Source organism: Bombilactobacillus sp. ESL1097 (assembly GCF_058107205.1).
In genome coordinates, this window is sequence record NZ_JBYLUB010000003.1 from 1 (window position 1) to 56,761 (window position 56,761).

The 56,761-nt window shown below is 35.1% G+C and carries 61 protein-coding genes, 4 pseudogenes and 1 riboswitch; of the genes and pseudogenes, 25 read left to right on the plus strand and 40 right to left on the minus strand.

Annotation, left to right across the window (positions count from 1 at the left end):
• Nucleotides 1–899: 899 nt before the first annotated feature.
• A riboswitch (TPP riboswitch) is annotated at nt 900–1,000 on the plus strand.
• A gap of 87 nt (nt 1,001–1,087) precedes the next feature.
• Complete coding sequence (gene cytX, locus AC3B6D_RS07650; RefSeq protein WP_489758050.1) at nt 1,088–2,269, plus strand: putative hydroxymethylpyrimidine transporter CytX; 1,182 nt, start codon at nt 1,088–1,090, stop codon at nt 2,267–2,269.
• Nucleotides 2,270–2,560: 291 nt separating this feature from the next.
• Nucleotides 2,561–3,289: a hypothetical protein gene (locus tag AC3B6D_RS07655; RefSeq protein WP_489758049.1), complete on the plus strand. Its 729-nt coding sequence runs from the start codon at nt 2,561–2,563 to the stop codon at nt 3,287–3,289.
• Between the two features lie 253 nt (nt 3,290–3,542).
• On the opposite strand, the gene AC3B6D_RS07660 is transcribed toward AC3B6D_RS07655, so the two are convergent.
• Nucleotides 3,543–3,674: a hypothetical protein gene (locus tag AC3B6D_RS07660; RefSeq protein WP_489775317.1), complete on the minus strand. Its 132-nt coding sequence runs from the start codon at nt 3,672–3,674 to the stop codon at nt 3,543–3,545.
• Between the two features lie 244 nt (nt 3,675–3,918).
• Between AC3B6D_RS07660 and AC3B6D_RS07665 the strand changes: the two genes are divergently transcribed.
• From AC3B6D_RS07665 to AC3B6D_RS07680, 4 genes are all read left to right on the plus strand, one after another.
• The gene (locus tag AC3B6D_RS07665) at nt 3,919–4,203 is read left to right on the plus strand and encodes an ArsR/SmtB family transcription factor (RefSeq protein WP_489775318.1); all 285 of its coding nucleotides are present in this window, start codon (nt 3,919–3,921) and stop codon (nt 4,201–4,203) included.
• Nucleotides 4,204–4,281: 78 nt separating this feature from the next.
• Nucleotides 4,282–5,430 (plus strand): MFS transporter, encoded by a 1,149-nt coding sequence (locus tag AC3B6D_RS07670; protein WP_489775319.1) that lies wholly within the window; start codon nt 4,282–4,284, stop codon nt 5,428–5,430.
• A 326-nt stretch (nt 5,431–5,756) separates the two neighbouring features.
• The gene (locus tag AC3B6D_RS07675; RefSeq protein WP_489775320.1) at nt 5,757–6,410 is read left to right on the plus strand and encodes a hypothetical protein; all 654 of its coding nucleotides are present in this window, start codon (nt 5,757–5,759) and stop codon (nt 6,408–6,410) included.
• 9 nt (nt 6,411–6,419) lie between these two features.
• Complete coding sequence (locus tag AC3B6D_RS07680; RefSeq protein ID WP_489775321.1) at nt 6,420–6,863, plus strand: hypothetical protein; 444 nt, start codon at nt 6,420–6,422, stop codon at nt 6,861–6,863.
• Nucleotides 6,864–7,092: 229 nt separating this feature from the next.
• Here AC3B6D_RS07680 and AC3B6D_RS07685 read toward each other — a convergent pair whose 3' ends face one another.
• The 3 genes and pseudogenes from AC3B6D_RS07685 to AC3B6D_RS07695 form a co-directional block, all read right to left on the minus strand.
• A complete protein-coding gene (locus tag AC3B6D_RS07685; protein ID WP_489775322.1) occupies nt 7,093–7,347 on the minus strand; it encodes a WYL domain-containing protein in 255 nt (84 codons plus the stop codon).
• 81 nt (nt 7,348–7,428) lie between these two features.
• Nucleotides 7,429–7,593, minus strand: a pseudogene (locus tag AC3B6D_RS07690) (helix-turn-helix transcriptional regulator); the annotation flags it as partial.
• Nucleotides 7,594–7,596: 3 nt separating this feature from the next.
• Nucleotides 7,597–8,004 (minus strand): helix-turn-helix transcriptional regulator, encoded by a 408-nt coding sequence (locus tag AC3B6D_RS07695; RefSeq protein ID WP_489775323.1) that lies wholly within the window; start codon nt 8,002–8,004, stop codon nt 7,597–7,599.
• 87 nt (nt 8,005–8,091) lie between these two features.
• On the opposite strand from AC3B6D_RS07695, the gene AC3B6D_RS07700 reads away from it, so the two are divergent.
• The 4 genes and pseudogenes from AC3B6D_RS07700 to AC3B6D_RS07715 form a co-directional block, all read left to right on the plus strand.
• Nucleotides 8,092–8,544, plus strand: coding sequence for a VOC family protein (locus AC3B6D_RS07700; protein ID WP_489775324.1), 453 nt, complete (start codon nt 8,092–8,094; stop codon nt 8,542–8,544).
• A 103-nt stretch (nt 8,545–8,647) separates the two neighbouring features.
• The gene (locus AC3B6D_RS07705; protein ID WP_489775325.1) at nt 8,648–9,127 is read left to right on the plus strand and encodes a transposase; all 480 of its coding nucleotides are present in this window, start codon (nt 8,648–8,650) and stop codon (nt 9,125–9,127) included.
• Between the two features lie 438 nt (nt 9,128–9,565).
• Nucleotides 9,566–9,709 (plus strand): DDE-type integrase/transposase/recombinase, encoded by a 144-nt coding sequence (locus AC3B6D_RS07710; RefSeq protein ID WP_489775326.1) that lies wholly within the window; start codon nt 9,566–9,568, stop codon nt 9,707–9,709.
• A 63-nt stretch (nt 9,710–9,772) separates the two neighbouring features.
• Nucleotides 9,773–9,817 (plus strand): annotated as a pseudogene (locus AC3B6D_RS07715) (hypothetical protein); the annotation flags it as partial.
• A gap of 67 nt (nt 9,818–9,884) precedes the next feature.
• Here AC3B6D_RS07715 and AC3B6D_RS07720 read toward each other — a convergent pair.
• The 8 genes and pseudogenes from AC3B6D_RS07720 to AC3B6D_RS07755 form a co-directional block, all read right to left on the minus strand.
• Entirely contained in the window at nt 9,885–10,253 is a 369-nt protein-coding gene (locus AC3B6D_RS07720; protein WP_489775327.1) for a hypothetical protein, read from the minus strand.
• 23 nt (nt 10,254–10,276) lie between these two features.
• A pseudogene (locus AC3B6D_RS07725) lies at nt 10,277–10,823 on the minus strand (recombinase family protein).
• Nucleotides 10,824–10,840: 17 nt separating this feature from the next.
• The gene (locus tag AC3B6D_RS07730) at nt 10,841–11,338 is read right to left on the minus strand and encodes a zeta toxin family protein (protein WP_489775328.1); all 498 of its coding nucleotides are present in this window, start codon (nt 11,336–11,338) and stop codon (nt 10,841–10,843) included.
• Between the two features lie 147 nt (nt 11,339–11,485).
• Nucleotides 11,486–11,698: a hypothetical protein gene (locus tag AC3B6D_RS07735; protein WP_489775329.1), complete on the minus strand. Its 213-nt coding sequence runs from the start codon at nt 11,696–11,698 to the stop codon at nt 11,486–11,488.
• A gap of 143 nt (nt 11,699–11,841) precedes the next feature.
• Complete coding sequence (locus AC3B6D_RS07740; protein WP_489775330.1) at nt 11,842–12,456, minus strand: hypothetical protein; 615 nt, start codon at nt 12,454–12,456, stop codon at nt 11,842–11,844.
• Nucleotides 12,457–12,527: 71 nt separating this feature from the next.
• Nucleotides 12,528–12,848, minus strand: coding sequence for a type II toxin-antitoxin system RelE/ParE family toxin (locus tag AC3B6D_RS07745; protein WP_489775331.1), 321 nt, complete (start codon nt 12,846–12,848; stop codon nt 12,528–12,530).
• The gene (locus tag AC3B6D_RS07750; protein WP_489775332.1) at nt 12,848–13,144 is read right to left on the minus strand and encodes a type II toxin-antitoxin system RelB/DinJ family antitoxin; all 297 of its coding nucleotides are present in this window, start codon (nt 13,142–13,144) and stop codon (nt 12,848–12,850) included. The genes AC3B6D_RS07745 and AC3B6D_RS07750 overlap by 1 nt, the downstream gene beginning before the upstream one ends.
• A 270-nt stretch (nt 13,145–13,414) precedes the next feature.
• A complete protein-coding gene (locus tag AC3B6D_RS07755) occupies nt 13,415–14,608 on the minus strand; it encodes an MFS transporter (RefSeq protein ID WP_489775333.1) in 1,194 nt (397 codons plus the stop codon).
• Between the two features lie 569 nt (nt 14,609–15,177).
• Between AC3B6D_RS07755 and AC3B6D_RS07760 the strand changes: the two genes are divergently transcribed.
• The 4 genes from AC3B6D_RS07760 (at nt 15,178) to AC3B6D_RS07775 (ending at nt 17,918) form a co-directional block, all read left to right on the plus strand.
• Nucleotides 15,178–15,924, plus strand: coding sequence for a hypothetical protein (locus tag AC3B6D_RS07760; RefSeq protein WP_489757683.1), 747 nt, complete (start codon nt 15,178–15,180; stop codon nt 15,922–15,924).
• Between the two features lie 53 nt (nt 15,925–15,977).
• A complete protein-coding gene (locus AC3B6D_RS07765; protein ID WP_489775334.1) occupies nt 15,978–16,694 on the plus strand; it encodes a hypothetical protein in 717 nt (238 codons plus the stop codon).
• Nucleotides 16,695–17,347: 653 nt separating this feature from the next.
• Nucleotides 17,348–17,626 carry a RelB gene (locus AC3B6D_RS07770; protein WP_489775335.1) on the plus strand — a complete coding sequence of 93 codons (279 nt, stop codon included), beginning with the start codon at nt 17,348–17,350 and terminating at the stop codon, nt 17,624–17,626.
• Nucleotides 17,616–17,918, plus strand: coding sequence for a type II toxin-antitoxin system YafQ family toxin (locus AC3B6D_RS07775; protein ID WP_489775336.1), 303 nt, complete (start codon nt 17,616–17,618; stop codon nt 17,916–17,918). The genes AC3B6D_RS07770 and AC3B6D_RS07775 overlap by 11 nt, the downstream gene beginning before the upstream one ends.
• A gap of 237 nt (nt 17,919–18,155) precedes the next feature.
• Here the strand turns inward: AC3B6D_RS07775 and AC3B6D_RS07780 are convergent, their stop codons facing one another.
• From AC3B6D_RS07780 to AC3B6D_RS07810, 7 genes are all read right to left on the minus strand, one after another.
• Nucleotides 18,156–18,428, minus strand: a complete 273-nt coding sequence (locus tag AC3B6D_RS07780; protein WP_489775337.1) for a DUF5344 family protein — start codon at nt 18,426–18,428, stop codon at nt 18,156–18,158.
• Entirely contained in the window at nt 18,428–18,763 is a 336-nt protein-coding gene (locus AC3B6D_RS07785) for a hypothetical protein (protein ID WP_489775338.1), read from the minus strand. Before AC3B6D_RS07785 ends, AC3B6D_RS07780 begins: the two co-directional genes overlap by 1 nt.
• Before the next feature lie 48 nt (nt 18,764–18,811).
• Entirely contained in the window at nt 18,812–19,687 is an 876-nt protein-coding gene (locus AC3B6D_RS07790; protein WP_489775339.1) for a hypothetical protein, read from the minus strand.
• A 1-nt stretch (nt 19,688) separates the two neighbouring features.
• The gene (locus tag AC3B6D_RS07795) at nt 19,689–20,468 is read right to left on the minus strand and encodes a DUF3114 domain-containing protein (protein ID WP_489775340.1); all 780 of its coding nucleotides are present in this window, start codon (nt 20,466–20,468) and stop codon (nt 19,689–19,691) included.
• A complete protein-coding gene (locus AC3B6D_RS07800) occupies nt 20,468–21,247 on the minus strand; it encodes a hypothetical protein (RefSeq protein WP_489775341.1) in 780 nt (259 codons plus the stop codon). The genes AC3B6D_RS07795 and AC3B6D_RS07800 overlap by 1 nt, the downstream gene beginning before the upstream one ends.
• Before the next feature lie 100 nt (nt 21,248–21,347).
• A complete protein-coding gene (locus AC3B6D_RS07805; RefSeq protein WP_489775342.1) occupies nt 21,348–22,967 on the minus strand; it encodes a DUF3114 domain-containing protein in 1,620 nt (539 codons plus the stop codon).
• A 239-nt stretch (nt 22,968–23,206) separates the two neighbouring features.
• The gene (locus tag AC3B6D_RS07810; protein ID WP_489775343.1) at nt 23,207–24,037 is read right to left on the minus strand and encodes an Rgg family transcriptional regulator; all 831 of its coding nucleotides are present in this window, start codon (nt 24,035–24,037) and stop codon (nt 23,207–23,209) included.
• A 97-nt stretch (nt 24,038–24,134) separates the two neighbouring features.
• On the opposite strand from AC3B6D_RS07810, the gene AC3B6D_RS07815 reads away from it, so the two are divergent.
• The 3 genes from AC3B6D_RS07815 (at nt 24,135) to AC3B6D_RS07825 (ending at nt 25,916) form a co-directional block, all read left to right on the plus strand.
• Nucleotides 24,135–25,346, plus strand: a complete 1,212-nt coding sequence (locus AC3B6D_RS07815) for an MFS transporter (protein WP_489775344.1) — start codon at nt 24,135–24,137, stop codon at nt 25,344–25,346.
• A gap of 112 nt (nt 25,347–25,458) precedes the next feature.
• The gene (locus AC3B6D_RS07820) at nt 25,459–25,722 is read left to right on the plus strand and encodes an AbrB/MazE/SpoVT family DNA-binding domain-containing protein (protein WP_489775345.1); all 264 of its coding nucleotides are present in this window, start codon (nt 25,459–25,461) and stop codon (nt 25,720–25,722) included.
• Nucleotides 25,716–25,916 carry a type II toxin-antitoxin system PemK/MazF family toxin gene (locus AC3B6D_RS07825; protein WP_489775346.1) on the plus strand — a complete coding sequence of 67 codons (201 nt, stop codon included), beginning with the start codon at nt 25,716–25,718 and terminating at the stop codon, nt 25,914–25,916. Before AC3B6D_RS07820 ends, AC3B6D_RS07825 begins: the two co-directional genes overlap by 7 nt.
• A 193-nt stretch (nt 25,917–26,109) precedes the next feature.
• Here the strand turns inward: AC3B6D_RS07825 and AC3B6D_RS07830 are convergent, their stop codons facing one another.
• The 6 genes and pseudogenes from AC3B6D_RS07830 to lpdD form a co-directional block, all read right to left on the minus strand.
• Complete coding sequence (locus AC3B6D_RS07830) at nt 26,110–26,328, minus strand: hypothetical protein (protein ID WP_489775347.1); 219 nt, start codon at nt 26,326–26,328, stop codon at nt 26,110–26,112.
• 427 nt (nt 26,329–26,755) lie between these two features.
• Nucleotides 26,756–27,091: pseudogene (locus tag AC3B6D_RS07835) on the minus strand (hypothetical protein); the annotation flags it as partial.
• Nucleotides 27,081–27,362: a type II toxin-antitoxin system RelB/DinJ family antitoxin gene (locus tag AC3B6D_RS07840; RefSeq protein ID WP_489769815.1), complete on the minus strand. Its 282-nt coding sequence runs from the start codon at nt 27,360–27,362 to the stop codon at nt 27,081–27,083. The gene AC3B6D_RS07840 and the pseudogene AC3B6D_RS07835, both read right to left, overlap by 11 nt.
• 371 nt (nt 27,363–27,733) lie before the next feature.
• The gene (locus AC3B6D_RS07845; RefSeq protein WP_489775348.1) at nt 27,734–28,585 is read right to left on the minus strand and encodes a Cof-type HAD-IIB family hydrolase; all 852 of its coding nucleotides are present in this window, start codon (nt 28,583–28,585) and stop codon (nt 27,734–27,736) included.
• Between the two features lie 115 nt (nt 28,586–28,700).
• Entirely contained in the window at nt 28,701–29,372 is a 672-nt protein-coding gene (locus AC3B6D_RS07850) for an MBL fold metallo-hydrolase (RefSeq protein ID WP_489775349.1), read from the minus strand.
• 240 nt (nt 29,373–29,612) lie between these two features.
• Nucleotides 29,613–30,032 (minus strand): prenylated flavin chaperone LpdD, encoded by a 420-nt coding sequence (lpdD, locus tag AC3B6D_RS07855; protein ID WP_489775350.1) that lies wholly within the window; start codon nt 30,030–30,032, stop codon nt 29,613–29,615.
• Nucleotides 30,033–30,307: 275 nt separating this feature from the next.
• Between lpdD and AC3B6D_RS07860 the strand changes: the two genes are divergently transcribed.
• From AC3B6D_RS07860 to AC3B6D_RS07875, 4 genes are all read left to right on the plus strand, one after another.
• Nucleotides 30,308–31,780 carry a UbiD family decarboxylase gene (locus tag AC3B6D_RS07860; protein ID WP_489775351.1) on the plus strand — a complete coding sequence of 491 codons (1,473 nt, stop codon included), beginning with the start codon at nt 30,308–30,310 and terminating at the stop codon, nt 31,778–31,780.
• Between the two features lie 7 nt (nt 31,781–31,787).
• The gene (locus AC3B6D_RS07865; protein WP_489758028.1) at nt 31,788–32,351 is read left to right on the plus strand and encodes a UbiX family flavin prenyltransferase; all 564 of its coding nucleotides are present in this window, start codon (nt 31,788–31,790) and stop codon (nt 32,349–32,351) included.
• Nucleotides 32,352–32,526: 175 nt separating this feature from the next.
• Complete coding sequence (locus AC3B6D_RS07870) at nt 32,527–33,351, plus strand: helix-turn-helix domain-containing protein (RefSeq protein WP_489775352.1); 825 nt, start codon at nt 32,527–32,529, stop codon at nt 33,349–33,351.
• 98 nt (nt 33,352–33,449) lie between these two features.
• Complete coding sequence (locus AC3B6D_RS07875; RefSeq protein WP_489775353.1) at nt 33,450–33,875, plus strand: SRPBCC family protein; 426 nt, start codon at nt 33,450–33,452, stop codon at nt 33,873–33,875.
• A 146-nt stretch (nt 33,876–34,021) separates the two neighbouring features.
• Here the strand turns inward: AC3B6D_RS07875 and AC3B6D_RS07880 are convergent, their stop codons facing one another.
• The 6 genes from AC3B6D_RS07880 to AC3B6D_RS07905 form a co-directional block, all read right to left on the minus strand.
• Nucleotides 34,022–34,894, minus strand: a complete 873-nt coding sequence (locus AC3B6D_RS07880) for a GNAT family N-acetyltransferase (RefSeq protein WP_489775354.1) — start codon at nt 34,892–34,894, stop codon at nt 34,022–34,024.
• A gap of 288 nt (nt 34,895–35,182) precedes the next feature.
• Entirely contained in the window at nt 35,183–35,482 is a 300-nt protein-coding gene (locus AC3B6D_RS07885; protein WP_489758023.1) for an MTH1187 family thiamine-binding protein, read from the minus strand.
• 103 nt (nt 35,483–35,585) lie between these two features.
• On the minus strand, nt 35,586–37,517 hold the full coding sequence (locus AC3B6D_RS07890) for an FtsX-like permease family protein (RefSeq protein WP_489775355.1): 1,932 nt from the start codon (nt 37,515–37,517) through the stop codon (nt 35,586–35,588).
• Between the two features lie 2 nt (nt 37,518–37,519).
• Nucleotides 37,520–38,272, minus strand: a complete 753-nt coding sequence (locus AC3B6D_RS07895; RefSeq protein WP_489775356.1) for an ABC transporter ATP-binding protein — start codon at nt 38,270–38,272, stop codon at nt 37,520–37,522.
• 82 nt (nt 38,273–38,354) lie between these two features.
• Nucleotides 38,355–39,356 (minus strand): sensor histidine kinase, encoded by a 1,002-nt coding sequence (locus tag AC3B6D_RS07900; RefSeq protein WP_489775357.1) that lies wholly within the window; start codon nt 39,354–39,356, stop codon nt 38,355–38,357.
• Nucleotides 39,349–40,035: a response regulator transcription factor gene (locus tag AC3B6D_RS07905; protein ID WP_489758013.1), complete on the minus strand. Its 687-nt coding sequence runs from the start codon at nt 40,033–40,035 to the stop codon at nt 39,349–39,351. Before AC3B6D_RS07905 ends, AC3B6D_RS07900 begins: the two co-directional genes overlap by 8 nt.
• Nucleotides 40,036–40,854: 819 nt before the next feature.
• Here AC3B6D_RS07905 and AC3B6D_RS07910 point away from each other — a divergent pair.
• A complete protein-coding gene (locus AC3B6D_RS07910; protein ID WP_489775358.1) occupies nt 40,855–41,739 on the plus strand; it encodes a LysR family transcriptional regulator in 885 nt (294 codons plus the stop codon).
• Nucleotides 41,740–41,758: 19 nt separating this feature from the next.
• Here AC3B6D_RS07910 and AC3B6D_RS07915 read toward each other — a convergent pair whose 3' ends face one another.
• On the minus strand, nt 41,759–42,100 hold the full coding sequence (locus tag AC3B6D_RS07915) for a cyclophilin-like fold protein (protein ID WP_489775359.1): 342 nt from the start codon (nt 42,098–42,100) through the stop codon (nt 41,759–41,761).
• A gap of 140 nt (nt 42,101–42,240) precedes the next feature.
• Entirely contained in the window at nt 42,241–43,422 is a 1,182-nt protein-coding gene (locus AC3B6D_RS07920; RefSeq protein WP_489775360.1) for an MFS transporter, read from the minus strand.
• A 221-nt stretch (nt 43,423–43,643) separates the two neighbouring features.
• On the opposite strand from AC3B6D_RS07920, the gene AC3B6D_RS07925 reads away from it, so the two are divergent.
• From AC3B6D_RS07925 to AC3B6D_RS07935, 3 genes are all read left to right on the plus strand, one after another.
• Complete coding sequence (locus AC3B6D_RS07925) at nt 43,644–44,396, plus strand: SDR family oxidoreductase (RefSeq protein ID WP_489758009.1); 753 nt, start codon at nt 43,644–43,646, stop codon at nt 44,394–44,396.
• Nucleotides 44,397–44,495: 99 nt separating this feature from the next.
• A complete protein-coding gene (locus AC3B6D_RS07930) occupies nt 44,496–45,608 on the plus strand; it encodes an acyltransferase family protein (RefSeq protein ID WP_489775361.1) in 1,113 nt (370 codons plus the stop codon).
• A 488-nt stretch (nt 45,609–46,096) separates the two neighbouring features.
• Nucleotides 46,097–48,715 carry a hypothetical protein gene (locus tag AC3B6D_RS07935; protein ID WP_489775362.1) on the plus strand — a complete coding sequence of 873 codons (2,619 nt, stop codon included), beginning with the start codon at nt 46,097–46,099 and terminating at the stop codon, nt 48,713–48,715.
• A gap of 74 nt (nt 48,716–48,789) precedes the next feature.
• On the opposite strand, the gene AC3B6D_RS07940 is transcribed toward AC3B6D_RS07935, so the two are convergent.
• The 7 genes from AC3B6D_RS07940 to AC3B6D_RS07970 all read right to left on the minus strand — a co-directional run bounded on the left by AC3B6D_RS07940 (nt 48,790) and on the right by AC3B6D_RS07970 (nt 56,534).
• Nucleotides 48,790–48,924 carry a hypothetical protein gene (locus AC3B6D_RS07940; RefSeq protein ID WP_489775363.1) on the minus strand — a complete coding sequence of 45 codons (135 nt, stop codon included), beginning with the start codon at nt 48,922–48,924 and terminating at the stop codon, nt 48,790–48,792.
• 293 nt (nt 48,925–49,217) lie between these two features.
• Complete coding sequence (locus tag AC3B6D_RS07945) at nt 49,218–50,372, minus strand: sialidase family protein (protein WP_489775364.1); 1,155 nt, start codon at nt 50,370–50,372, stop codon at nt 49,218–49,220.
• A gap of 71 nt (nt 50,373–50,443) precedes the next feature.
• Nucleotides 50,444–51,736 carry an oligosaccharide MFS transporter gene (locus AC3B6D_RS07950; protein ID WP_489775365.1) on the minus strand — a complete coding sequence of 431 codons (1,293 nt, stop codon included), beginning with the start codon at nt 51,734–51,736 and terminating at the stop codon, nt 50,444–50,446.
• A 31-nt stretch (nt 51,737–51,767) separates the two neighbouring features.
• Nucleotides 51,768–52,727: a glycoside hydrolase family 43 protein gene (locus tag AC3B6D_RS07955; protein WP_489775366.1), complete on the minus strand. Its 960-nt coding sequence runs from the start codon at nt 52,725–52,727 to the stop codon at nt 51,768–51,770.
• Nucleotides 52,728–52,756: 29 nt separating this feature from the next.
• Complete coding sequence (gene araA / locus AC3B6D_RS07960) at nt 52,757–54,178, minus strand: L-arabinose isomerase (protein WP_489775367.1); 1,422 nt, start codon at nt 54,176–54,178, stop codon at nt 52,757–52,759.
• A gap of 16 nt (nt 54,179–54,194) precedes the next feature.
• Nucleotides 54,195–54,926: an L-ribulose-5-phosphate 4-epimerase gene (locus tag AC3B6D_RS07965; protein ID WP_489758004.1), complete on the minus strand. Its 732-nt coding sequence runs from the start codon at nt 54,924–54,926 to the stop codon at nt 54,195–54,197.
• A 3-nt stretch (nt 54,927–54,929) separates the two neighbouring features.
• On the minus strand, nt 54,930–56,534 hold the full coding sequence (locus AC3B6D_RS07970; protein ID WP_489775368.1) for a xylulokinase: 1,605 nt from the start codon (nt 56,532–56,534) through the stop codon (nt 54,930–54,932).
• Nucleotides 56,535–56,761 lie beyond the last annotated feature (227 nt).

Sequence of the window (56,761 nt, forward strand, 5' to 3'; positions counted from 1 at the left end):
AGCTCATAGGACTTGTACCCTTGGGTATCATTTTGATACCCAAAATACATTTGCCTAATTTTTTATAGAAACTGAACTTTAGTATTTTTCAAATTTATCTAAAGTATTTTTATTGCATTAACATTAAGTGAAAAATACATCCAAATATATAACCGTGTTCAACGTTCAGTAAAAAAACTGATTAAGTGTTTAATAATCTAAATTTCACGTAACATATTTTTAGTTGTTATTTAAATTTTGAAATTGTTTGATACTTATCAAAGTTAAAAAAGGCTCTAAATAAATAATTATTTAGATGCTTATAAGTTTACCTTTTATTTTTAAAGAAAGTATTAAATATGTTAATCATTAAACATCAGTACTATTTATTAATACAAATTATTTTCATTTCAAATTATAATTATTAAAACCAATTAGTTAATCAAATGGATTATTTTATTATAAATCGAAATAATTCTTTAATCATTAAAAATAATAATATATCTTAAATATATAAGGCTTTGATAACAAATTATTTTGTTTAGTTAATTAGTATTTATTACTATAATGTATTTTACTTACTGTAGAAATTAGATTTCAAATATATATAAGCTCTTTTAAACGTAGATCTATATGGTCAAAAAATACTATTATTAAATAATAAGGCATAATAATTTAAAAAATATAGTTTTATCACCATTTAAATATTCAAATAAAGTCAGTGAACCAATTATTAACATTTAAAGTAACGTTCTTTGTTAAAAAATACATAGCAGAAGCTTCTTGCTTAATTTTCACACAGGATAAGCAAGTTGCGGATATCTATTCTTTTTCCAACATTGGTTTCATGCCCAAATACATATCAATTAAATGTTGTACTTTTTATGTAAACGTTATAAACTAGCATCTGTAAACATATAATTATCGCAAAGGGGAGCCTATCTGTGCTGAGAATGATGAAAATCAGACCCTTCGAACCTGTTTTGTTAAGACAAACGTAGGAATTGTGATCAATTGAAAGTATTCTTTTTGCGAAATTGTTGCTGAATCGTAAAAGAATACTTTTTTATTGCCACAACCAAGTATTTATTCGGAAAGTGTGTGCAAAATGCAACAAACAAAGTTGAGTAGTTTATTTTTATTGTGGCTGGGAACAGCAATCTCAATTGCTGAAATTGTTACTGGAACCTTAATGGCTCCCCTAGGATGGGGAAAAGGTATTAGTGCCATTATTATCGGGCACTTGATTGGCTGTTTTTTATTTTTATTACCTGCAGCTTATCTTTCAGCAATTAAACAACAACCAGCTATTGCCGTCACGCAAAGTATCTTTGGTAAGGCTGGAGTTGAAATTTTCTCTGGTTTAAATGCGTTACAGTTACTCGGCTGGACGGCAGTGATGATCGTCAATGCGCAATTGGCTTTAAATAGTCTGGCACAGAAGTTATTTAATTATCATAATACCGTGGTCATGGCAGTAATTGTAGCGGGATTAATTATTATTTGGCTATTATTGAACCATCAATGGCTCTTTCGAATCAATAATTTAGTAGTTATTCTCTTAGCTATCGGGATGCTTTTAGTAGCAGGAATTTTGCTGACACATTCTTTCCCTCATGCACAGCAGCTAAAACTCACTCCGATCAGTTTTGGCAGTGCGGTAGAACTCAACGTGACGATGGTCTTATCTTGGCTACCATTGATTGGTGATTATACCTATCAAGGACAGCAGCCAGTGAAGGAAAGTTTAGTGAGCGTCCTGGGTTACTTTCTCGGTAGTTGTGCCATGTTTGTCCTAGGATTATTAGCCGTTTTAAAATCTGGACAAACTAATTTTAACCAAACCCTAGCACAAACCAATTTGGGCATCATCGCTTTATTAATTATCATCTTCGCGACCGTTACCACAACCTTTATGGATGCTTACTCCGCAGCAACTAGTTTAGATAATATCTGGCATTTAAACCATGTCAATTATTGGGCTGTTGGTATTACGATCTTGGGCTTATTAATTGCACTCAACGTTTCTTTAAAGTACTACCAAAACTTTTTAAACTTTATCGGCGCCATTTTTACGCCATTATTTGCCATTTTATTTGTCAGTGTCTTCTTAATTAAACAAAGGCTCAACTTTTTCTGGAATTTCTGGTGGTGGTTAGTGGGCGTTGTAGCATATTACTTGCTGCAAAAATTAGACTTCATTGGCGGCACTACCTTATTATTACTGGTGATCATCACCAGCGCACTGCTCATCACGGCGACTTTCAGTAAAAAGTATGATTTTAAATAATTAATGCTGTTACATTAATTAGTAGTAGCATTTTTCAAAAGTAAGATTTCTATCAAATTTAATCTCAATTTTTGATTAATTATTGCATTGAACTACCTGTTAAATTTTATTAAAAATTAATTAAATAATAGTCATTATTTGCAATTACTAGTACTGATTTATGCTATATTTAAATTAATCTTTATGAACAAAGCTAAAGGAGTTGATATCATTAAAAGCCAGATCACACACTGAAAGAACCAAGTTAAGATTTCAACATAAAATTTAATTTGACAAGGATGAAAATTAAAAATGAAACTAAAGTTATCCAGTAGCAGCTTCTTACTTGCCCTAATCGGCTGTTTAATGTTAGCTGTACAACCAGTTCAAGCAAAAAACTACGTGACATCAGCTACTAATTTACAAGTTAGTTCCGGCAATACTGCAGTACCCTTATACAGTGATGCTGATTGCACGCAACCAACCGGGGCCACTTTATCAACTAAAATCAACAATTGGCAAGTCTTCGCCATTGGCCAAGCTAGTCCAGCAGCCAATGCTCAGCGCTTATCTTATAAACTAGGGGCCAAGGCCTGGGTCAAAAGTAGCGATGTCTTTTTAGGTGGTGTCGTTAAAAATCAAAAGCCAAATAACTTATTAGAAGCCTATTCTAACTACCAACGGGTGCCAATTTATGATTCGCCACAACTTTGGCACATTACCGGTTATTTGAATTCCAACATTGCTGATTGGAAAATCAGTAAGTATGCTAGTAACAGTGCCACCGGAAATCCCATTACGCGGGTGGACTTAGGAGCTAACCAATGGGTGGATGCCACTAATGACGTAGTGGCCGTGCGTTCGCTATATATTTTTGAAAAGGGGACTCAACTGTTTAACCAGTTTGGAACGCCAACGACTAAAATCCAAGCTGACGACTTTTACAAAGTTTATGGTATTAAAAACATCAACGGACAAAATTATGTCAAATTAGGAACCAACAAACAATGGGCTAACTTAAGTGAAGCTCACACTAACTAATTATGTAAAAAACAGTCTTTATATATCAATATATCTTTATATCTTTGAATTATCAAGTTAGTATATTGATATGTATGTAAGACTGTTTTTTTAGCTTTTAAAACTACTTCATTTTTAATTTGTACGAATTATAACCTTTAATAAACTCCGCAATTTCATCCGCACGATGATCAAAGAGTTTGTTTAAGACATCAACTGCTAATTGAGGATAAACTTTAAAAGATCCATGCTGCTGAAAATCGTTTTGAGCCTGCTACTCGCCCATGGCGAAATCTGTCATTGATGCATTATTCTGGTGGGCTTTTTGTTGCTGCCAAGCCGTATATGCCAATTGCACATCATCATAATTGCCAGCTTTGACATCATCATGAATTTTCTTGAACATTTTTTACTTTCTTTCCGTGAACTACCTCAGCTCTATAGTAACAAATTCTTTGGTGGCAGTTTAATCATGTTTCAAAGCCAATATTAGCACATTTCAACTGAGCAGCGAGGTGATTTTTTCCCAATTCAATTACTCGTTAATCTGTGCCATCAGTTTCAATTTAAAATTTGACATTTCAGCTTGATAATGTTTTAATACAAATCGTTAATTCGATATTTCTAAAAATACAAACAAGGAGTAAAAAATGAATTCTGACGAAAATAGAGTAAAAATTCTCAAAGCTTTAGCCGATGAAGGACGCTTAAAAATTATTCGAATCCTGTTTAACAGTCACCGTGAAATGACCTGTGGTGAAATTGCAGCGCATTTAAACTTAAGTGATTCCACCGTTTCATATCATTTACGAGCTATGCGGGAGGCCGGCTTAACCAAGACCCGTAAAGATGCACAAACACGTTTGATCAGCATCAACGAAGCCACCTTTGCGCAGTACTTGCCCGGATTTTTAACAACTTTGACAGACCACTAAAAAATTTTAGAGCTAATTTCGATATATTTAGAAATAGCGAATTACAACTTGATTAAATGAAACGGAAGTCTTCAATAGATGAAAAAATATGCTAGTTTATTCTTTTTAACAATGTTTTTAATTGGTACGGATACATTTTTAATTTCGCCATTATTACCTACTTTGAGCCACATTTATCATATTCCAACTGCAATTTCCGGTTGGTTAGTGAGTGCCTATGCCATTGGTTATGCAGTCTTTGCTTTAATTTCCGGCCCTATTTCTGACGGCCATGATCGCAAAAAAGTCATGTTATGGGGCTTATTAAGTTTTGCCCTCGCAACTTTACTCTGTGCGTTTGCCAACAGTTTTCCTTTAATGCTAATCTTTCGCTTTTTGGCTGGCGTCAGTGCTTCTTTTGTGACACCACAAGTCTGGGCCTCTATTCCCGTAGTGATTCCGCGAAAACAAGTAGTCAAAGTCATGGGTTACGCCACGGCAGGGATCTCTGTTGCGCAAGTCATTGGGATTCCCATTGGCAGTTATTTAGCCGCTAGTTCTTGGCACACTCCATTCTATGTTATCTCAGGAGCAGCTTTCTTGTTATTACTATTGTTATTTTTCACCTTACCCGAATTAGAAATTAAGTCCCGCCAACATCTCTCCTTTATTCAAATCTATCAACAAATTTTAACTAATCACCAAGCTCTAAGCCAATTAATCGTTTACTTAATTTTCCAAACAGGCGCGTTTACGGTCATGACCTTTGTTTCAACTTGGTTTCAGACTACCTTTCAGCTCTCTTTATCAACAATTGGTACAGCACTCTTGGTCGCTGGCCTGGGTAATTTAATTGGCTCTCTCATCAGCGATAAAATCGTTCAACATTTTGGTCTGAAAAAATCGTTCATGAGTATTGCATTACTTTTAATCATTGTAGATTTACTAACCATTACTGCCGCTAACTTTTGGTTCGCAGAAATTATTTTAATCTTAATTTATTTGTTAAACGGACTAATTTTGCCCTTATTCATGACCATGTTTCAAACTACGGTGCCCAATGCTGGCAGCACTATTTCTTCATTATCCAATTCTGCTATGTATTTAGGCGAAACCTGCGCTGGTATAATCGGGGGCCTCTTATTCAAAGCCTTTAAAAACTATCTCGGCATTGGATTATTTGCCGCCATGATGATCATCATAGCCTTAACTATCCGTTGGATCTTAAACTTAAGAACAGAACGTTGAGTGAAGACCTGAACATCAGCACTATTTATTTTTACTACTCAAGAAGTGCTTATAATTACGCGGTCTTAATTACTATCCGTAACCGGAATGGTAGCAGCACCTCAGCTTATAAATACAAACCGCTGAAAAGTAATGTTCGTATCTATACGAACATTTTCTTTTTACATAAATTTCTTAATTAGTCTTTATATAATCAAAAGACACATTTTAAAGCGTTTGTGCCTTTTGATTACCTTTGATAACGCTTGTAATGGTCATTATAGTATACTATTTGAACTAGCAACCTACAATCCACCAATTAAATCATGTGAAAGGATATAATAACAATGACTCAAGGAAAAACTCCATTACACTTAGCCAAAAGTACTGCAGAATACCGTTTATTAGGACAAGCAAAAAATAAAATTAATCCGTGGGAAGAGCACGTTCATTTCGACGGCTTAAAAGGATCATTTGAATGGTTTTTTACTAAAGTTGATACCACCGAAGCTAGTGTTGTGATTGGCATTACGACGGCCCCCTTTTTTCAAGGTGAGTTAGGTCTGAAACCCACTTTAGATGTGATGATTAATTTTCCTAACGGTAAAAATATTATGAAACACCTTGAATTCGATCCTGCAGACTTTTCCATTTTAAAAAATAACTCTGGGGTGGCCATTGCTCAGAATTACTACCAAAGTACTCAACTGCAACAATTTCATGCACACGCTGAAGTTGATGATCTTGTGATTGACTTAGAGGTTACACCACAAGCACCAGTCTGGCATCCTGAAACAGGACACTTTCTTTTCGGACAAGAACAAGAAAATTATTTTGGCTTTTTTGTAGTACCACCAACTCCCACAGCTCATGTAACCATTCACAGTAAAGAATTAAACCTGGATACTGATGGAACCGGCTACGTCGATCGGGGTTGGATGAATAAGCCCTTGGGGGAAATCTTAAATAACTGGAATTGGTATTACTGGAATTTCAACTAGTACACTGTGATGGCTATTAACATCACTTTTGAAAAAGAATACGGCTATCCTGAATACCCACTTTTTATGGTATATAAAAATGGTGAACTATTAGCTGGCGGGCCAGACACTCAAAATAATGAGCATTTACAATATACTGTTAATCAACAACATTACGATGCAAGTATCCAACGGAACGTGATTGATGCATTCACTTATTCCTATCATGAAGCAAACAAAAACTTTACTTTAAAAGTCCACAATGATCAACAAATCGAAGTACAAAAATGGTTTAATGTCTTACCAGGATCATTGACACAAAAGCAAGCTTCATCAGTTTGTGATGGTGCGGAAGCTCGTTTTACTGGCCGCGCAACTTTTACTTTTGAAAAGGATGGGCAAGTCATTGATCAAATCTCAATTGCTAATGGACCATTTGATGAACTGCAATATATGGGGCATCCTAAAAAATAATCCTCTGACGACCAACATATTTCTCTAAATTATACGGCTTTTTAACTGGAGCTCATCTACGCATTGTTATCTTGTTCTTATGATCCACATTGAACAGGAGACAATGCTTTTTTTATTCAAAGTACTAATCAAATCAAATGAACATCAATAGTTTCGTTTCCAATCGTTGAAACAACAGCATTCCTACTGGCGAGTTAAAGACATTGCCTACCAATTACTTGATAGAACTCTACAATTGATTAGCAAGCGCAAGTACGTATGCCCGAAAATCGGTTTTAAATTGCGACTGATTCAAAATCTGAACTCCCTGTCCCAGACCTAACAAAAACCGGAAACTTTCTTCATTATTCGGCAGACCTATAGTTGCATGAAAGGTCTGCCCATCCGTTTCGTTGATTACCTCCGGACCAAACCGTTCCACAAACACGTCCCGAAAACGTTCCGCAACAGCTAACCAAACTATCGTTTCCCGTTGCGGTTTCATCCCGCTATATAAGACAAGCTTCTCAGCATTAATAGATCGCGGTTCAAATGTTTCTGCTGAGTACTCGATCATGGAGAGTTTTGCAAGAGTAAAAGTTCGAAATGCCTGCCGAGTCATGTCGAAACCTTGAAGATACCAGCGCTGGACTTTGAAAACGATGCGGTATGGTTCCAATGTCCGCTGGCTCATTTGACCACTTCGGTTCGTATAGGTAAACTTCACGATATGATGTTGCCGAATCGCAATTAATCATGCGGTTGCTCGTCTCCGCAGGGCGACCGTTCCTGGCCAACCTTGATATTCAATGACCACTGGCATCAGTCCTTCAGATACAGTAGATAATCCCTTAATCCGATTCAAAGTTTCTCGCAGTTCTGGGGTTGCTAGTAGCGTAGTCGTACCAGATAGCGCAACGAGCAGATTATCAAGATCTGTTTGAGTAAACAACTTTTTGTCCACCTTATAATCTGACATGATGCCAACGCCACCATAACGACCCTGTTTGGTAAAAATCGGAATACCAGCCTCATTTAACGTATCCAAATCTCGATAAATGGTACGAACACTGACTTCAAATAACGTTGCCAACTTGGTTGCTGGGACTATTTCTTGTCGCAGCAGTAGGAAAGCTAGACTAATTAAGCGACTTATTCTCATTCTTTCTCCAATCCTGACATAATTGTGTCATATTTTACTTGCTATACTACGTTTGTTAAATCAATTAAGCAATTGGAGGTTGTAAACATGACAAAAACAGAACTAATTCCTTTTCTATCGTTAAACGGACAAGCAAATAAGGCAATCGCCTTTTACGAAAAAGCACTAGGAGCCGAAGTCGTTTTTAAAAAGACACTGCTTGAGGTCCAACAAATAGGTGCTCCCCTGAAGCTGACGCCTAAAATTGAAAATCAGGTTAGTCACTGCGTATTGGTATTTCCTACCGGTGGCGAATTAATGTTGAATGACACACCTGTTGATAATGCACAATTTGTGATTGGCAATAATCAGAGTATTTGCCTACAATCAACGGACAAAGACCAGATTACGACCCTTTACCAGGGATTAGTGACAAACCAGTACCAGGTTGACATCATCACACCGCTGACCAGTAACGTCTTCAGCCCCGCTTATGGGATCGTGAAGGATCCCTTCAATATTGTCTGGCAACTGACAACTTCAATTCACAATGATTTCTAATTAATCCAACACAATATTATATTTATAAAACTGATAAGACCGTCTCCCTTCGATATGCCACCAAAAATGCCTCCAAAAATCTTAATTTTTGGAGGCATTTTTTATGAGCAGATTATCTAAACAAGACAAAATTGATATTTATAATTTATGGAAAAATTATTCATACGGAATCAAGGAACTATCCGAAAAGTTCTTAATTGATCGATCTACTATTATATATTTGGTGGCTTTACTTGATCGACACGGTATTGAACTACTGGATTGCCCATACATTTCCCATTCTGTAGAATTTAAAGAACAAGCAATCAATCGTGTATTACTGAATTACGAAACCATGTACTCGGTTTCTATTGATTTAGGATTAAAACATCAATCAATCTTACAATCTTGGATACGCAAATACAAAGCAGACGGGTATAATGTGATTAATCACAAGAGAGAAAGAACGACTCAAACTCAACAAATCAAGCTTCTCCAACAAAAAATCCAAGACTTAGAGCAGCAGAACTTGAAAATGCATATCGAGATCGAATTAAGAAAAAAGTTAAATACTCTGATCGACCAGTCCGATCAGAAGAACTAGTTCAAGCAATTATCAAGGTAAGAAAAGAATTCCGCGTCAGCGTTGAGTATGTCCTTAAAATCATCAATGAATCTCCTGATTTACCCAATCCGTCTCGTAGTAACTACTACTATACAAAATCAAAGATAACAAAAACCAAGCTTTAATGATCCATTTATGTTATGAAACTAACTGTCATCACTATGGCTATCGTAGAATTACTTGTGAGTTGAGACGTAAAGGTCATATCAAAGACAATTTAATTCAACGTAATTTTGGTGCAACTAAACCTAATCATAAGTGGTATTGTGTGACATGACTGAGTTCAATCTTCATGGTCAGAAGACATATCTATCGCCCATCATGGATGAGTGTTATTTCCTACACAATTTCTCGTAGTCCCAATCTCCAACAAACAATGACTATGTTGGAAAAGGCAGAGCATAAATATACATCATTATGCACTCTGATCAAGGATGGCAGTATCAACACCAAAGATTTCAATCATGGTTAAAGCAACGTGGAATCAAACAATCCATGTCACGTAAAGGAAATTTGCTCGACGATGGCTTAATGGAGGGGTTCTTTGGTATACTCAAGTGAGAAATGTATTATGGTTTTGAGAAGCAATTTTAAAACTTAGATGACTTAGAGGTAACAACCAAAGAATATATTCATTACTATAATCACCAGCGAATCAAGATCAAATAAAAAAGTGGCTAAATCCTTGATTTACAAGGCTTTAGCCACTTTATTTTGTTGCTTAAAATTGTTTTGATTAGCTATTTTTGACCAAATAGTAATTCATAAAAGCAATTACTATGGTTAAAACTAAAAACACTGCTATTATTACTTGACCGAGAATTTTAAAAATATAGCCGTTGGCTATTAACAGGAACCACGCGCTGGCAGCCATTAATGTTATGCTCAAAGTATTTAAAACGAAACCTAATTTTCTATTAACTTTAATTCTGGCAACAGACAAAACGGTTGCTATGACCAAGCTAGCTGTGCTTAAAATATAAAAAATGGTTGCCGAATTACTTGTCGTTGGATGAAGTAACGATTCTACTAACGAACAAACACTCAAAATTACCATAGCAAGATAAAGTAAGACATCTAAATAATAAGACATTTTCTTAAGCATATGAATTCTCCTTATTCTATTAATTAATTGTTCAACAATTTAAAACGTCGCTGTTGAGTACGTTCACTGATACCTGTTTTACGCTCAATCATTTTATAGGTCATACCCTGCTGGCGTAATTCATAAGCAAAGCGAATTTGTTCGTCAGTGTACGTTTTGGGGCGTCCTTCTCTAAAACCTGGATCATTCTTTTTAGCGTAAGCTTTCCCTTCCTGTGTCCTTGTTACAATCATATCACGTTCGAATTGCGCAAACGCACTAAAAATCGTAAAGATTAATTGTCCTGTTGGTGTATTATCAATCATTCCCATATTAAGAATATGAATCTTAACATTGCGTTGGATCAGATCTTGGATAATCTCCAAAGCCTCTTTCATATTTCTAGTAAACCTATCTAGCTTAGTAACGATCAATGTATCATCTTCTGATAGCAGATCAATCAGCTTTTGAAATTCTGGACGTTGAGTTGTAGTGCCTGTAAATTTTTTCAGAGCCAGCTGTTTTTAACAATTCAATTTGATTTTCCAATTTTTGATCCGTTGTACTAACACGAGCGTAGCCGTATTTCATGTAAAAATCCTTTCATGCTATAAATTATTTTCTGTTATATCATGGATAATTTGCTTAAAAAAAGTTTTTGTGTCGCCATTTGTCAAACGGCGGTCATTATATTCTAGATAATCATTAGCCCGCCACCATTTTTTTAAACTTGCTATTGGAAAGGGAAAATCTTTTGTTTGATTATGCTTAACTGTCAGAGAAAAAGGTACGTCCAAGTAATAGACAAAAGCATTACGACCAAAAAGTTGGATTAAATTTTCTAACATTTCACCATAAACATCTTTGCGTAAAATACCCTCTAAAATAATTACATGATAATGTTTAGACCCGTATTCAACCAATTCTTTTATTAAACTAATTGCTGGTGTACCTGGACGGTCGTTAGCATGTAATATATCACGGCGGATAACATCTTGATGAAGCAAAAAACAATTATCATAACCTAAATATTTTTGTAGATTATCAGCTAAAACTGTTTTGCCACTCCCAGAATTTCCTCGGATTAAAATAAAAATAGTTTCCATACTTTTAACTCCATTCCAAAAATATAGCATGTGTTTATGTCGGTAAGTTATGACGTATTTTAACCAATTTAATTATAAGACAAGTAAAAAAAGCGACACAACCATTAAGTTATGTCGTAAAAGTTTAAAGATACTTCAATGTTATAATTAATTAACAGATATGTTATTCTTATTTATTTTTTCTAAATCTTCATTCTTAATGAGTATTGAATGATATCTTTCTTTAGGAAGTTCTAACTGAATTGCATCTGGAAAATTTGTATCCTCACGACCAAATTCAATGATTAATATTCTATATTCATTCTGCTGAGAATATTTTGGATTTTTAACCGCAAAAGCGTTTAATAAAACTTCTTCCAACTTTTTTTTATCCTTTATTTCATAGAATAATTCTTCGTTATTATCGAAAGACAGAGTTTCATTTTTATATTTAACAAACTTTGTAAAAAAGGTTATATCTATTCCATCATTATCATACCTTCCTAATTCTTTTAGATAATTATTTAAGTGATCTTTTTTTTATGATTTATGTTTTGATCGACAATTTCACATTTTTGGTTATTAAAAGTTTTGACGAAAGATAGCTCTTTATATGCATCTATGCAGTCCTTATTACACATTTCAACCTTCCAATCAAGAAGATTATCTCCCTGAAAAGTTTGTATTCCCGAATTATCTATTTTAGGATTTTTAACAGACTTGTTATTAAATTCAACAGTTTTTATTCGTACCCTGTCTAATTCATGATTAAAATCAGTGAAAAATAATACCGCGTCTTTCCCTTGATTGCTATCACTAAATTTTCTCAATCTATAGACAACATCTTTTTTTATGCTACCATCTTCGTTAAAATCATTATCATAAAGTATAGTAAAACAACTAATATACGATTTAGCATTATTATATAGACCTGATTGATATATTAATTCTGAATAGCTAATTTTTGAACTATCCCTTATTTTAATATAACCCTCCTCATCATCTCCAATAAAAGTATTTTTATCATTTAGAAAGGTTTTTATACTTGGAAAGTATAAAATTCCATTATTTAACTCCTCTGCTTTACAATTAAATTTAATAAATGCTACAGCATCTGTTCTTCTATTAGGAATGTTCATTAAATATCAACCCTTTTCACAAAAACTAAATAACTTTTAATTGCCTCTTAGTGATCGTTTTTTTATTTCCATTATTTTATTTTTCCTTGAAAAAGTTCTTTATGCGTTCCTATTCGAATTAACCTAATTACTGGATTAGTATTATGCGGCAGATAAATGATTACAACGTCTACTTTGCCTTCTGATAAGTGAAAGTCTAAAGTATCATTATATAAACCACACCTATTATCCAGTTTATGTGGACTGTAAGAATCAGGAACACGGCCATGAAGCTGTAACTCACTTAATGCAATCCTAAATTCTGAAATTAATTCTGGATGGTGTTTTTTAAATTTTTGATAATCCTTTTGAAACTGCGGTTCAATCTTAATCTTGTAATTAACGTTATTCATTATTGGCTATCACTATTCAAAAAATCCATAATCTGACTTGTCTCCTCAAATTCAGGAGAGTTATCCGGTATTAAACCCATTTCCTTAGCTTGTGCTTCAATCAAAGCCTTATGAGTTGTATCATTGGGTATTTCGTCAGGAACTATAATTTCAAATGGAATTTTATTTTGAATAACGAACTGTTTAATTGCCATGTTAATGTAACCATTTAATGTTAATCCGGCAATTTCTAGACGCGGTTCTACAGCTTTTTTTAACTGGTCATCTATCCGAATAGTAGTTGGAGTTGTTGTCATTATAAATCCTCCTTTGTATATTTGTATTCATTATAACATACTTAAGAATACAAAAACATAAATAACAATTATAATGAACAGTACAGGCTTCGTTTTTCAATTAGAAACCAAAACGATTTTATTGACGTAAAAATTATTGATTACCATGGGACCGTTTTGTACATAACCTTGAAAAAGTAATTCTTCCTTTTTGGAGTCGAATAACATAAAACATTAAAGAAAGAAGTAATGCTGAGTTATTCTGAATTTTAATAACTACTCCAACAATTGCTAATTATTGTTTGATTTTCGTAAATAAACATATAACAAGCTATAACCTATTCCACAAACTATCGTCAACACTCCGTAAATTAACAGCAACAGTTTAGTGCCTGTTTGTTGAAACAGCAACGTTCCGACTGGTGAACCTAAGGCATCACCTACCAAAAAGCCCGACTGAGCTATGCCTAAATACAGAAAGCTTTCAGTTTGGGGAAACATATCGTATTCCATCAACTCTTTAAAGATAAAAAAGCCGGCGATACCAATTGCCATAATTGTATAAGCAATTAACGAAATATAAATGCCCTTGTCAAATTCTAAAAATGCTACCAACATACTACAACCAACAATGACTTCATTGATAAGAAAGGCCCATCCTGCAGACATCCGCAAATGTCGCCGTTGATAAAAAAGCGATGTTAAAACTGTTAAAATACTAAATATCGTCGTCCAAACAGTTACTGCACTAATTTTTAGACCAGTCTTCCGTAAAATCGCTGGTAAAATAGGATCAATCAAGGCGTTAGTTAACCCCAATAAGAACACCAACAAAAATAATAGTACCCCCGCTAACCGATTCGTTGGTAACGCCACCAACAGACTATGCGGCTTTTTTTGAACTCTACCGTCAGGAATGCTATTAGTCACTGACAGACTGCCCATCAATAAGGCCGCTATAACAATCAAAAACCAGTACATATAATTTGCAGCATGCACTACAGAAATCAACCAGCCAGCAACAATAGTGGCCATCAAAGTAGCAATTTGCATAATTGTATACCGCGACGAAACCAATGCTTCTTTAGCTGCTTCATCTTGGTCTGATTCAAAATAAATCCAAGAGCGAATTACTAGTAACGTAATACTAGCTCCGAGACCGGCAATAATACCCGAAATCAACGCTATAAAAGCGTTATTAGGAATCACTCTCAACAACATGCCCACAGCATAGATTGGCAAAAAAACTTTGACAATCTTTTTTAACCCCCAGTTGGCCAAATTGTTACTGATTAAAAAGGAAAATGATCCCGCCACTGCCATCGCCGAATAAGAGATGGAATAATTCAGCAGACCATGATTTTGTTGAAAGAACAAGATTTGAGCGTATTTGGAGACGCCCATTGCTAAATAGAAAATTAAAATAAAGACAAACATCTTCTGATATTTGTATTCATTATGGAAAAAACGTTGAAATAGTTTCACTGAACAATGACTCCTGAATCTTTAATTAACGGTATTAATGCATAACTTCAAGGCGAACATCAACCAAAAATACTTTTTTAGAAATCAAGACACTTTCTTTTGTCTCAAATCTGCTGACAAAGAATTTATTAATATCATAATCTACAAAATTAATTTTATCTATAAATCACAAAGAAATTCTCAGCAGAGTATTTAAAACAAACATCTTCACTATAGTTTAACAACTTATCGTACGTTACTGTTCAATTATAGAAAATCGGTTAACTAATCATAAATAACTTTTTGTGTTGTGCAAAACTATTATGTTGGATCACTCACGTTAGAATAGTAGTTCAAGATGTTTCTTCATTGGTGTCACCTACTATCTACATATTAATCCAATTTAAAGATAGTCAATATAACTTTAATAGAACCTAATCAACTATTGAATGAAAATGATCCTGGATTAAACTTCATGAACGCAATGTCACTGAGCGCAAACCTAAATTTTAAAATCAATTCCAACTGGTGTTTTCGAAACTTCTGATAACCTTTTCGTGCTACACTTAATATGTCAGAAAGAGGGGTAAATGATGCAAGCAAAATTAACGTTGATTGGCAGTTTAATTATGACCGTATTTGGTTGTTTATTGATAATTAGTCATTCGGTTAATGCCCAAGCCTATGTCACATCAGCCGCAAATTTACAAGTTAGCTCTGGAAAGGAAGCGGTACCAATCTATAGTGATGCTGCCTGTTCCCAACCAACCGGTACAACTTTAGCCACCACCATCAATGATTGGGCAGTCACTGCTGTTAGTCAAAGTAATCGTCCTACAGATGGTACAACGTACATTCCCTTTAATTCCTTTGACCTAGGGTTTAATCAATGGGTTAAAAGTAGTGATGTCTTTTTAGGTGGCGTCGTCAAAAACAAAAAGCCCAATAACTTAATAGAAGCCTATTCTAACTATCAACAAGTTCCCATCTACGACTCGCCACAACTATGGCACATCACTGGTTATTTAAATCCTCAGATTGCTGATTGGAAAGTAAGTCAGTATGCCAGCAATAGTTCAAGTGGCGATCCCATTACGCGGGTTGATTTAGGAGCTCATCAATGGGTGGCTACATCGAGCAACGTCCTTGCCGTGCGTTCGATCTATGCCTTTGAACAAGGAGCCCAATTGTTTAACCAGTTTGGAACGCCAACGACTAAAATCCAAACTGACGACTTTTACAAAGTTTATGGTGTTAAAAACATCAACGGACAAAATTATCTCAAATTAGGTAACAACCAGCAGTGGGCTAATTTAAATGCCGCTCATATCAACTAATTTAATTCAAATTATATATTTGGGAAAATTGCTAACGAAAGGGTGCAATTATTATGAAACCAACTCTAATATCTTTAAGTAGTCAATTATTGGCAACAATAATTACTGTAGCTAGTTTACCAATATTATCGACTCAAGCCGCTGTCGTTCCCAGTCATGATATTTATTATTCACATGGACAGATGAACATGACTTACCAAGATCCACAGTTAAGTCAACCCATTGGTACGAGGCTCGTTCCTCAAATTAGTGCCTGGCAAACTTATGAAAAAGAAGTCGATAATACTGGAAAAACAACGGCTTATGATTTAGGTGGTCATCAATGGGTGAGCGCACAATTTAATGCTGTCAGCCATGAAGTTAAACCCGGATCATACATCTATCAAGAAGCTTTTTCGGCTGGCCAACCTATTCCCGTGTACAAAGATCCCCAACTGACCCAACCCATCGGAAAGTTAAGTAATAAAGTAGCCGATTGGCAAATCAATCGCGTCGACTTTGCCAATCAATCTGAATATGTTTATGCCGTTGATTTAGGCAATAATCAGTGGGCAGCAGCAGACGCTTTATATCTTTTACCCAAAGCCGTGACTGTCCATGCTAACAACACTTTAGTCAACCAAAACGGTCAGCCCACTGGCCAGATCACTAACCTCAACGTGCCCTATGCGACTTATGGCGTTAAATCCATTAACCAACAAACCTATATCCGACTTGGTAGTAATCACCAGTGGTTATTAGCCAGTCAAAGCGATCCCGCACTTAATTAGTATTTCTTATAACTTCTAACTTCAAAGCAAATGACGCTAATAGTAACTATATAAAATAAATTAAGATAGTATTGCCATCTATGTCAAAAGTTTTAAAGCAAGGACAATTAGATAGTCGTACTATTTTTTAACGATAAGAACTTCATAAAAGTTCATGAACGGCAGAGCAATAAAAAGAGCTTTAACAAAAAGATTTTTAACGAGGACCTAACAAAACACACCCACTGCTACTGCTACTGCTCATAATTTTTATGGTTCTTCTTTTTTAAAGAGAGCTTTTTTAAATAGATCAATGTATCCTTTTTTACTAATACTGTCGTTGGTTTTAATCTCACTGGGCTAACATAAAATCCGAGTGTTCCAAAACCACGATGCCATAATTATATCTTAAATTGGCATGTCATTCTTGAATTATCATTGTACTTCTTCTCTTTAACCAGTCCGTTAAATTACAAACACTAATTTAAAATTAACAACACTTGTTTTAGGTGGTATTTTAACCGATATCTAAATGGGATCTGGCATGTCATACGCTTCAATAGCTTCTACTGTTTTCAACCTCTTATTTTTTAGATTAAACTTGTGTTTATTACAAGCTGGATTTATTATTAATGTAATACAATAGTAAACAACAATAAAGGGGGCGTATTTTCTTGAGCAATTCTACTCTTAAAGATAAAACTGTTTCCACTCGTGTTAATAGCACAATTAGTGAACGTGCCAAATCAAATTTAGCCAAACAAGGTTTAACTGTATCAGAATATATTCGACTATCTTTAATAAAGGCAGCTAATAACGAAGTCCGCTTGGTCAGCTTTTTAGATTCCTCAGAAGCTATAGCTGCTAAGCGTGAAGCTGAAAACAACGAAGTAACTGAGATTGGTTCAGTCGCAGATTTCAACGATTGGATTGACAAAATAGATGAAGATTAAGATCACAAAATCCTTCGAACGAGAATTAAAAAGACTAGCTAAAAAACATTTTCCTATTAGGATATTAAAACCATGTCTAAAAGCTATCATCGAACAAGATTCTCATATTCTTCACAAGATTAAGGATCATGCTTTAAAGGGTCAATGGCAAGGATACCGGGAATTTCACCCGTCGAGGTATGGCAATTATGGTAAAACATCTGATAACTGGATCGTTATTTACAAACTAGACCACACACAATTAGTTTTGTTATTAGTAACTACTGGCTCACATCAAATTTTAGACAAGTAATCAAAAGTTACCTTATTTTTATTGCAAACTTGTTGCGCTAATTGCGGTTAAGCCCATTTTACAAGTTGGCTTAATTAAAGCATAAAGCTAGTTTAAAAAATTAAAATCATATAAAAACCACTTAGCACTTATGACTTGAAGTCAAAATACTAAGTGGTTTTATTTTATTGCTATAGCATTCAAAACTTTAATTACGAAAATAAAATATAAAATAATCATTATTGGTTTGTTATTGGTTTACTGAAACGAATTTGCGACCTTGGTATCTGCTGCTTCCAACTCACTGGATACCTGGGAATACTCTACTGTATCGTGTTCCGCAATTGTCCCATAATGTTTAATTACTTGTTCCAATTCCTTTTCTAATTTAATTGCTTGAACAAAAGGTTTTAAATTCGTTCCAGATATATTGGTAGCTGTTAAGGATTGGGCTTGTAATTGTTGAACTGAACTGCTTGCTTGGCTCACATTTTGATTATAGTTAGCTTGAACAATTTTAATAGTAGTCATTATTTTTTCTCCGCACTCTGGGCTAATGCCAATTGGACTTCTAGTTGAGTAATTTCGACTTCTAATTGGCTAATTCTTTGTTGGATGGCACTTAAATTCTCGTCATTTTTACTTGCATTATTTTTTGTAATGGATAAGTTATTCGTCTGTAACTGTTCAAATTTATTCTTTCTCTGACCGTGCCATGGTGCTGCTGTTGCTTGACCTATTTGAATGTCTCTAACGATTTTTTGTAAGTCATCCACCTCCGCCTTAGCTTCTTGTTGTGCCTGGTGCAATTTTCTTAATAAGGCTTGCTTCTGCTTAATTGCTTGTAAAATAGCGGCAACATCCATTTCAAATTATCTCCCATCCAAAAATTATTAGTAACTACCACTTTCTTTTTAATAACTACCGCTGGCTCGAAACTTGTTGATTAAATCTTCTGAAACTGAATCCGGAATTGGATAAACATGATCATACTTGTGAAGGTAGCCATACCGGTCAATCTTTTTAGAAAATATATACTTTCCTTCTTTTTTCGGATCGTCTTGCATATCTACTCCAGGCATTTGTACTTGCCAATAATTATGATATTTAGCGATTTCATAATTACCAGAATTTTTTAAATACCTTACATATTTTTTAGGATAATTCTTCTCCGCAAAACCATATTCTTTATTGTTATCGTAATCGTAATGAACTTTATCAAATGGGATCTTTTGTTGTACGTCTGTTGGTAACTGATTATATAATGCTTGATTTAAACCAATAGATGTTGGTGTTACTGGCCAACTGTTTACTCTTTTTAAAGGGTGAATTTCGTCTTCATTTTCCACTGTTATCCAATAGTCTTGGATAAACAACTTGATCTTCTTCTTACTTATTTTATAATTACCCGCAAATGTTTGAATACTTATTCCATCTGGACTACCTTCTTGATCAGTCCGTACCTTAAAAGCATCGTTATATACTAAAACAAAGGTTTGATCGGATTTTAACTTTAAAAAGTATTCGCCACTACCATTTCTCGGAAAATATTCAAATTCTGATGAATTAAAGGAAAAATATTGTCCTATTAAATCTTTAGCCGCTTTGGCTTTTATTTTGGGTGTTAAAGCTGCTCCCTCATCTTTGCACGCTTGCAATTTTTTAGCACTCATCTTTTGATATTTCGGTGTCATTTCTGATCTACTGGGGGGATTGCTACTTAGTCCCATGGTAAAAATACTTAATCCTGCTATCATAGCCAACAGAAAACTTTTATATATTTTTTTCATCTTATTTACCTTGATTTTTGCGATGATAATCCGAATAGCTATCTATAGGCTGATATTTGTTCTTACCTTCTTTGTCAGGCGTTGTATAAAGAGCGTATTTATTTTGGGAATTATCCGTAGTTAACATATCATTGCGATTAGGCATATCTAAAGTTTTTTCATAACCATAGTCATAATTAAAGTGTGAACTATATATATTCGATAAATTCATATCATTTTGATTGGCATAATTATACGATGGTCCATTCACAAAACCGGCTAAATCATCGGTTTGCCATTCAGCTAAATTTCGCCCACTTTTCCCAATCGTCGTTGCAGGATCGACATGTAATAATTGCCCTGTTTTATTATTAATAATGAACTCCACATGGAAATTAGAAAGCAATTTATAGTTATGTGAAGAGCCAATGCTCGGATAAAAATCCTCAGTTTTCGATTTATTATGCGCTCTTGCACTTTCACTGCCGACTTTAAACTGCCCGGTTTGACTTAAATCATCTAAATATTCACCAGGGGTCACGTGCAACTTCTTAGCTGTTTGTTCGACATATTTAGCGTTGGAGTCCGAAATATAATAGCGCAATTGGTGAATCTCGGTAGCTAACGTACCACTGGCGTTGGCTAAACCACCTTTTGTTCCCTTAGTAAACGGAAAAGCAGTTTGCACAATTTGGAGCAACAACGTTTGTAACAATTCATTGTCAAACGGATTTAAGACCGGAAAACCGTTTGTTAACTTCAAATAACCCTTTTCTACAGTGACACCTACGTTTACCCTCATTAATAACTACCACTTTCCTTAAACTTATTTATTAAGTCTTCTGATACTGAATCCGGAATGGGATAAACATGATCATACTTATGGAGGTAGCCATACCGGTCAATCTTTTTAGAAAATATATACTTTCCTTCTTTTTTCGGATCGTCTTGCATATCTACTCCAGGCATTTGTACTTGCCAATAATTATGATATTTAGCGATTTCATAATTACCAGAATTTTTTAAATACCTTACATATTTTTTAGGATAATTCTTCTCCGCAAAACCATATTCTTTATTGTTATCGTAATCGTAATGAACTTTATCAGATGGAATTTTTCGTTGTAAATCTAACGGTAATTGATTATATAATGCATGATTTAAACCTATCGATGTTGGCGTTATCGGCCAACTATTCACTCTTCTTAAAGGATGAATTTCGCTTGCGTTTTCTATCGTTATCCAATAATCTTGAATAAATAACTTGATCTGCTTTTTAGACATTTTGTAATTACCTGCATAAGTTTCAATACTGATTCCATCTCCTCCCCCCTCTTGCACTGTCTGTACTTTAAAAGCATCGTTATATACTAAGACAAAGGTTTGATTGGGTTTTAACTTTAAAAAGTATTCGCCATCGCCTTCTCTTGGAAAATATTCAAATTCTGACGAGTTAAAGGAAAAAGATTGTCCTATCAAATCTTTAGTCGTTTTAGCTTTAATCTTAGGTGTTAAAACGCCACCCTCATCTTTGCGGGCTTGCAGTTTTTTGTCACTCATTTTTTGATACTTGGGTGTCATTTCTGATCTACTGGGGGGATTACTACTTAGTCCCATAGTAAAAATACTTAATCCTGTTATCATAGCCAACAGAAAATTCTTATAATTTCTTTTCATCGTCTTATTTACCTTGCTTTTGGCGATGATAATCCGAATAGCTATCTACAGGCTGATATTTGTTCTTACCTTCTTTTTGAGGAGTTTTATAAAGAACTTTCTTATCTTTAGTTTTATCTTTTACTAACATATCATTCCGATTAGGCATATCCATATTCCCATAAGAGTAGTCATAATTAAAGTGTGAGCTATTTTCATTGGATAAGTTCATATCATTTTGATTGGCGTAATTATACGATGGTCCATTCACAAAACCGGCTAAATCATCGGTCTGCCATTCAGTTAAATTTCGCCCACTCTTACCAATGGTCGTTGCCGGATCAACATGTAACAATTGCCCCGTTTGATTATTAATAATGAATTCTACATGAAAATTAGAAAGCAATTTATAGTTATGTGAAGAACCAATGCTCGGATAAAAATCCTTAGTTTTCGATTTATTATGAGCTCTCGCACTTTCACTACCGACTTTAAACTGCCCGGTTTGACTCAAATCATCTAAATATTCACCAGGGGTCACGTGCAATTTCTTAGCAACTTGTTCCACATATTTAGCATTGGCATCCGAAATATAATAGCGCAATTGGTGAATCTCGGTAGCTAACGTACCACTCGCTTTGGCTAAGCCACCTTTCGTTCCCTTAGTAAAGGTAAAAGCGGTTTGCACAACTTTAGGCAACAAGGTTTGTAGCAATTCATTGTCAAAGGGATTCAACATTGGAAAACCATGTTTCAATTTCAAATAACCCTTTTCTATGGTCGCACCTAAGTACTTCAGCATAATCGTTAACGCTGAACTAGCCGCTTTTTGACTAACTCCGGTTTGCGCATACGGTCGAAACAATGCATTAAAGGCAGAAGAGCCGACTTGACGAGCCTGCTTAAATAAATGATTTAATTGTTTTGATAATTTATTTCCTTTTAAGTTCTTGATACTATCATTCAAAAAGTTTTCATAACTGGTTAAGGCGGCCTTATTCCAACCATCGCGTCCTAACTCTGTTAAAAAAGCCGCCATCTGAAAGTGATCTTTACCTTGACCTTTAATTCCCGCCGTTACTGTCAAATCGCTTTTAACATGTACCAGATTATGACTTAAATCTTTTAACGCTAATGGCAGGGTACGATTATTGTAATTTAATACTTTCCGTTTCGTTTGTTGTACCAATTGGATCGTTTTGCCCAGTGCTTCGTCGGCTTGATCATCAATTAATTGGCAATCCGCGCCAGCTTCAAGCGCTAATTGGTAGGCTTTGTTCAGTCGGGCAACCGTTCTACTATTTAATTCTTTGGTCTTGATCAGTATTTTTTCCAGATCGTCTAAGTTCTCGGTGTCAATTTTAGCTTGGCTACTACTATCAACATCTGCCTTAAAGTCATTAATTAAGCGTTCCATGCCTTGCGCTAATTGATCTAACTCACTTGTTAATTGTTGCGGTTCACGACCATGCGCTGCTTCGACATACTCAGCCATTTGTTGTTGCGTTTTCCCGCTGAAGCCTTCAGAATTCGGCACAGCTTTCATCTTGACACTGGTATCTTGTAACGCACTTTTTAAAGTTTGAACTTGTTGTTGTAAGTGATAGTTATTTTCTTCTAACTTATTCATGTCAATTTTAACCATTAATTTCTCCATATACTGAATTATTTTGAAATTAATATATTATATTTATATATAATAATTTTTAATTTTAATGGCAATATATTAATTTTATAGTAAAATAACATATCCATCAAACATAGTAAAGCAGTAGTATTATGCTAAGCAAAAAATAGATAACAGAACACGTAATTAATATAAAACCAACAATTGAGTAATGCTTTTAGATATATTTGTACCTAAATTAGCTAATCAGAATAAATTTAATTGGTTTTAATTAATTTATTAATTTCTGCAGCTAAAGATTGATCATTTAAAAATTCTGCAATGGTTTTAATTTGTAATAACTGCTGCTTACCCTGAAGCGGATCTTCTTTCAAGAATAAAATTTTAGCTAACTCATATTTTTGTAACAAATGAAATCCGTTCAGGGTAATACCTACTACTAGCTCTGAACTCAATTGTAAAACTTGCTTAGCTTGATAAAAATCATCCTGTTCAATCATCCGATCGGCACAATTTAATAATAATGTAGCAAAAATTTCATCACCATGTGGATAATGCTGATAACGTTGTTGCACTTTAAGGGCTTCAGTCAATAAATTGATCATCAAACGATACGGCAAAATATAACAATTATTCGCAAAAAATTTCACATCCGCTAAAGTCCAAGTCGCCAAATTAGCAAAATAATTGGTAACTAACTGTAACTCTGCTTGCGGCAAAGGCTGCTTTTGTTGATAGCAATTTAATAAACGATAACTCGCTAATTGAATGCGTTGCATTTTACCGAGATTGTTCTCTAAGCTTTGTATAGTGCGCGCAAAATCTTGGACATCACCATTGTTAAATGCTCGCGTTGCTAGAAACTGATAATAAGCAGCTCTTTGTGGCCGATAACCCTGATCAATCCATTGAAATTCTTCCAAACTAATCATTAAGTTATCTAAAATTTGGTTAAATTTATCCGCAGCTAGCATCCGCAGCCCTTTTTCAAATTGAATTGCGTTCGGCTTGGAACAAATTCCTAAATAAACGCTTTTGAGCGCCAAGTCTTTTGCCAAACGAATTTTTTTTATTGTTGGACCATACATTTCAACACCACCTAGTTAAGAAAAGTTAACTTTTTCAAGTTAAGTCTATTTAAGCATTGAATAATAACTTTATCAAAACTAAAGGATTGGTTGAAACATGCTTAAGTTTATTCGACAAAACATTAACTTTACACAAATTGCGGGCATCAATTTGCTTTCCAAATTAGGAGATCGTTTGTTTTACACGGCGATGCTAACAATTGCCGCAACCCTACCACAAAATCAAATCGCTGTTACTATCGTCTCTGTCAGTGAGACCTTACCAATTGTTTTTAGCTTCTTTTTAGGCAGTTTAGCTGATCAACAGGCCAATAAATTACGTTTACTGAGTCATAGTTCCCTCTTGCGCGCCTTTTTTTATAGCTTAATCGCTATTTTAGTCAGTCGACATGCCACCTTAATGCTATTAATCATGATGGCTAGTTTGAACTTCTGCTCTGATTTATTGGGTAACTACTCAGCTTCATTAGTCATCCCGTTCACGAAAAGTTTAGTGCGTTCACCAGATTTAGAACAGGCTCAAGGACTAGTCAGTTTGACCAACCAATTAGTTAGTGTACTTGCAACACTTTTAGGTTCAGTCTTACTAATTTGGTGGCCTCCTAAGTTAATAGCGCTCTTTAATGCGGGAATCTTTTTAGTAGTTAGTCTAGGTTATCAAATTTTGCAACCAACTTTAAAGGCAACCGAACGCCAAATACCTAAAAATAGACAAACTTCAACTTGGATAACTACTTTGCAAAATTTTAAATTATTAAAGAGCCAACCGCATTTATGGAACACTTTAAGCCAATTAACTTTGCTTAATGGTTTCTTTGGTGGATTAACCCCCATTTTCATCTTATTTCTCAAACACAACCGCAATCTTTTATTGGTACCACGTTCGATCAAAATTGCTTTACTATCCGGACTAACCACTTGCATGATGATTCTAGGTAACAGTCAAAGTAATAAAATACTAACCAACACTGCCATTAAAAAATTAGCCGTCAGCGCCGATTGTTGGCTAAGTTTAACCGCAGTAGGTTTATTGCTGAATAACATCTATCTAATTTTCTGGAGTGTGGCCGGTGTTGCCTTTTTATTGGGCTTAATTTCACCACGTTTTTCTGCCCAAGTAATTCGCGTCTTTCCAGCTGCTCGTTTAGGAGGCATCGTCACAATTGCTAATTCACTTTTAGTTTTAGCCCCACCAATGACGAGTTTACTTTTTCCCACGCTGAGTAACTGGAGCCTAACCTTTAGCTACTTCAACTTTGGAATTTATGGTTTGATCGCTATTATTCTAGGTAGTCGGAAATGTAATTAGAGAGCTAATTGAGTACTACCATTCCTATAATCCATCATTAAGGAAGAATAGTTGAATTTCGTATCTACACAGAATACATTAAACTCGTAATAATAATTCAGGAGGAAAAAATATGGTACTTATTAAAGAAAAAACACGATTAGAAAAGTGGGGGAACTCTCAAGCTATCAGAATTCCTAGCCGAATTATTAAACAATTGAATTTAGATGATAATCAAGACTTGACCATAACAATTGAAAATGGATCCATTGTTTTAACCCCAATAAAAAAGAAGCCAACTAATATTCACGAAATATTCAAGGACTGGCAAGACGACGGAAAGCAGGAGCACGAACTTGATTGGGGAAAGTCAGAGGGCCATGAACTTCAATGGTAAGCCAAAGCGATATATTTTATGTTAACTTTAATCCAAATCGCAGTCATGAACAGATGAATAAACGGCCAGCCATTGCTCTAAGTAATGATCTAGTTTGTCAAACAAGTAATATGACGATTATGGCTCCAATCAGCAGTATCGCACGTACTTTTCCAATGTATCATCGACTAACTGCAAGCAAACAGTATCTGTAAAAGTATTATTAGATCAAACAATAGCCTTAGATTTGCGAGCAAGACACGTCACTGATGAAGCAATTGTTGTTCAGTATTGATAATGAATAAAAAGAGTCATTTATTTTATTTATTATCATATAAGTAAAAAGCAGGTGATATCCTCTAACAAGATTATCACCTGCTTTATTTATTATTGAATACTATAAATGATTTACCAAACATCATTGATACTCGATACCACTCCCATGTCAAAATCTTCAGCGGATAACTTGGTTATCTGCTGAAATCTGTTAACTACAGTCGGTTGTGGTAATTTAGTTCTTAAAAGCAATCTAGATTCAATCTTGATTGGCACCCAATATCCTAAATCATTGAGATCAGGATATTTATTGACATCAATTTGAATATTATTTTTTAGAACAAATAACATAGTGACCTCTTCCAAAGAACTAGACATAGTTTTTAAAAACTTTTTCATAAATATTACACTTTCTTACTCAACTAATAGATTTCAGAAAACAGTAATTTTATTTTAAACACATAAATAATTTACTATATGAAATTCAATTCTTGTTTACCTATTCAAACTTTAGTATCTAGTTTAATCTAAATAAATTGCATTAACTTCGATCTTGAAAGCTAAAGTTTAATTATTTGATTAAGCTTTTACAATTTCTTCAATGACCATTGAAATTAACATTTTTTCTAGAGTTTTTGACTTCTGGTTATACACAATAAGATACAATATTCAAAATTTCTAACTAACCAGAATTATTATTATCACTAATTACAACATAAGACAACTAACCTCTGTAAATACCAATGTCATTTTGCATTATCATGTGAATTCTGTTTTACTTTCTTTTTGATTTAAGGTTAAGAGCAAAAGTAATAATTTTATTTTGATCTAGCTTACTTAAATGACCGATTTCTTTAAATTTTAATCCAACTTTCGGAAAACGATAGAGATGCCCCAGATCAACCCATGAAGGCTTTTTTAATCCAGCAGACTGCCAATCCTTAATTGGATAATATTGTTGCTTGATATAAACCGATTTATTTTGATACTTACTAGTAATTTTAAAAGCTTCAACCGTTCGCATTGATACTCTACGAATTAATACGGGGCGCGACTTGCCACCGTTAGTTTCTACAAAACTAACATATAATGTGATTAAATCATTAGTCCTCATCTGAATCGTTAAGCCAATCGGCCACCTCTTTAGCATCTTTAAATTCCGTAACTGGTGTCTCTTCTGTAGCCTTAAGAAAACGTAAATTGGATTTTTCTTCCGAATTTAAGGCAGGTTTAAAAGGCAAAGCACCATCAGCCACAATTCTCTTATAAAACATATTAATTGCCGTGGTTGGATTTAATCCTAGCTCATCTAAGACTGCTTCAGTATTCTCAGCCAAATCCTTATCAATCTGAACTTGAATCCGTTTCTTTTCTTTAACTACCATGTTTTTCTTGCCTGCCTTTCTTTTTGTACCCAAATAATAATACCTTTTGAGTATAAATTCAATCAATTTACGCTACTAAAGAATACTATTAGCGAATAAAATCCTGACATAAAATAATTGTTTCATGTCATGTATCTAACAAATAAATGTAAAATTGATGACGATTATCCTACCCAATAAAACTAACCAAAAGTTGCCTAAATATTCCTATGATATTACTTCTAATAAAGCTAGAACAAAAATCGTTTAATCTGCACTAGAATATGCACATTATTCTTATTGTCCTAGTTTTTTTATCTTTATGCCAATTAGCTACCTATAAAAGACGATTATCACAATGTATCGTTATAAGCTAACAAGCTATTTTTTAATTATGCATTTAAAATTCGTTCAATGGCCGCCGCTACTCCGTCAGCAACGTTCGTCGTAGTTACAAAATCGGCTTGCTTTTTAATAGCTGCCGCAGCATTGGCCATCGCAATACTTTGACCAGCAACTTGAAACATTGCCAGATCATTTTCACCATCACCAATGGCATAACACTGCGTTAAATCCAATGACAATTCTTGGCTTAATTGTTTCAAAGCTTTTCCTTTACTACAATTTGCTGCCATCAGCTCTACATTCCGTGACGAAGAAGAGACAACACTCAATTCTTGATTCATAGTTCTAATTTTTTGCAACAACGCCGATTGTTCACTAAAAACTTCAAATTTAAGCATCTGCTGCTGTTTTGTTTTCATGATATTCACATTATCAACCGGTTGATTAACCTGATAAAAGGCATGATTATAAAATTGCTGTGCTTGCCGTACCTCAGCCGGATCCAAACTAGCACTACGTGCTTGTGCTATCTTCCATAAACTAGCATTAGTTTCAGGATAACGCCGCGTATAAGCACCTTGAGGATTATAAATTGTATAAATTAATTGCTGCTGTTCACACAAAGCGATGGTTTCCTCTAACGCCGCTGTCATTGGTAATCCATGACTAGCAATGACTTGATCATTTTGGTCAACCACCAGTGCGCCATTCAGTGCGATAATCGGGCCACGCAACTGATACTGACGTAACATTTGTCTGATATTCGTCACAAATCTGCCTGAAGCAATCACTAATAAATTCTGCTCCAACCACTTATGTAAAGCTACAACATTGGGCTGTGAAATTTGCCCCTGCGCATTAAACAACGTCCCGTCTAAATCACTTACCAAAACTTTCACACTGCTCGCCTCTTTGATTAATTTATAAAAAACTAGCTTGCTCTTTTCAAGCATCAGAATCTAAAAATCTATTGCTTAATTATTCCAGGATCCTACTTGCTTTTTAACAAGTATGTTACTTAAATTTTAACAAATGCTTTTGATTAGGACGTTCTCGAAAATTAATAAACTGCGCTAAAGTTTTAAATCGTAAATAAATATTACGTTCCTTAATATACTGTAAACTACAGCCAGGCTGACGCCGATAAGTATGGCCCGGATAAACTAATAAGTCTGGCGCTAAAGCCTTGATGCGCTGCAAGGAAGCAAACATTTCCTGATTAGCTGGATCATAGTCACCACACAAGCCACAGCCTTCCACAAATAACGTATCTCCCGTCAACAAATACTGGTCATTAATCACAAAACAACTGGAACCCACCGTATGCCCCGGAGTTAACAAACACTTAATCTGTACGTCAGCAAACTGATAACTTTGTTCATTCTCAAATGTCGTCACTGCACTTGTTGGCTGTCGTCCTTCTTTAAGCCATTGCTGCCATTCCGGCTTAGCAACATACAAGTGACAGTTAAAATGTTGTTGTAAAAAAGGCAGCCCTTCAACGTGATCGTGATGCCGATGGGTTAAAAAAATGGTCAAAGTTTGACTGGTATTTTGCTGTAAGAGCGGATAACTTTGTTCGATATCAGCCGGTGGATCAATTACCAACAGCTGGTCAGTTTTGGTTTTGATAATAAAATAATTATTTTTACCCCAAGAGGTACTTTTTTGTATTAAAAATTGCATGCTTTGAACCTACAATCAAAAATTTTGTAACAGCTTACTTTTTATATTATATACCCTTAATATACATTACAAATAAACCAATAGTGATAATCCATAAAATTATTAATAATATTTTATTTGTATCATTCATAGAATGACTTTCCTTTCAACAAGATCTATCAGCATCAATAGTTTAAGTATATCATCGATAAATTATTGCCAATCAAAAAATTATTTTTTCAAATGTTGACCACTCCACCATTATTGAGGACGTTCATCTCTTCCGTAATATTGTGGTTCAGTGACGTTCAGATTTGTATTATCCAACCATTTCTTTAACCGTTGTCCTAATTCAACGGTCATGGGGCCAGTAGCTTGTAACTGGGCTTGACTAATGTGATCAACATGCACGCCTGCCGAAACAACGCCAACTCCCGGCAAACTGGACTTAATAATATGAATAATTTGCCGCGCAAGGACCCCATCTTTATGTACTCGTCCATCATGACTAGGAAACGCTTGGTTCGTTATTGTTCCCGTTTGGTCAAACATGGTCAGCGCCCCAATATGTGGATGATCGCCACCAGTTAAATTAACCAAGAGATCCTTACCGACAAATTTTGCTTCAATTTGCAACGAAAAGTCTAACCGTGTAACTACAGAAGTATATTTTTTAATCATTTTCATTCTCCTACCCAAGTCATTGAATTTTATCACTGCGCTCTTTGTCAAAAAATCATAACTGAGCGTCAAGTCAAGTTTAATTATGTTATGCTATTCTAGCACGGTAAAATCACCGAGTTCAAATTGATCTCTACTGACCATAATTATTATAATAACTGTGAAAATCAGGTCATATTTGAAATAATTAAAATTTGACACAAAATCACTACTATGAACTAACAGCAAGTGCAAACTTTATTAATCATAAATTATTCCCTAGGAGTTGATGATAAATGACTAAAGAAAAATGGGATCTACGCAAGGTTCTCTCCGAGATTCAAGACGATCAGCAAAATTATCATGAAACTGATGTTGCGGTTGATCCAAATGCGGAATTAGCCGGTGTTTATTGCTATATTGGTGCCGGCGGTACAGTTGAGCGACCAACGCAAGAAGGACCAGCCATGATGTTTAACAATGTGACCGGTTTTCCTGATACCCGTGTCTTGATTGGTTTGATGGCGAGTCGCAAAAGGGTCGGTAAAATCTTACACCATGACTACAAGACGCTAGGTCAAATGTTCAATGAAGCTGTTTCACAGCCAATTGCCCCTGTAGTCGTAGCTGAAAAAGACGCTCCTGCTCATGAAGTCATCCATCGCGCAACCGACAAAGATTTTGATATTCGCAAATTAGTGGCTGCCCCTACCAATACTCCACAAGATGCTGGCCCATATATTACCGTTGGGGTCGTTTTGGGTTCTAATATGCAAAAAAGTATGTCTGACGTGACCATCCACCGGATGTGTATCGAAGATAAAGATACACTAGGAATTTATATTATGCCTGGTGGTCGCCACATTGGAGCCTTTGCCCAAGAATACGAACAGGCAAATCAGCCCATGCCAGTTACGATTAACATTGGACTTGATCCAGCAGTCACGATTGGTACTACTTTTGAACCACCAACAACCCCCTTAGGCTACAATGAATTAAGTGTAGCCGGTGCCATTCGCCAACAACCAGTCGAATTAGTTAATGGCGTTTCCGTGGATGAAAAGGCCATTGCTAGATCCGAGTATACCCTGGAAGGATATATCATGCCTAATCAACGGATTCAAGAAGATATTAATACCCACACTGGTAAGGCTATGCCTGAATTTCCAGGTTACGACGGCGATGCCAATCCCGCAGTGCAAGTAATTAAAGTAACGGCCGTAACTCATCGTCAAAATCCGATCATGCAAAGTGTCATTGGTCCCAGTGAGGAACATGTTAGCATGGCGGGAATCCCCACCGAAGCTAGCATCTTGCAATTAGTGAATAAAGCCATCCCGGGCAAAGTACTCAATGTTTACAATCCTCCTGCAGGCGGCGGCAAGCTAATGACAATTATGCAAATCCACAAAGATAATGAAGCGGACGAAGGAATACAACGACAAGCAGCTTTATTAGCCTTTTCAGCGTTTAAAGAGTTAAAGACTGTCTTTTTAGTTGATGAAGATGTGGATATTTTTGATATGAACGACGTTGTTTGGACAATTAACACCAGATTTCAAGCTGATAAAGATCTGATGATATTACCAGGAATGCGGAACCATCCATTAGACCCTTCTGAACGGCCAGAATATGATCCCCAGTCGATTCGTTTTCGCGGCATGAGCTCTAAATTGGTCGTTGATGGTACTGTTCCGTTTGATATGAAAAAACAATTTCAAAGAGCACAATTCATGAAAGTTCCTGACTGGAAAAAATATTTGGAGTAAATACCTAATGAAAAGAATCGTTATTGGAGTAACTGGAGCTTCGGGGACAATTTATGCAATCGACCTTTTACAAAAACTCCAGCAAATTACTGACGTTGAAACGCACTTAGTCATGAGTAAATGGGCCAAACAAAACTTAGCCTTAGACACTGATTACCAGCTCAATGATGTCACTTCCTTAGCCGATTATGTCTATGATAATCGCAACCAAGGAGCAAAAATTGCTAGTGGGTCCTTTTTAGTTGATGGTATGGTCATTGTACCGGCTAGCATGAAAACTGTGGCCGGAATTGCACACGGCTTTTCAGACAATTTGATTGGACGCGCCGCCGACGTCATGTTAAAAGAACAACGTAAGTTGATTGTCGTTCCTCGCGAATCGCCGTTAAGTACCATCCACTTAGAAAATTTAACTAAACTATCCCAACTAGGAGTACAGATCATTCCTCCTATCCCCGCATTTTATACACACCCTTCATCAATCCAAGATCTGCTCGACCATCAATCAATGAAAGTTTTAGATGCCTTGGGCATTCCAAACGAATTCTCCCAACGCTGGAATGGCAAATAGTTCTGATAATCATCATCAATCTTATATTTTGACTCTTGAATCTACCAAAGAAGCTGCAATCTTTCAATTAAGATTTTGCTGCTTTTTTTGTGTTTCAAACAAGAAAAGCTTACGTGCAGCCACTATTAACAATAATGTCAAATAACAACTTTACTTTTACGAAAGGCTTTTTACTATGGAAAATTCCTTAGGACCATTAATCAAAGCTGCCCGCCAAACAGCTCACCTCTCACAAAAACAAGCTTGCCTCAATATCTGTAGTCAACCAATGCTCTCAGCCATTGAGCATGATCGTTATACTCCTAACGCCCAATTACTCTTCGCTTTATGTGACCGGCTACAAATCAACCTCCAAGATCTTAGCTTGGCTACTAATTACGGCATTAGTGCCGATCAACGGCTCAATCAAACTTTGGAACAATTATGTAATCAACATAAATATCAAGAATTAGCTAACTTCTTAACCAAGTCCACAACTATTAATCAAGTTGGTACTATCTTACAAGAACAGTCATATTACTATTATCTAGGTGTTGCTCAAGTCAATACCCAACAACTTGACGAAGGCTTACAAAGCTTAAAATTAGCCCTGGCTGAATTGCAGCCTACCCCTAAACCCACCACTTTGACTCGCTTATGTCACATAGCTTTAGCTTATACCTACTCATGCAAATACAACTGGCAGCTAATGAAAAACTATCAAAAATTAGCCTGGCAAAATTTTGGCGCTGCTCCTTATGAAGAGAATTTGAACATTATTGGTTATTTGACGGCTTTAATGACTTATAATCAAGCTGATTACGTCAAAGCTAGTCAGCAATTAACCCAGGCCATTGCCTTTATTACTCAGCACAACTCTCATTATATGTTGCTAAATTGTTATTATTTACTAGCTCAGAGTGCGGAACATTTAGATCAAAAAAATCAAGCGCAAGAAGCTCGTTTCCGCCAAGATATTTTGGCGGAATGGTTCCCTGAAGATTTACACCATGTCAACTAAGGTTCTGAGATAAGAACTAATTAGTTTTTATTAGTATTGTTATTTTTGTCAAAAATTGATTTCTCCTATACTGAAAGCATCACAAGGAGGAAATTATTATGAACCAAGTATTATTTTCAAACATGGCTTTAGCTCAAGCCAACTTAGCAAGTGTGCATCATATTTTGGATCATCCCCAAGAGTTATTACAGTGGGTGCCAGAAATTGATACTGTCCAAATGGGAGAAGCGTCCGATCGCTTTCAAATCAAGCGCGCCGATTACGCTTTAAATGATCAAGAAACCATTCAAGTGATGGTTACTCCAGCACAAGTGAAGTATCTCAGAAGTCAAGGGCGTTTAGCCTATCAATTAGTCTTTAAATTAACAGAACAAAACAAGCAAGTACTGATTCAAGAAGAATTAAGTGTTGACCCTCAAGCAACTAAGCACTTACCCATAAAGTTATTAACGCCCGTTACCAAACATGCTTTTCAAACTAATTTAACCAACTTAGTCCAGGTCATCGAACAACAGCCTGGATAAGTTAAAACCCAAAAAGGAAACCTTCGTTTAATAATGACGAAGCGTTTCCTTTTTAGTTTGGTTTTAAATCATTGAACTCATAACAATTAGTATTCAGCTTTTTACCTTATGATGGGCTGTATCCAAAAATTATATTGCCGATTATTTTAAACAATTAGGTCTGTCAAATATAGTATTTTAGTATCTTGGATAAACCCAGCATTCTTATAGAGCTGCAATGCCGGTAAATTATCCCCCATTACGCCAATAACACACCGTTTATTGCCTAATTGCTTCAGCTTTTGTAAAATCTGAGTAATAAAAATAGTTCCATATCCTTGTTTTTGGTATTGTACAGCTATAAATAAATCAAAAAAATAATATTCAATTTCAAAATTAATAGCACAATACCCAATAATTTGATTATTTTTATGCAAGACGTATTGGACAATATTGGCATCGGAAAAACTATTGCGAATATAATTTTCACTAATCGTTGAATCATTATCAAAAACTATACTTTCCATTTTAGAAACAGTAAGTATCTCCGCATCAGTTAGTTCTGATGTAAAAATATTTTCATCAGACTTTACCGAGTGGAACTCTTTTAAATCCAAACTTAATTGATATTCCGTATTAGAAATAGATAATTGGTTGTGTGTCAAAAATGCCGGATAATTCTTTAAAAAGTTTTGCTCCGAAATATATTCCCATTTAGTGTAATTATAATTATGCAAAATTTTCTTAACATAGGACAATAATTTTGTTGCCACCCCTTGTCTCCGCGCATCAGGTAAAACATTAATATAAAGATCTACTATACCGTTACTTGGTTTTTCATCCGCATAGATCATAACCATACCAACCAATTTTTGCTTTTGATAAGCCAATAAAAAAGTTGGCATGTCCGGAAAAAAATTAAATTGATTACTCAGATAGGGATCACGAAAAGTATGATCATATTGATGAACCTTCTGTAACAATTGCTTTACTGCATTGATTTGCTCAGTGTTTAATTCATTCAAAATCTTAATATCCATATAAACATCCTCTACATTAAATTTTGTAAAATTATCACATTTAACTCATTTTTAATAATAACGGTTATTGTATATTAACTTGCTTCAGAAATAAATTAAGTATGAGATAAAAATTTACTTAAATCTTTTCTCTTTATAGGTAGCTTTAAAATAAGACGGGCTAATACCTCATTCTGGATCTAATATAAAAGGACTGATTAATTAGTATACGAGCTTACCCATATCTAAATTAATCAGTCCTACTTAAAAATCTTTATCTCAGAATCAAACAGACACTTCTGTATTCAATTAACCTTCTAATTTATGATGAATTTTCTGTAGTTTTGTTTCAATTGTATCCGTATGACCTGGTCGAATATCAGCATTTAACGAAACATAAGCCCTAATTCCCTGATCAGTTAAGGTTTGGACTGCCTTTTGCACGGTAGCCATCACTTCGGACCATTCGCCTTCAATCTCGGTACCCATTGCTGTTGTTTTATACGTCAAACCAGAAGCTTCAATTACACCGATAATATCATCAACGTAACCACTTAAATGCTCACCAACACCCAAAGGCGCAATTGCTACTGAAATTAAAGTATTCATTTTAATGTCTTCTTTCTAAGAACTTTCTATATAAGTTATTATAGCATCATTTAGCATGATAATTACTCTGATGCTAATTTAAAGCTTCGGACTTTCAGTACATTTAATTCTTCCTATTAGAACAATTAGCGATCTTAGTATAAACTTTCGCCGTAATTCCATAGATTATTCCGTAATAGGCAGCCACTAATACTATCAGCGTCAATGAAATAATGGCAAGTAATTTAAATCTATAAACAAAGAGCATTACTAAGACGCTTTTTATTGCCGGCAATGCAAAAAGTAAATTAATAATAGCTCCAATCAATGGTAACATAAACAACAATAAAATTTGACTATGAATAGCTTTTTTAGTTTCTAATTTACTCAGTCCTACTTCTTGCATAATCAGAAAACGTTTTTGATCAGCATAACCTTCTGACAATTGTTTATAATAAATCAGTAGGGCCATGAAAATAATCATACTTAAACTAATTAAACCACCAACAAACAAGACGCTGCCTACTAGCGAATTCATATATTGCTCCATTTGTACTTTAGCCGAATATTTATCACTATCCAATTTTAGTAGTGATGGTATTTGGCTTGCAAATTTTAATTTATGCTTTTGTGCCCCTTGAATATTTTGTCCCTGAACATATAACCAAGGTTGAGGATTAATCTGATGTGCTACTTGCTGATTAGCTGTAATAATAAAAATTGGTCGATAAATTGAACGCTGATAACTAAATCCTAACTTAAATTGTGGAATAACTTTAACCTGATAACTTTGCTGATTGAAATTCAAAGAATGCTTTAAAGCTAAATTATCAGCCGAATACACTAAAATTTGGTGCTTTTTTAAACGCAAGGAAGTTTTTTGAATTCTATTATAATCACTAACACTAATTGTACTGACTTGATAAATAATATGCATGCCACCAGTCATTGGACGTAGTTGTCCATCTTTAATCACCGACGGTATTGGAGTAGTCATTTGCATTTGCTCTGATTGTCGTAAATTAATTTGATTTTGCTTAGCTGCCCGGTGCAATATTTGTTGTTGTTGATGCGAAAATGGATGCTGTTGAACCAGCATTAAATCGGCGGGATTATAAGTGTTAACTAACTTTTCTTTACCTAAATATAAGCCCGTGCTTCCCACCAAACTGACTAAGATAGCACTACACAATAAACAGATAGAAGCCAAACTTAACGCGTTTTGTTTCATTCGGTATAATAATCCAGATAAAGCAATAAAATGTGACGGCTGGTAATAAAAATGTGGTCGTTGCTGTAAAAACTTTAATATCCAGACGCTGGAAACTAAAAAGACCAAGTAAGTTCCCAAAACAACAAATACTACTGCCACTAAAAATTGTGAAAGTGAAGCAACTGTAGGTTTGGTTTTAACAGCCAGATAGTAACCTACCGCTAAGAGCAACACACCTAAAGCACCTAACAAGCCATTACTTCTAGGCTTAACTTCGACCTGATTAGTTTGTTGCCATAAAACTACCGGTTGTAATTTACGAATTTGCCAAAAGTCACTGAGTAATAGCCATAAAAATAGCAAACTAAAAATTACAATAACTACTAACAAACCAGTTTGCGAAAATTGTTCAACAATTGCTTTGGTTTGGAGCAGATTACATAAAATCAAGAAAAATAATTTATTAAACACTAAGCCACTAACTAAACCACCTACCAAACTAACAATCAATAAAAATAAGACTTCGATTGTTAGAATTAAATTCAAATCTTTAGTGGCTAAACCTAACATTTTATACAATGCTAACTCATGAACCTGTTGTTTAATCAAAAAACGATTAACATAAATCATTAAAAAAATAGTTAATAAAGTAACAAAAACGGTACCCAAGATCATTAAATAAATGGTTTGTTGACCCAACGCCAACTTGTTCAAACTAGTATTAAAACAGGTATTCCAAAAAATATAATTGACGGCAACCAAAGTAATACTAGCCAAGATAAACGGTCCGTATTGTTCACGGTGGTGCGTTAATGCATGCCCAGCCAATTTAAAGTGAATCATTGCTATTCACCTCCAACCAGTAAGGTGGCACTTGCAGTGATTTGTTGCAAATATTGACTAGCAGTTTGATTACCGCGAAAAAGTTCATGAAAAATCAAACCGTCTTTAATAAATAAAACGCGTTTGGAATGACTGGCAGCCAAAGCACTGTGCGTGACCATTAAAATAGTTTGTCCTTTAGCGTTAACTTGTTCCAATAAATCCAACAATAATTCAGAATTATGTGAATCCAAGGCACCTGTAGGTTCATCAGCTAAAATTAATTGTGGTTGCATGATTAAAGCCCTTGCTGCTGCCACTCTTTGTTGCTGCCCACCAGATATTTCGTAAGGATAACGCTGCAATAAATCAGTAATTTGTAAAGCCTTAGCCAGTGGTTGTAAGCGCTGCTGTAGAATTTTAGGTTCAGTTTTAGCTAGTACCAACGGTAATAAAATATTGTCTTGATTATTAAATGTATTAAGTAGATTAAACTTTTGAAAAACAAAACCTAAATGTTGTCTACGATATAAAGCTGCTTGATTTTCTGTTAGTTGAGCTAAATTTTGCTCATTTAATTGAATTAAACCACTAGTTGGCTTATCTAAAGTAGCAATCAAATTTAAAAGTGTTGATTTGCCAGATCCAGACTCACCCATTATCGCTACATATTCTCCTGATTCAACTGTCAAAGAAATATCTTTCAAAGCTTGTACTTCAACTTGATGAGGTTGTGTAAACTTCTTTTGCACATGCTGTAATTGTAATAAACTCATCGTTTACCCTCCCTAAGTTATTCGATAAGTTTATTTTAAAAGGCTTTCACTTTAACAACAAGTTACAATCTCCGCCGTTAAGTTACAGTTTAGCAACCTCTTTAATTTGCTCTATTGGAAAAATCAGACTAACTACCGTTCCTTGCTGATATTTGGACGCTATCGTTAACTGGTCGTGAAACTTTTGACTAATTTGTTGGGCCAAATATAACCCCATTCCTGTTGCATTAGGATTATTCCGGCCATTAACTCCAGTAAATCCGGCTTCAAATACGCGTGGCAAGTCACTAGCCACAATCCCAATACCCGAATCAATAACCCTTAAGCAATTGTGTTCCCAAACCAATTTAATTTCACTTCGATCGTCCGAATACTTCCAAGCATTAAAAATTACTTGTTCCAATATTACTTGCAGCCATTTAGTATCTGTCAAAACCTGAACCGCTGGAACTTGAATACGTGGAGAAATTTGGCGTTGAATAAACAGCGGCGCAAATTTTTGTAAAACAGTTTCTATAACTTGTGTCAAGGAGACCCAATTAAAACGTAAATCATGTGTTAAATTTAAAAAACGATCATAATCTAACATCGAATCTAATTGCTGCTGAATCAACTTGGTTTGCGTTCGAACCGCGATAGTATTCAGCTGCTCAATACTCTCACTCATTAATAACAGATCCGTAACTGGAACTTTGATTTCATGAGCCCAATGTATTAAATAATCTTGTTGATACTGAGCCCTTTGCTTTTGCACTTTTTGGTCAGACTTTACTTGCTGCTGCAAAGTTTGTAATTTGTGCAATAAAAGATAGTTTTCCCAATCACTAGCCGATAAATCTTGAAACAATGCTGGCTGGGAAAAATCTGTTTGCTGCAACTTTTGCCCCTTACGCCACTGATAATAAGTTTTTAAACCGCAATAGACCCCTACAAATAGTAAACTAAAGCGAATAAAATCACCCAAAATAATTATTGGTAAATGATACAAAACAAATAAAATACTTAGTAAAACTAACAAGCCACAATAGCTCAGTAAGCTTAGCAATGCCGGTTTAATCAAGAGCCACATTTCCTTTTTATTCATAAGCACATAACCGATAGCCACTACCAGGTTCAGTTACAATATATTGTTGCAGGTCAATTGGCTTCAGTTTACGACGCAATCGGCTAAAATTAACTCGCAAAGCTTGCTCATCCAAAAACAGACCTCCCTGCCAAAAAGTCTCCAAAAAGTGTTGCGTAGAAATTACTTGATTAACATTTAAAAATAATAATTGTAAAATATCGCCTTCAGTCGGTGACAAATTAACACGTTGCTGATTAAAAACTACTTCATTTCCTAAAGTGTAAAGAGTATAAGGTCCAAACTGTAATTGACCACTTTGAACTTGTTGATCATAAGTCTGTAATCGCCGTAACATCGCTTGAACTTTAGCAAGTAAAATGCTAATCGTAAAAGGCTTAATAACATAATCATCTCCACCTTCAGCTAATGCTCGCAACATACTGGTTTCTTGATCAATAGCTGACAAAAATAACAATGGTACTGTCGAAATTTGACGTAACTGTTGTGCCCAATAGAAACCATCAAAATATGGCAAATTAATATCCATAATAACCAAATCTGGCTTTAATTGTTTAAATTCTGCGATAATCTTTTGAAAATCTGAAACGCCAACTACTTTCAACGACCACTTAGCGAAGTTTTTTATTACGGTTTGCAATAGAGTATTGTCATCATCGATCATCATAATTGTTTGCATCTGGATTACCTCTCCCCCAAACTTAAGTATTAACGTGATAATTAGCTTTAATTTACCATAAATTGACTAAAATTAACTCTGAATTAACAAATATCTTTCTTAGAAATTTTTCCGAAAATTCATAATGTATTTAAACTGTCATAACAATTTTTAATTTCTAGTCATTTTTCCGTAAGATTTTCTTTAAATTTCACCAAGCTAATGAGATCTTATATGATATAATTTTAATCGGCAACTCGCCCCGTAAGGGGGGGATACCGTGTTTCAGACATTTTTCGTAACTGTTGTTGCACCGATTATTGTTAGAGTAACAACACAAGTGCTTGTTGATTGGTTACACAGCAAGCATAAAAATAGCTGAGTTGCTAAGTAACTACACATAAAAAAGCCATTCCTACTGGAGATAGGAATGGCTTTTGTGTTATACCATGTTAGACACTTTTCGTACTTACAAGGATAGTATATCATAATTGTGTTAATATTCAAATTAACCAAGCTGCCTCTTTATCATAGAAGTATCTTTTATACTATCTACTAAAATTAGTTTTTTCGTTAAAAATTTGTGATAATCTGTTTCTAAACATTAAAAAATTAACTTGAACTTTATTTTTTAAAACTGTAAATTCATCCAGCATAGCCCCCACAATTAAAACCAGCTTCCGAATCAAACTTTAGTTTTTTTCCGTAGTGGATAAATTTACAAAATATCGTCACTAAGTACCGAGTATTACTCACAGTAATAATTTAAAGAAGTCTAATTCATCATAATTGTGCTAGTATTAATTCCAGATTGACAAAATATCATCCTAAGGAGTAATTATGGAAGTTCATAGCCTACGTTATTTCTTGGCAGTTGCTCAAGAACAAAATATTTCTCGAGCGACCAAGTATTTACATATTTCACAGCCTGCTTTATCTCGCCAAATTAGTGAATTGGAAAAAGAATTGGGCGTGCAATTATTTGATCGCAGTTCCCACAACATTAAATTAACTAACGATGGTTACTATCTCAGAGAGCATGCTCAACAAATCATCGCTTTAGTCGATAAAACTACGTCAACTTTGCAAGCTAATCACTTACTCATCAGTGGTGAATTAGACATTGGGTGTGGCGAAAGTTTGGGAATGCGTCAAGTCATGCAAGTGATCGGACAGATTATGGATAAATATCCAGCCGTCAAAATTCACCTCCACAGTGGTGATGCAATGGAAGTAGAAAAACAATTAGCAACCGGTAATCTAGACTTTGGCGTCATTATGGGTGAATATAATTTTCATAATTATCAAACCTTACAACTACCTGAAAAAAATTACTGGGGCATTCTCATGGCCGCTAATTCACCCTTAGCGCAAAAACCATTCGTAACCCCTGCTGATTTAATTTGCCAAAAATTAATCATCTCCGAACAAGTCCAACACAGCTCTCACTTACAAACTTGGTGGCAAAATGTGGCAGAACAAATTCAAATTGTTGGCACTTATAATCTAGCGTATAACGCTGCACTGCTAGCCCATAATCCACATTATTTAGTTTTAGCATTTGAAGATGTAGTCCAAAATTATCATGGTGGTTTAGTTTTTCGGCGACTACAGCCACAACTATCTGAAAACAATACTTTAATTTGGCAAAAGAATCGAATCATGTCGAACATTGCCAAACTATTTTTACAACAATTGCAAGCAAATCTTGCGCATAATAATTAATCAATTATCAGTTTAAAAACTAATTTTTGGTAATCGTCACTGTAAACGCATTTCTCTGATGTTTCCAAGCCGAAATAGCTCGCTGTGAATTTTGAAAATGGCCAAGCACACGAATTCCTTGAAAATACGCAACAGGTCCATAATACAGAACTAAACGTGGTTGCGGCGACCAATAACCTAAATCACCAACTTTAGGATTGGCTCCAACTGGCATTTGTTTAATAGACAATGGTTGTTTCAAGTCGGAAATTTTTTCTGCTTGGTTAAAATCACGAAACCGCAGCTTTAATGGCAGTCGCTTTTGTAAGCTTTTGGCAGCAGCACTCTGATTTAAGTATGCGCGATATTTGTGATGATGCATTTTGATAATTATTTGATTAGTGTTTTGTCACTAGCTTGAATTGATTGTAACGATGCTAAATAGCTCAATAAAATAATGATTAAAAAGCTGATAACTATCATGCCCCAGCCGCTTCTATTTTGTTTCATTAGAAAAACTCCTTACTTATTCATAGTTGAACGTCTATGAATATTAAACTGTTGTAAAACAATAATCAAAATTCCTCCTAATAAAAATAACTCAGTCCCTAACAAGGACCCTGACACTCCTTTAGCCACAATGATCTGACCACAAATAGCTGAACCTAACGTCGTGCCCAGATTAGCGCCTGTAATAAACAAGCCATTGGCCAAATCAGGCGTTTGTTGCAAGGCAGTATTCATAATATACTGATTCAAATTAGCTTCCATTCCTGCCAATGTCCCCAGCAAAATAATCAAAATGATAATGACACTGATATTTTGATGATAAAAATACAGCAACAAATACGGCACTAACATTAATATTGGCAAGCCTACTAACACCTGTCGTGGCTTCACCGCCAATAATTTACCAGCAATTTCATTACCCAAAACATTAGTTAAACCATAGATTAGTAACAATACACTAATTAACCAACTGCTTAAAGAACTAGCTTGACTTAAAAAATCTGATAAATAACTATAAAAACCAAAAACACCACCATTGAGAAAAATGATAATTACTAAACTAACCAAAGTTGGTAATTTAACTAAAGTCAACATTTGTTGTTTAAAATTAAGTTTTTGTGGCATAGCAACTGGCACTAAGTAAAAAGCACTAGCACATAAAATGAGCAAATTAATTAAGCCAAAAGTTAACATCACTAACCGAAACGATCCATAACTCGCTAATAAATTGGCTAGTGGCACACCTAACACCATGCCCGCAGAGACGCCCATGAAAACTTTTGCTACATATTGTGAAGCCTGCTGTTGATCACTGGCAATGACCGTAGCAGTTGACATGGCATATGACACGAATACCGGATGTAAAAAAGCTGGTAAAACGCGGACAATTAATAACCAGGTAAAGTTCGTAATAAATGCTGACGCAAAGCAGCTGATCACAAACAGGCTAATAGCTAATAACATCACTCTTTTTTTATTAAACCGCCCTAGCAGCGCTGGTAAAAACGGCCCACTGAGCGCAATAATTAAAGCAAATAAACTTACTAATTGGCCCGCAGATGCAATGCTCACATGATACTGGTGAGCAATATTGGGTAAAATGCCCATAATCCCCATTTCTGTGTTAGTAATACTAAACGTACCTAATGCTAATACCCAAATTAAAATATTTTTTTGTTTTTGACTAAGTGGCATAGTTTTTCTCCTCAGCGTTTAAAATCACCATCAATTTTAAAATGCTGCTGGTCACCTGTCTAATGCCAATAATGGATAACCAACTATCTAATTGCGTTATAATTGCAAAATTAATATGTATAACTCGAGCTGATACTAAACTATTTAAAATAACTATTGGTTATTTTTGATCGCCGTCGTTACAATTAACTAATACTATTAATTTTTAAAGGAGAGCAGACATGACTGTCAAAGATAAGGTTGTTATTATTCTTGGTGCCTCTTCAGGTATTGGGGCCGCTACCGCTCAACTATTAGCTGCTAGTGGCGCCAAATTAGTCTTAGGGGCCCGGCGTGAACAAAGATTAAAAGAGTTGATTCAGAATTTAGATGCCCCAAGTGAGGCTTATTATCAAGTAACTGATGTCACTCATCAACAACAAGTTCAAGCCACTATTGATTTAACCTTGGAAAAATTTGGTCACATTGATGTTTTATATAATAACGCAGGCATTATGCCCCAAGGTTATCTAGCTGATCAAGAATTTGCTACCTGGCAAAAGATGATCAATACCAATATTATGGGTGTTTTAAACGGAATTGGTAGCGTTTTACCAATTATGAAACAACAACACTCCGGCTTAATAATTAGTACCGATTCTGTGGCTGGACACGTGATTTATCCCGGATCGGCAGTTTACAATAGTACTAAATATGCTGTGCGTGCCATTATGGAAGGCTTACGCCAAGAAGAATACGCTAACGGAATTCGTTCGACGATCATTTCTCCAGGAGCAGTGTCCACAGAATTAATCAATACCGTAGGTAATGAGCAAATCAAAGCTAGTCTAACCCCCACATTTAATTCTGCTGCCAGCGATGGTTTATCCCTAAGTCCCCAAGATATTGCTCAAGCGGTTAAATATGTGATTGACCAACCCGAACACGTTACCATTAATGAAATGCTAATTCGTCCAACTAAGCAAAGTGTTTAATTAAAGACTATTACTTCCTAAAGAAAAAACTCTATAATAATTGTATTATAGGGTTTTTTGTTGTTTTAATTTAACAATTTAAATATAGAAGGAATAATGATGACTCAAACCACTTCCACCGATACTGATATGGGTGACTATCTGAAGACTTTTGCCTGTACAGCAGTCATGTTACAGTCAATTTTGGCACAAGTTTTACAAACTTACTGTACCAAACCGCAACAAGTTGGCATTGGTATCACCTACGATTTAATTAAATTTACTGCTCCAGCATTTATTTTTGGTATTATTTTTTCAACCGTCAAAAATACACCGTCTCAAATTGGGCACCAATATCCGACGTATTTAAAACAACAATGGCGTGCATTATTCATCCCCAGTATTTGTTGGACTATGATTTATCTAGTATTATTTCCCAATGAACAGCAGGTTGAAAAATATCATAATTTCGCAACTTTTTTGTGGCAAATGATCAATGGCAATGCCGCACCGCATTTATGGTACAACACAATGATGCTGCAATTTATCATTTTAATGCCCGTCTTTTGGTGGTTACAAAAATTTACTCAACAAAATAAGCAGCGCTCACTTTGGGTATTGATTATTAGCAGTTTATTGTATGGTGGCTGGCTAGTTTTTTATCAGCTAACTGTTTTTCGTGGCCCACACCAACATGATTGGTACTTATTAGATCGCCTTTGCTTAAGTTTTTTTATCTATGCAGTGTTGGGCGTCTTAACTTGGAATTGGCAAAAACAGCTTGCTAAATTTTTACATAGATCATGGCCCTTATTAGTGCTACTATTTCTTCTCATTTGGAGCTGGACTAATCGAGAATTATTAAGTTATGGCTATCCAATAGTTTTAAACAATGCGCCATATTATAAACTATCAATGACTCTCTATTGTATTGTTATCATCAGCCTCATTGCCACTTTGGCGCTTCATAATCTCCGACACCAAGCCAAAGTTTTACCTGTAATCCACTTTTTAGCACAGTACGCTTACCGCGCTTACCTAGCAAATGTTGTTTGGTTGCAAATTATTTGGCATTTATTTGGTTCGTGGCTACGTTATCACATTAATCTAGCACTAGCCATTATGATTATTTATCTATTAACTTGGTGCTTATCATTCTTGTCAGCAATCCTTTTGCACTTGCTGTGGCACAAAACAAAAACTATTCGCTTTTTCTATAAGATCAAAATTTAATATTATATTGCACTAGTTAGTAAAAATTATTTAATTCAATAAAATCTTCGCACAAATTGCAGAATAAACTTACTTGTAGTACTTGGCGCTGAATATTATTAATTGAGTTTCGAATCGTCATACTACTAGTTGATTGAAATAAATTATGACTTAATTTATGTCCATAATTGTTCCTGTACTAAGTAATTTTCTAAATTGCGTAACTAATCACCATACCATTAGATAATAATTGATTAATATACTTGTTTGATATGACAAAACCAAAAGTCTGACCTCAGCATGGCTCAATTTCTAGATAGTTCATTGAGAAATATATACTACTTTAGTAAGTTGAAAAATCAATAGTTAATGTTTAGCAGTCTTATTTACAAAGTTAAAAATAAGCTTATACTAATAATTGCAGTAATTAAATTATCGAATAATTAGTCCAATTGTGTGTTAGCGTTTTTTCAACTGATAGAATATTAATTAATTTATGAGGTTGTACAATGAGACATCGCCGAAAAAGAGCTTTGAATTTACTTTTGATAATTACTTTATCAGTATTAGGTGTTTTGGGGACAATTAATTCTAGTCAAGCAGATGATAGTATTTCAAGCTTTTTATCTCCAGTAATTCCTACTCCTTCTCAAGAATTTCTAGCCAAGCCAAAAGATTTTTTAAAATTCCGCCCAAAAAAAGCGCTTACTATTTCTAATTGGTCTAATAAATCTGACTTATTACGTGGTGCCAATCCAATTGCTGGTACCGAAGTCGCTAGTGCTAATTCTAACCTTGACTTTACATTAAACACTAGTGGCGGTTTTGACTCAAATAACAATCCATATGTTTCTTTGAATTGGAAAGATATGTCTAATGCAACTAATGGTGGCTATAGTGGTGGTTATCAAGTCACACGAACTACTGATGATCCGAGTAATTCTTTCGTGAATTGGGAGCCAGTTGGTACTAACTATGGTAAAAAAATTAAAATTCTCAATGTCTACCCAACTGATGGTAATCATTTAAAAGATTGGATGAACATTATTCCAAACAGACAAATTGCAACGGTTTCAAATGATCTAATTGCTGTTACACCAGTAGCAGAAACAGATTTTAATGCCAATCCCAATCATTATTTATTTAAAGATGCTAACGATCAATATAACTATGACGGCTTATTCTTTGGTTCAGCGGATGGCGGTAAAAATGTCGATTTAAGTGTCGCTAGTGCTAATGCTACTAATGCTTTTGGAAATACAGGGCGTTCATTGATTTTTGGTCATGATACTTTAACTGGTAACTTATCTCATTATAATAGCTTTGCTGATAAATTAGGACTAAAAATTATGCCAATGAGCTATGATGCAGGAGCGAATGATGACCGCATTGGCTCAAAAACGGTCGAATTAATGTCAGATATGCGAACAGGATCTCTAGCTTCTTATCCTAATAAACTGTTGCAATATAACAGTACTAACAAATTTACAATCCAACCTTCTCATACCGGAGGGCAATTCTATCTTTATAGTGATGGTGCACAAAGATGGATGGATTTTGCAATGGATCCAGGACAAAATTCGTTCCACTTTTTAGGAAGTAATGCCCAGCCTGCTACTTCTGTTCACTATTTAGATAGTAATGGTAACCGCACGTCCAATCCTAACGGTGCTATCGGTGATGATAACTGGTATTTAATTACTAAAAACAATTATGCAATGACCCAAACTGGCCACACAACCGGAGCATGTTCCGTTGAAGAAGCTATGATTCTAGCTAATATGATGTATTATACTAGCACATTAAACACCACCACGCATGGCGAAGATCGAACCGTCAAAGACACTGCCGCTCCAGATGCACCAATAATTGATAATATCGCACCCACAGTTAGCGATAAAGTAACGGCTAACTGCAAAAGTACAGATAATGCTACCAATTACTATTACCGGGTCCAAGCTAAACGTGGTAGTAACAGTACTAATTCACAATGTATCAAACAACCTATTAAAAGTGACATTAAGGGTTATATTTATCAAATTGATAACAATGCTAATACGACTATTAATCCAAATAAGGATACTCAAGGTAATATCGATAGCTCTAATAACACCAATTTCATCGGTGTATCTGATCCAACATCTAAAGCTTCCATTAATAATATTAATCGTTTTTCTCATCAATATTTACACGTGGTTGCGATTGATAACGCTAATAACGTATCCGCAACTAGTTCTAAGAAAATTTCGAGTTTAATTAACAAAAGTAACAGTTATTATATTTATCAGATCTGGGATGATGCTAATCATAACGGCTTAAAGGAAGCTACTGAAAAAATTATTCCACACCAAACGGTTTCATTTTTTTATAGTAAACAAGATGGCACATATGAACCAATTTTAACAAAGATTAATTCTTGCGGAAACGAAAGCTACGGTAGTGGTTGGTTGCAGCTGAACTCTACAGTACAAGCAGGAATTGACATTGATACCGCAGCTTTCAAAGGACTAACGCCCACAGTAACTGGCGGTGACAGTTGTCTTCAAACCAGTCCACCAAAAACCATTAATGGCCAGCGCTATGTTCTTTCTGATCCTCTGAAGATTACCGATACCATTCCTAGAATCGAGATGGGGTTAACCAAACAACTAAAATTTTTAAGTTTAACTAATCTGCCAAAGATGGATTTTGGTGACAATAATAATGTTATTGGATATCAAAATACTAAGACTTTAACTAATAACAATTCTACTGATGTAGATAATGAGTTACAGATTGATGACCAACGAGGCAGTCAACCAATTCTTAATTATTCTGCCATTCCTTATGAAGTTACAGTTAAGTTATCACCATTTAAAAACGGTAACAAAACTGGTTTACAACAAGCCCAATTGTTTTTTCAAGAACGCAACAATCCACAATCGATCACTGTTAATCCAGATAATGCTGAGGTGTCACTTTATAATTCAGGAACTGCCATTTTAAATGGAATTAATACTCGTTACTATAATGATATTAACGGTCATTCACAAATTAAATTGACAGTACCACCTAAGAATCTCAATAACGACATTACCGCTGGTACTTATAGTGCCACATTAACCTATTCTATTAAAAATGCTCCATAAAAAAGTTATTTTAATTGCTCACAAAAAAGCACTGTCAATCGCTGCTGACTGTCATTTTTAATTGCTCTCACTTTTTAAATATGTGCACCAAAAACTACAGTGGTCACAATTATATTGTAATTGACACGCCACTTATGAATTATTATAAGCGCAATTCTTAACCCAATTGTAGGTGGTATTTTTACCAACATATGAATATGATCTAGCATGACATGTACTTCGATAATTTTTATGGTTCGTACATCTTTTTAAAATTCGTTCAATATCTTGCCGTAATTCTTCATAGATTACTTTTCGATGATATTGCTTACAATTCAATCTCGTATGTGCTAAACCATTAGAATCTTATTTCACGATCAGAAAAATTATTTTTAACACCCACAAACAAAGCTAGTGGTATATTTTCACCTTATATAAAAATAACAACTTTCGTCGATAAGTTTTCGTTAACGGCAAAAGTTGTTAAAATGATAATCAATTAAAATTAATAAAGTCTAAAAAGTTAATTTAATGAATATACCAATGATGTCAGTGAATTATCATCTGTTGCTGTTGGAGCCTTTAACGCACCTCCACTCACAATCAAAAGCTGATTATCGCTAATAGGTGTCAAAGATCTAGAATATGCTAAAGGCATATTCAATTTGACAGTTTTCCACTGATCAGCTTGACCATTACTTTTATTAATATATAAGTCTGAGCTACCATCAGTATTGGCTACTATTGTTCCATCAGGCATAGTTGTGACATAAGGCGCACCACCGTAGGCCAAGCGCTGCCCTTCATCACTAGCATTCCAATTTAATCCATCATTAGAAATCTTATAATTAGTTCGCCATTCACCTGAATTAACTACTTCATAAGTCATTATATACTTCCCATTGGACATTTGAGCAACTGTAACCATTCCCGGTCTTGCAGTAGGTGACTTAAAAGCAACATCATCAACTTCATTTTGCCAATGTAAACCATCAACAGAAACCTGATGCGCTAGCTTTTGACTATGAGCAGGTTTATCACGTTCATCAGAATAATAACATACCAATTGATGATTAATTACCTTTAGAAATGGTTCCCAAACTGGTCCGTTACTCGTTGTATTAACGTCAGCAGTACCTCCAGTAGCTACTGTACTTAAATATTTCCAGCTACGTGCATGGTCAGTACTATAATACAAGTCAATCGAAGTTTTACTTAAATCATTAGGGATAGAATTTCCTACACAAAGAATCGCTCCTTTAGGAAGATTTCCTATTTGCTCTGGTAATTCATATAAAAAAGGTTGATAGCGGTTACCCCAAGGCTGACCATTGGTAAAATTATGCTGTTCCTTAACCTCACTAATTTTACTCCAAGTTTGACCCTTGTCTTGACTTTCAAAAATTAAAAAAGAAGGTGTTCCATTTACATAGTGCTCAGAAGTAGCATAAAGTCGACCATTATATTCAGCGTTACTGTATTTAGTAATTAATCCCCGTCCATAAAGAAAGCTAGGACTTTTAGTATCTGGAATTTGTTGTTTATTAGCAATGGTTTTTATAGACGTATTGCTAGAAGCGCGCACCGAAGTTATTGATGATGGGCTTATCCAAATTAAGCCTAAAGTTATAATAGAAAAGACCAATATCCAACTTAAGTTCTTTTTCTTTATACGCATTATTCCTACCTCCATTGATTAACAATTTAAAAACTTTTGATAAAAATAAAACAATCATCTATCACCTCACTTTAATTTTTAGAAGTACTAATATTTACATCTTCTCTTTTATCAACCGCATTTTTATCTACTTCTCCAGCTTGAATAGGATCTTCTTTCTTTAGGCAGAATGCAGCAAATAACGTAATGATAAACACAAAAATTCCCATCATTACATAGGTATGCTGATAACCAATGCTGTCATATAATTTTCCAGCTACTGAAGAAAACACAAATACCGAAATTTGTTTAGCAAAGTTCGAAGCTAAAGCATAAACTGTGGCATAAAGACGAATATCAAAAGCTCCAGCAATATATTTCATAATAGATGTTAATAATAGTGGCATTTCCAAACCGGCGATAAGTCTAAAGAAAACTACCCAACCCCATGAAGGAGCTAAGGCTGATCCTAATATACGAATACATGTCAAAAATCCATAACAAATTAAACCATTACGTGAGCCTATCTTATTAATAATCCAAGGCATTGGAAACATTAAAAAGAATTCAATCAACGTCTGACCAGAAGTCATATAACTGTACACTAAGGTTCCTTGAGAGGCAGTATGGAAAAAGGTTTTAAAAAAGATAATGAATTGCTGATCAAAAACATCAAAAATAGCCGATGCACCCATATAAAATATTGATAAAACCCAAAAATTCATATTTTTAAATACAGAACCAACTGTCTTTAAATCTAAAGAATTAGAAGTATCTCCTGCAGCTGAAGCATTAGCTAAATTAATTCGATCACTAAATAAAAGTAACAACACTAAAATAATAGCTGCTAAAGTACAAATCCAAAAAATTGAATTTGGCTTCCATAAAAACAATCGTCCAGCTATCAAAGAAGCAACAATTCCTGATAAAGAGCCACCCAATCTGGAGTGAGAATACTCAAATCCATTGGCTAAGCTAGCACGTTGAACATATTGTTCAATAACACTAACTCCACCATTTAGAATAAAGCTCAAAAAGGTACCTGTAACAATTGCTACTAAGAATGAATTAATATGCAATAATGGTAAAAATAGCCATTGAAAATAAGGTCCAATAAAAATTGCAACTATCGAAATAGTCAAAATCAAATTCTTTTTAAACAATAGCTTGTCTGAAATAACACCAAAAAATGGTTGAAAAATTAAAGAAATGCCAGCCATCATAGAAAAAACCAAGCCAGATTCTGTACCGTTTAAATGTCCTACTTGTTCCATCCATAAAGTTAAATAACCATTAATGGTGGCCCAAATAAAGAAATAACTAAAATGAGTAAACGGAAAACCCCAAAAATGTTTACTGTTAGAAGAATTATTTTTATTATCCATTTTTAATCTTGCCTTCTATTATTCATATTTTTTAGTAATTGTAAGGAACTGGCTTGCCAAAATTAGGAGTTCCATCGCTGTTCCAATCAAATGCTTGAATTTTGGTATGACGATTGGGATCATATAAAGGATCTCCCTTGATTTCGGTATAATCTCGGCAATGATAAACCAATATATTAGTTTTATTATCCTCAGAAATAGTAAAACTATTATGACCCGGGCCGTACTGATGCTGTCCTAAATCACTTTGAAATACCGGATGATTACTTTTTACCCAATTGTCTGCTACCAGTAGATCTTTTTGATCACTAATGGTTAACATCCCCATACAATAATTCTCATCTGTAGCACTAGCAGAATAAGTTAAAAAGATTTTTCCATCATGCTTTAAAACCGCTGGACCTTCATTGACCCAAAATCCTTTAGTTTCCCAGTCGTATTCAGGAACTGATAAAAGAACGGGGCTAGTTTTTAATGTCCAAGGATTTTCCATTTTTGCAATATACAAATTAGAATTCCCTTTGATTGTTGGATCCTTCTGAGCCCAAACATAGTACAAATCACCATTATGTTCAAAGCAAGTCGCATCTAAAGAAAAGCTATCTATTCCCGTTTCAATTTGACCATGCTCAAACCAATTATTTTCTTGCATAGGATCTTCAGCATCACATTCTATACAAAACATACGGTGCTGAAACATGCCGTTATTATCTAAAGCTTTAGTTTCGGCAGCCGCAAAATAAATAAACCATTTATGATCTATATAATGAATTTCAGGTGCCCAAATTAGCTGACTCATCGGGCCAGAATCATGTTTACGCCAAACAGTTCTTGGTGCAGCGTGGGCTAAACCATTTAAAGTCTTAGATCTTCTAATTTCAATTAGATCATATGACGGTACAGATGCAGTAAAGTAATAATAATTATCTGTGTGTTTATAAATATAAGGATCTGCTCTTTGAATAATTAACGGATTGATATAATTCGACATTTCTATAATCTCCTAATACTTAATAAGTTTTAAATCAAAACTGCCTTAATACCATAAAGGGTAGCCAAATCTTCAACTTGTTGTGCCGTGGCGGAAAAACTAAAGACCGTATGGTGTCCACCACCATTTTGAATCCATTGTGTAGCACCATTCTTTAATCCCGCTTTGGGTGTCCACATTTGCTTAGCAACTGGTAAATGTGGCGTTTCTTTTTCTGGTTTTTGACCAGTAACCGGATAACCAATCAACTTAAAGCCATCGCGAAAATCAGCTAAAGTAATATCAATTGCATCACCCTGTGAACCGGTGAAGACCAAACGAGCAGGATCATCTTTGCCACCAATATCCAATGGATGAACTTCCACCCGCACTTGATCGGAAGCAATTGAAGGATCAACTTCAAGCATATGTGAACCCAGAATTGCTTCGTGACCTGGGCGCAAATCCAAAGTGTAGTCTTCCATAAAAGCCGTCTTTTGGTTATGTGTCATAATCTTAAAGACTCGAAGCAAGGCAGCTGTCTTCCAATCACCTTCACCAGCAAAACCATAACCATCTCGCATTAACAATTGGGCTGATAATCCTGGTAACTCTTCTAATCCCCATAAATCTTCAAAGTTTGAAGTAAAGGCACTGTAACCACCTTGTTCTAAGAACTTCTTTAGAGCCAAATATTGCTTTAATTGATAACGAACAGCATGCTCATAAGTCTTTTGATCATTAGCGCCGACTACTAATTGATAATCCTTTTGCAATTGTTGATATTGTTGTTCAACATCATCATCGCTAACTTCCTTCATCGAAGCTACTAAATCACCAACGCCATAATAATCAACCGTCCAACCTAATTGAATTTGCGCCTGAATTTTATCACCTTCAGTTACCGCAACATTACGCATATTGTCACCAAAACGCGCTACCTTTAAGTTGAAGGATTCATCATATGCTACAGCCACATCTTGCCAATCAGCAATTTCTTGTTGAACTTTCTCATCCGTCCAATGTCCGTAAACAACTTTATTATGCTTTTGTAAACGTGCATTAATATAACCATATTCCCGATCGCCGTGGGCACTTTGATTCAAATTCATATAGTCAAAGTCAATGTCATCATACGGAATATAATTTAAATATTGAGTAGCAAAGTGCAATAGTGGTTTTTGTAATAACTTTGTACCCCGAATCCAATTCTTAGCTGGTGAGAAAGTATGCATCCAAGTAATCACACCAGCAACTCGGTCTTCATAATTAGCTTTTTTCATAAACTGTGTAATTTCATCAGCTGTGGTTAAAACTTCTTTGAAGACAATCGTATAAGGAAGTTTACCGCTTTCATTTAAAGCCTGCACAATTTTTTTAGCATCCACAGCCACACTCTTCAAAGTTTCTTCACCATATAAATGCTGACTGCCGGCTGCAAACCAAAATTCATATTTAGGTAATTCTAACATCTTCATCCACTCCTAATTAATTTTCCCGTACAGCATGATCATGAGAATGTTGACTATTTTGACCATAATAAGCATCTTGACCATGTTTACGATAATAGTGTTTATCTAACAAATACTGTGGCACATGACTGTCATTGCGTGTCAATTGCAATGTGTGATAATCTTCTTCGGCAACCACCTCCAAAACTTTGGCATTATAAACAGCTTGCTTAGCGTCAGCTCCCCAACTAAAAGGACCATGCTGACTGACTAACGCCGCAGGAATTGCTTGATAATCCAGCTTACGCTGTTTAAAGGTTTCAACAATTGCTTTTCCAGTATTACCTTCGTAATCTTCTGTAATTTCTTGTTTAGTCAGGGCTTTAGCTGCAGGTACATCACCATAAAAAGTATCGGCATGCGTGGTATTCAACGCAGGAATATCCATTTTTGCGGCTGCAAATGCCACTGCCCATGGTGAATGTGTATGAACAATGCCACCAATTTTGGGAAAAGCATTATACAAAACTGTATGTGTCGGTGTATCACTAGAAGGATTCATCTTGCCTTCCACTACTTCGCCTTTTAAATTAACAACCACTAAATCCTGCGGTGTTAAATCTTCATAGGCAACACCAGAAGGCTTAATGACAAATAAGCCTTGCTGGCGATCAATTCCTGAAACATTTCCCCAAGTAAAAGTTACTAAATCTAACTTGGGTAATTGCATATTGGCTTCATAAACTTCTTGCTTTAATTGTTCTAACATGTTCTACTCCTTTAAATTTTTGCCTGCTAAGCGTTCGACATCCAAACCGGCTTGATAATTATTTAAAAACTTTTGATAACCTTGAACTCCCAGCGGTTCAGGACTTAGAGTCATACTTTCTGGTTTAGCAAATACTTGTTGATCCAAAAAATCCGCTAGCGTTAATTGCTTGGGATTATCTGCTACATAACTAGCTAAGATTGCCATTCCCCATGGTCCACCAGCTTGTGCCGTTTGCATCGTGGTAATTGGCAGATTTAGAGCATTAGCTAACACTTGCTGAGCAATAATTGGGGTCTTAAACAAACCACCTTGAGCAATCATCATATCTAACGAAATATGTTCTTCTTGTGTTAAAATATCCATTCCTATCTTTAATGGGGCAAAAGCTGCGTATAACTGCGCCAAAATAAAATTAGCCAAGTTCAATTTAGCTGCCGGCGTCCGGACAAATAATGGGCGACCCGCAATGGTTTGTGTAATATTTTCGCCTGAAAGATAACTATAATTGACTAAACCGCCAGCATCAGCTTGCGCATGGGTGGTCATTAATAATAAACGTTCATATAATTGATCATTCGTTAAATTGACGCCTAATTGTTGCGCAAATTCGCCAAACAACGAAAGCCACGCATTAATATCAGACGAACAATTATTAATGTGCACCATTGCTACAGCTGCACCACTAGGAGTAGTAACGACATCAATGTCACGATGAACTTGCTTTAACGGCTGGTCTAACACCACCATGGAAAAAGCCGAAGTTCCTACCGAAATATTACCTGTATGTTGGCGTACACTATTGGTTGCTACCATACCTGTTCCTGCATCACCTTCAGGAGGTGCCATCAAACTACCAGCTTGTAGCTTACCACTAGGATCTAAAAACTTGGCACCTTGCTTACTTAAAGTGCCCGCTTGTTGGCCCGCAGTCAAAACTTGTGGCAAAATATCATCCAAATGCCACTGATATTGTTGCTTTAAAGGTAATTGTTCAAACAAAGTTAAATAATGTTTGTCATATTGAAGGTTTGTACTATCAATAGGAAACATGCCTGATGCATCGCCAACTCCTAAAACTTTTTGACCAGACAATTGCCAATGAACATAGCCAGCAAGTGTTGTCACAAACGCGATTTGTGCCACATGCGGTTCTTGATTTAACATTGCTTGATACAAATGAGCAATACTATAACGCTGTGGAATATTAAAATTGAACAATTCGGTTAATTCATCAGCCGCTTGTTGGGTAGAATTGTTCCGCCAAGTGCGAAATGATACCAGTAATTGACCGGACTGATCAAAAGCCAAGTAACCATGCATCATGGCACTAACACCAATGGCCTTAATCTTAGTCAACGGAATATGGTATTGACTTTGAACCTGTGCTACCAATTGAGCATAACTAGTCTGAATACCAGTTTTAGCTTCTGCCAAAGAATAGGTCCAAAGATTATCAACTAATTGATTCTTCCAATCAAAACTACCTGAAGCAATCGTTTGAAACTGTTGATCAATTAGCACCGCTTTAATCCGTGTTGAGCCCAACTCAATTCCTAAGCTCACTTCACCTGTTTTTATAGCCTGCACAGTCTCCACTAACTTCATTCCTATGAATTCTCCTAAAATATTTATTTAAAACAGTAAATAAACGTTTTCAAAAAACAATTACATTGTAGAATATTCATCCCGATAAATCAATAGTATTTAAATTTATCCGTACCATTTTTTAATTTTAATGTTTTTTTAGCAAAGTTAAATATAGTAAAGGCTTAAAAATCAAAGCTTGATTTATCCGGAATAATATACTAACGTTTAGATAGCGCTTACTGTAA

What these genes read in the sequence shown, in the direction of transcription:
- cytX (WP_489758050.1), top strand. Translation starts at nt 1,088, where the DNA reads ATGCAACAAACAAAGTTGAGTAGTTTATTTTTATTGTGGCTGGGAACA.
- AC3B6D_RS07655 (WP_489758049.1), top strand. Translation starts at nt 2,561, where the DNA reads ATGAAACTAAAGTTATCCAGTAGCAGCTTCTTACTTGCCCTAATCGGC.
- AC3B6D_RS07660 (WP_489775317.1), bottom strand. Translation starts at nt 3,674, where the DNA reads ATGTTCAAGAAAATTCATGATGATGTCAAAGCTGGCAATTATGATGAT.
- AC3B6D_RS07665 (WP_489775318.1), top strand. Translation starts at nt 3,919, where the DNA reads ATGAATTCTGACGAAAATAGAGTAAAAATTCTCAAAGCTTTAGCCGAT.
- AC3B6D_RS07670 (WP_489775319.1), top strand. Translation starts at nt 4,282, where the DNA reads ATGAAAAAATATGCTAGTTTATTCTTTTTAACAATGTTTTTAATTGGT.
- AC3B6D_RS07675 (WP_489775320.1), top strand. Translation starts at nt 5,757, where the DNA reads ATGACTCAAGGAAAAACTCCATTACACTTAGCCAAAAGTACTGCAGAA.
- AC3B6D_RS07680 (WP_489775321.1), top strand. Translation starts at nt 6,420, where the DNA reads ATGGCTATTAACATCACTTTTGAAAAAGAATACGGCTATCCTGAATAC.
- AC3B6D_RS07685 (WP_489775322.1), bottom strand. Translation starts at nt 7,347, where the DNA reads ATGAAACCGCAACGGGAAACGATAGTTTGGTTAGCTGTTGCGGAACGT.
- AC3B6D_RS07695 (WP_489775323.1), bottom strand. Translation starts at nt 8,004, where the DNA reads ATGAGAATAAGTCGCTTAATTAGTCTAGCTTTCCTACTGCTGCGACAA.
- AC3B6D_RS07700 (WP_489775324.1), top strand. Translation starts at nt 8,092, where the DNA reads ATGACAAAAACAGAACTAATTCCTTTTCTATCGTTAAACGGACAAGCA.
- AC3B6D_RS07705 (WP_489775325.1), top strand. Translation starts at nt 8,648, where the DNA reads ATGAGCAGATTATCTAAACAAGACAAAATTGATATTTATAATTTATGG.
- AC3B6D_RS07710 (WP_489775326.1), top strand. Translation starts at nt 9,566, where the DNA reads ATGCACTCTGATCAAGGATGGCAGTATCAACACCAAAGATTTCAATCA.
- AC3B6D_RS07720 (WP_489775327.1), bottom strand. Translation starts at nt 10,253, where the DNA reads ATGCTTAAGAAAATGTCTTATTATTTAGATGTCTTACTTTATCTTGCT.
- AC3B6D_RS07730 (WP_489775328.1), bottom strand. Translation starts at nt 11,338, where the DNA reads ATGGAAACTATTTTTATTTTAATCCGAGGAAATTCTGGGAGTGGCAAA.
- AC3B6D_RS07740 (WP_489775330.1), bottom strand. Translation starts at nt 12,456, where the DNA reads ATGAACATTCCTAATAGAAGAACAGATGCTGTAGCATTTATTAAATTT.
- AC3B6D_RS07745 (WP_489775331.1), bottom strand. Translation starts at nt 12,848, where the DNA reads ATGAATAACGTTAATTACAAGATTAAGATTGAACCGCAGTTTCAAAAG.
- AC3B6D_RS07750 (WP_489775332.1), bottom strand. Translation starts at nt 13,144, where the DNA reads ATGACAACAACTCCAACTACTATTCGGATAGATGACCAGTTAAAAAAA.
- AC3B6D_RS07760 (WP_489757683.1), top strand. Translation starts at nt 15,178, where the DNA reads ATGATGCAAGCAAAATTAACGTTGATTGGCAGTTTAATTATGACCGTA.
- AC3B6D_RS07765 (WP_489775334.1), top strand. Translation starts at nt 15,978, where the DNA reads ATGAAACCAACTCTAATATCTTTAAGTAGTCAATTATTGGCAACAATA.
- AC3B6D_RS07775 (WP_489775336.1), top strand. Translation starts at nt 17,616, where the DNA reads ATGAAGATTAAGATCACAAAATCCTTCGAACGAGAATTAAAAAGACTA.
- AC3B6D_RS07780 (WP_489775337.1), bottom strand. Translation starts at nt 18,428, where the DNA reads ATGACTACTATTAAAATTGTTCAAGCTAACTATAATCAAAATGTGAGC.
- AC3B6D_RS07785 (WP_489775338.1), bottom strand. Translation starts at nt 18,763, where the DNA reads ATGGATGTTGCCGCTATTTTACAAGCAATTAAGCAGAAGCAAGCCTTA.
- AC3B6D_RS07790 (WP_489775339.1), bottom strand. Translation starts at nt 19,687, where the DNA reads ATGAAAAAAATATATAAAAGTTTTCTGTTGGCTATGATAGCAGGATTA.
- AC3B6D_RS07795 (WP_489775340.1), bottom strand. Translation starts at nt 20,468, where the DNA reads ATGAGGGTAAACGTAGGTGTCACTGTAGAAAAGGGTTATTTGAAGTTA.
- AC3B6D_RS07800 (WP_489775341.1), bottom strand. Translation starts at nt 21,247, where the DNA reads ATGACACCCAAGTATCAAAAAATGAGTGACAAAAAACTGCAAGCCCGC.
- AC3B6D_RS07805 (WP_489775342.1), bottom strand. Translation starts at nt 22,967, where the DNA reads ATGGTTAAAATTGACATGAATAAGTTAGAAGAAAATAACTATCACTTA.
- AC3B6D_RS07810 (WP_489775343.1), bottom strand. Translation starts at nt 24,037, where the DNA reads ATGTATGGTCCAACAATAAAAAAAATTCGTTTGGCAAAAGACTTGGCG.
- AC3B6D_RS07815 (WP_489775344.1), top strand. Translation starts at nt 24,135, where the DNA reads ATGCTTAAGTTTATTCGACAAAACATTAACTTTACACAAATTGCGGGC.
- AC3B6D_RS07820 (WP_489775345.1), top strand. Translation starts at nt 25,459, where the DNA reads ATGGTACTTATTAAAGAAAAAACACGATTAGAAAAGTGGGGGAACTCT.
- AC3B6D_RS07825 (WP_489775346.1), top strand. Translation starts at nt 25,716, where the DNA reads ATGGTAAGCCAAAGCGATATATTTTATGTTAACTTTAATCCAAATCGC.
- AC3B6D_RS07830 (WP_489775347.1), bottom strand. Translation starts at nt 26,328, where the DNA reads ATGTTATTTGTTCTAAAAAATAATATTCAAATTGATGTCAATAAATAT.
- AC3B6D_RS07840 (WP_489769815.1), bottom strand. Translation starts at nt 27,362, where the DNA reads ATGGTAGTTAAAGAAAAGAAACGGATTCAAGTTCAGATTGATAAGGAT.
- AC3B6D_RS07850 (WP_489775349.1), bottom strand. Translation starts at nt 29,372, where the DNA reads ATGCAATTTTTAATACAAAAAAGTACCTCTTGGGGTAAAAATAATTAT.
- lpdD (WP_489775350.1), bottom strand. Translation starts at nt 30,032, where the DNA reads ATGATTAAAAAATATACTTCTGTAGTTACACGGTTAGACTTTTCGTTG.
- AC3B6D_RS07860 (WP_489775351.1), top strand. Translation starts at nt 30,308, where the DNA reads ATGACTAAAGAAAAATGGGATCTACGCAAGGTTCTCTCCGAGATTCAA.
- AC3B6D_RS07865 (WP_489758028.1), top strand. Translation starts at nt 31,788, where the DNA reads ATGAAAAGAATCGTTATTGGAGTAACTGGAGCTTCGGGGACAATTTAT.
- AC3B6D_RS07870 (WP_489775352.1), top strand. Translation starts at nt 32,527, where the DNA reads ATGGAAAATTCCTTAGGACCATTAATCAAAGCTGCCCGCCAAACAGCT.
- AC3B6D_RS07875 (WP_489775353.1), top strand. Translation starts at nt 33,450, where the DNA reads ATGAACCAAGTATTATTTTCAAACATGGCTTTAGCTCAAGCCAACTTA.
- AC3B6D_RS07880 (WP_489775354.1), bottom strand. Translation starts at nt 34,894, where the DNA reads ATGGATATTAAGATTTTGAATGAATTAAACACTGAGCAAATCAATGCA.
- AC3B6D_RS07885 (WP_489758023.1), bottom strand. Translation starts at nt 35,482, where the DNA reads ATGAATACTTTAATTTCAGTAGCAATTGCGCCTTTGGGTGTTGGTGAG.
- AC3B6D_RS07890 (WP_489775355.1), bottom strand. Translation starts at nt 37,517, where the DNA reads ATGATTCACTTTAAATTGGCTGGGCATGCATTAACGCACCACCGTGAA.
- AC3B6D_RS07895 (WP_489775356.1), bottom strand. Translation starts at nt 38,272, where the DNA reads ATGAGTTTATTACAATTACAGCATGTGCAAAAGAAGTTTACACAACCT.
- AC3B6D_RS07900 (WP_489775357.1), bottom strand. Translation starts at nt 39,356, where the DNA reads ATGAATAAAAAGGAAATGTGGCTCTTGATTAAACCGGCATTGCTAAGC.
- AC3B6D_RS07905 (WP_489758013.1), bottom strand. Translation starts at nt 40,035, where the DNA reads ATGCAAACAATTATGATGATCGATGATGACAATACTCTATTGCAAACC.
- AC3B6D_RS07910 (WP_489775358.1), top strand. Translation starts at nt 40,855, where the DNA reads ATGGAAGTTCATAGCCTACGTTATTTCTTGGCAGTTGCTCAAGAACAA.
- AC3B6D_RS07915 (WP_489775359.1), bottom strand. Translation starts at nt 42,100, where the DNA reads ATGCATCATCACAAATATCGCGCATACTTAAATCAGAGTGCTGCTGCC.
- AC3B6D_RS07920 (WP_489775360.1), bottom strand. Translation starts at nt 43,422, where the DNA reads ATGCCACTTAGTCAAAAACAAAAAAATATTTTAATTTGGGTATTAGCA.
- AC3B6D_RS07925 (WP_489758009.1), top strand. Translation starts at nt 43,644, where the DNA reads ATGACTGTCAAAGATAAGGTTGTTATTATTCTTGGTGCCTCTTCAGGT.
- AC3B6D_RS07930 (WP_489775361.1), top strand. Translation starts at nt 44,496, where the DNA reads ATGACTCAAACCACTTCCACCGATACTGATATGGGTGACTATCTGAAG.
- AC3B6D_RS07935 (WP_489775362.1), top strand. Translation starts at nt 46,097, where the DNA reads ATGAGACATCGCCGAAAAAGAGCTTTGAATTTACTTTTGATAATTACT.
- AC3B6D_RS07940 (WP_489775363.1), bottom strand. Translation starts at nt 48,924, where the DNA reads ATGCTAGATCATATTCATATGTTGGTAAAAATACCACCTACAATTGGG.
- AC3B6D_RS07945 (WP_489775364.1), bottom strand. Translation starts at nt 50,372, where the DNA reads ATGCGTATAAAGAAAAAGAACTTAAGTTGGATATTGGTCTTTTCTATT.
- AC3B6D_RS07950 (WP_489775365.1), bottom strand. Translation starts at nt 51,736, where the DNA reads ATGGATAATAAAAATAATTCTTCTAACAGTAAACATTTTTGGGGTTTT.
- AC3B6D_RS07955 (WP_489775366.1), bottom strand. Translation starts at nt 52,727, where the DNA reads ATGTCGAATTATATCAATCCGTTAATTATTCAAAGAGCAGATCCTTAT.
- araA (WP_489775367.1), bottom strand. Translation starts at nt 54,178, where the DNA reads ATGTTAGAATTACCTAAATATGAATTTTGGTTTGCAGCCGGCAGTCAG.
- AC3B6D_RS07965 (WP_489758004.1), bottom strand. Translation starts at nt 54,926, where the DNA reads ATGTTAGAACAATTAAAGCAAGAAGTTTATGAAGCCAATATGCAATTA.
- AC3B6D_RS07970 (WP_489775368.1), bottom strand. Translation starts at nt 56,534, where the DNA reads ATGAAGTTAGTGGAGACTGTGCAGGCTATAAAAACAGGTGAAGTGAGC.